Here is a 57671-nt window from a genome sequence, read left to right as displayed (position 1 = left end):
TCACGAACGTCATGCGCGTCGAGCACGAGCAGCACGACGGCGGCGCCATCTACACCCAGGGCGCCCAGCCCGGCACCGTCATCTCCGGCAACTACATCAACCGCAGCGCCTTCGGCAACACCGAGCGCGACGGCAACGGCATCTACCTCGACGAACAGTCCAGCCACATCCGTGTCGAGGGCAACGTCCTCACCCGCCTCGGCTACAAGTGGGTGTCCAACTGGGCCGACTACGGCATCGACAACCACGCCACCGGCAACTGGACCGACACCGACGCCCCCGCCCTGGCCGGCACCGGCTCGGTGATGGTCGACAACCACACCAAGCTCGACCGGCTCCCCGCCGACGCGCTGAAGGTCGCCGCCTCCGCGGGCGCCCAGGGGCACGACCGCGTCGAACAGCTGCGCCCCGACCTCGCCCGCACCGGCACCGCCTCGCAGTCCTCCACGGACGGCACCGCCACCGCGGCCGCCGCGACCGACGGCGACACGTCCACCGACACCCGCACCCTGTCCGAGCCGGGCGCCTGGTGGCAGGTCGACCTGGGGTCCGTACAGCACGTCGGCCAGGTCGAGGTCTGGAACAACACCTCGATGACCACCACCGGCTTCGACGTCCAGCTGGCCGGCACCGCGGACTTCGCCGACGCCACCACCCTCCACGTCCCGGGCAAGGCCCTGCGGCCCACCGTCCTGGACACCGGCAAGGGCACCGAGGCCCGTTACGTACGGATCAAGCTCACGGGAACGGGCCGCGTGGCACTCGCCCACGTCCTGGTCCATCCGTAGCTGCGGTGGAGGCCTGAAGGAAACCTGCGGCGGCGCTTAAGAAATCCTCGATGGACCGAGAGCGCCGCCGTACGGCAGATTTGCTCCCGTCGGCAGCAGGGCGCGCCGCAGCCGCACCAAGGCGCCCGCCCGTGCTGTCATTTCACTCTTCCCCTCGCACGGCGGCCGGTCCCGGCATGCCGTGACGCGGGGTGCGACGACGGGAGCCGTACGGTGAAGGCGCTGGTCAAGGAGAAGTCCGAGCCGGGACTGTGGCTGACGGACGTGCCCGAGCCGGGCATCGGCCACGGAGATGTGCTGATCAAGGTCCTCAGGACCGGGATCTGCGGCACCGACCTCCACATCCGCAACTGGGACGGCTGGGCGCAGCAGGCGATCAGCGCGCCGCTGATCGTCGGCCACGAGTTCGTCGGCGAGGTCGTCGAGACCGGCCGTGACGTCTCCGACATCGCCATCGGCGACCGCGTCAGCGGCGAGGGCCACCTCGTGTGCGGCAAGTGCCGCAACTGTCTCGCCGGGCGGCGCCACCTGTGCCGCTCGACCGTCGGGCTCGGCGTGGGACGCGACGGCGCGTTCGCCGAGTACGTCGCCCTGCCCGCTTCCAACGTGTGGGTGCATCGCGTGCCCGTCGACCTCGACGTGGCCGCGATCTTCGACCCGTTCGGCAACGCCGTGCACACCGCTCTGTCGTTCCCGCTGGTCGGCGAGGACGTCCTGATCACCGGCGCCGGGCCCATCGGCCTGATGGCCGCCGCCGTCGCCCGGCACGCCGGCGCCCGCAACGTCGTCGTCACCGACGTCAGCGAGGAGCGGCTCGACCTGGCCCGCAAGATCGGCGTCAGCCTCGCCCTGAACGTCGCCGAGTCGACGATCGCCGAGGGCCAGCGCGACCTCGGCCTGCGCGAGGGATTCGACGTCGGTCTGGAGATGTCGGGCAACCCCGTCGCCATGCGCGACATGCTCGCCAACATGACCCACGGCGGCAAGATCGCCATGCTCGGCCTGCCCGCCGCGGAGTTCGCCGTCGACTGGTCCCGGATCGTCACCTCGATGATCACGATCAAGGGCATCTACGGCCGCGAGATGTTCGAGACCTGGTACGCGATGTCGGTCCTCCTGGAGGGCGGCCTCGACCTCGCCCCCGTGATCACGGGCCGCTACAGCCACCGCGACTTCGAGGCGGCCTTCGACGACGCGGCGAGCGGCCGCGGCGGCAAGGTCATCCTCGACTGGACCGCCTGAGCCCGCTGCCGGGCCCCGACCTCCTGACCGACCACTTCTTTAAAGGAAGTCACCATGTTCGACTCCGTACGCGATGATCTGCAGACCACGCTCGACGAGATCGCCGCCGCGGGCCTGCACAAGCCCGAGCGCGTCATCGGCACCCCGCAGTCCGCGACGGTCGCCGTCACCGCGGGCGGCCGCCCCGGCGAGGTCCTCAACTTCTGCGCGAACAACTACCTCGGCCTCGCCGACCACCCCGAGGTCATCGCCGCCGGCCACGAGGCGCTCGACCGCTGGGGCTACGGCATGGCCTCCGTCCGCTTCATCTGCGGCACCCAGGAGGTCCACAAGGAGCTCGAGGCGCGCCTGTCCGCGTTCCTCGGCCAAGAGGACACGATCCTCTACTCCTCCTGCTTCGACGCCAACGGCGGTGTCTTCGAGACGCTCCTCGGCGAGGAGGACGCCGTCATCTCCGACGCGCTGAACCACGCCTCGATCATCGACGGCATCCGCCTGTCCAAGGCCCGCCGCTTCCGCTATGCCAACCGCGATCTCGCGGACCTCGAGCAGCAGTTGAAGGAGGCGCAGTCCGCGCGCCGCCGCCTGATCGTCACCGACGGCGTCTTCTCCATGGACGGCTACGTGGCACCGCTGAGCGAGATCTGCGACCTCGCCGACCGCTACGACGCCATGGTCATGGTCGACGACTCGCACGCCGTCGGCTTCGTCGGCCCCGGCGGCCGCGGCACCCCCGAGCTGCACGGCGTCATGGACCGCGTCGACATCATCACCGGCACCCTCGGCAAGGCGCTCGGCGGTGCCTCCGGCGGCTATGTCGCGGCCCGCGCCGAAATCGTCGCGCTGCTGCGCCAGCGCTCGCGCCCGTACCTCTTCTCCAACAGCCTCGCCCCGGTGATCGCGGCCGCGTCCCTCAAGGTCCTCGACCTCCTGGAGTCGGCGGGCGAGCTGCGCGAGCGGCTCGCCGCGAACACGGCGCTCTTCCGCACGCGCATGGCGCAGGAGGGCTTCGACATCCTGCCCGGCGACCACGCCATCGCGCCCGTCATGATCGGCGACGCGTCCGTCGCGGGCCGCATGGCCGAGCTGCTCCTGGAGCGCGGCGTGTACGTGATCGGCTTCTCGTACCCGGTCGTCCCGCAGGGCAAGGCCCGCATCCGCGTCCAGCTCTCCGCGGCGCACTCCACCGAGGACGTGAACCGGGCCGTGGACGCCTTCGTCGCGGCGCGCGCGGAGCTCGACGCCGAGTCCGCCGGGGCGGCCGGCTGACCTGGGGCCTGCCCCCGGTTCGGACATCGGCGGCACATTTGGGAGAATCGGTCCCATGATCGAAGCGCGGCGGCTGCACATCCTCCGTGCGGTGGCCGACCACCGCACCGTGACGGCGGCTGCCGCCGCGCTCTATCTGACCCCGTCGGCGGTCTCCCAGCAGCTGACCGCCCTGGAGCAGGAGACCGGCCACCGGCTCGTCGAGCGCGGCGCGAAAGGCGTCCGGCTCACCCCGGCGGGCGAGATCCTGCTCACGCACACGAACGCGGTCCTCGCCCAGCTGGAGCGGGCGGAGTCCGAGCTCGCCGCGTACAGCTCGGGGGAGGCCGGCACCGTCACCGTCGCCGCGTTCGCCACCGGGATCGGCCTGGTCGTCGGACCGGCCCTGACCCGCCTCGCGCGGACGGCGCCCGGCATCCGGATCCGCGTCCAGGACGCCGAGGGCGACGCGAGCCTGCCCATGGTCCTCGACCGGCAGGTCGACGTAGCCGTCGCCGTCGAGTACCGGGGGGCGCCGGGCGCGGACGACGCCCGCCTGACGCGCGTACCGCTGTACGCCGAGCCGTTCGACGCGGTGCTTCCCGCGGCGCACCGGCTCGCGGCGGCCGACCGGGTGCCGCTCGCCGAGCTGGCCAAGGACACCTGGATCGGCCCCTTCCCCGGCAACCCGTGCCACGACGTGGTGGTCCTGGCCTGCGAGCACGCCGGTTTCCAGCCGCGGGTGGAACACTCCTCGGACGACTTCCGCGCCGTCGTCGCCCTCGCCTCGGCGGGCGCGGGCGTCGCCCTGGTACCACGCTCGGCGCTGCGCGGCATGGACCTGTCCGACGCGGTCGTCCGCCCGGTCGAGGGGGTGGCCCCGACGCGCAGGGTGTTCGCGGCGGTCCGCTGCGGAGCGGAGGAGCACCCTCTGATCAGGCCGGTCCTGGAAGCGCTGGGAGAAGCGGCGGAGTAGTCGGGAGCGACGGGGTCACCCCGGCGTCCCCGTGCTCGCCCGTATCCGTACCTCGCCCACGATCCGCTCCACCCGTGAGCGCGGCCCCCTCGGTTCGCGCAGCGCGAGGTCGAGGGCGGCACGGCCCATGCCGGTCAGGGGGAGGGCCACCGTGGTGAGGGGCGGGGTCAGTTCGCGCACCAGCGGGATGTCGTCGAAGCCGGCCAGCGAGATGTCCTGAGGGACGCGCAGCCCGTGGTCGCGGAACGCGGCGAGCGCCCCGACTGCCATCACGTCGGTGACGGCGAAGACGCACGTGGGCCGGGGAGTGCGGCGCAGCAGTTCGCTCGCCGCCGCGTATCCGCCGTCGCGCGTGAAGGCCCCCTCGACGACCCGTTCGTCCGCGAGGGGCACCCCTGCCTCGGCGAGCGCCTGGCGGAATCCGGTCAGCCGGTCGGCGACGGTCGTCAGCCGTGCGGGCCCGGCGAGCACCCCGAACTCCCGGTGCCCGAGGCCGAGCAGGGCGCGGGCGAGTGCCGCTGCCCCCGCCCGGTTCTCCGGCAGTACGGTGTCGACGCGCAGACTGCGGTGCCGGCTCACGACCGCGACCCGGCCCCCGCCGCGCAGATAGGGGGCGATCTCGGACTCCAGCGAACGCTCCCACGCGGGGTCCTGGAAGCCGGAGCCGATGAGCAGGATCGCGCGGGCCCGCTGCGCCCGCAGCATGGAGATGTACGCGATCTCGCGCTCGGGCGCGCGGAACGTGCTGGACAGCATCACCAGCAGCCCGGCCTCGGCGGCCCGCGCCATGATTCCGCTGGCGATCGCGGCGAAGTACGGGTCGCCCACGTCGTGGCAGATGACGCCGACGGTGTTGTTGGAGGCGCTGGCGAGGGCCTGTGCGTGCGCGTTCGGGATGTAGCCGAGTTCGTCGGCCGCTGCGCGGACCCGGCGCAGCAGGTCGTCGCGGACGCGGGTGGTTCCGTTCAGGGCGCGGGACGCCGTCGCGGGGGAGACCCCCGCCGTGCGGGCCACCGCGTCGAGGGTCACGTGCGGTGGTTGCGGGTGCCGGTGCGGTTCGCTCACCGGATTCCTCCGAGGATGCGCCGGCCTTTGGGCCGCGGAGGTATCGGACTCCTGGGGAGCAGGGCAGAGAAGGCCGGATTGCCGTCAGGGCGATCCGGCGTCCAACGCGCGTGATGATGAGGAACCCCGGCGAGATCAGTTGTTCTCAACTGTCAGTCCTCCCAGATAGGTTGTGCTTCATGACGACCGGAGCGTTGACGGCAGGTGGCGGGCACGCTCGCTACACTTTCCGGCTGCGCCTGTCGTCCACGGCGGTCCGCGCGCTGGAAGCGGAGTGGGCGCGCTGTCGCTGGGTGTGGAACGAGTCGGTGGCCAAGTCGAAGGCCGTGCATCTGCACAACAAGGCCACCGGCGAGAAGACAACGTGTGGCCCGGCGCAGCTCGACAAGATGCTGACCGCGGCCCGCACCGCGAACGCGTGGCTGCGTGAGGGCTCCAGCGTTGTGCAGCAGCAGTTGATACGGGACTTCGCGAAGTCCCGCGCGAAGGCACTGAAAGACATCAAGGCCCGGCTGCCGATACGGCAGCGGGCCGGTATGCCGAAGTACAAGAAGAAGCATCAGGTCGACCCGAGCCTGAACTACACCCAGCGCGGTTTCCGGGTGAAAGACGGCCGTCTGCATCTCGCCGGCGGCATCGCGGCGACGGTCGTGTGGTCGCGTGAGCTGCCCAAGCCGCCGTCCAGCGTGCGCGTCTACCGCGACAGCCTCGGCCACTGGTACGCCTCGTTCGTTGTCGCCACCAGCACCCAGGCGCTTGTCGAAACCGGCTGCGTGATCGGCATCGACTGGGGTGTGAAGGAGACCGCGACCACCACATCCGACGACTACGACCTTCCCCATCCCGAGCATGGCCACAAGGCCGCGCAGCGCCTGGCCCGGTACCAGCGGATGATGGCCCGCAGGAAGCCGAAGAAGGGCCAGCCCGGTTCGAACGGCTACAGGGGCGCCAAGAAGCAGGCGGCGAAGCTGCACAAGAAGGTGGCCCGGCAGCGTCAGGACACCGCCCGCAAGTGGGCCAAGCGTGTGGTCCGCGACCATGACGCCTTGGCGGTAGAGGACTTCCGCCCGAAGTTCCTGGCGAAGTCGACGATGGCCCGCAAGGCCGCTGACGCTGCGATCGGCGCGACCAAGAGCGCCCTGGTCGAGATGGCCCGTAAACACGGCCGCACCGTGCACCTCGTCAACCCCGCGCACACCACCATGGATTGTGCGCACTGCGATGCGAGAGCCAAGCATCGCCTGCCTCTCTCCGAGAGAACGTATACGTGCACCGCGTGCGGAACCGTGTCCCCCAGGGACAAGAACTCCGCCCGCGTGATGCTCGTCCGGGCTGGTCTCAACCCGGCTAGTGCTGATCTTGTAAGCCCTGCCACCTGCTAGGTGCCAGGCAAAGTGAGCTAGGAATCCCCCTGCTTCAGCGGGGGAGGACGTCAATCTGCCCCCTCGGATTCCGGTCGCGGCACCGGTCGCAGGAAACTTCGGAACGGCCTATTGACCCTGTGCTCCACGAGTCATTAGCGTGGCTGACATCTTACCAGAAAGCGCTTTCTGAAAGCGATTTCTCCCCTTCGTTGCCGTTCCACCTGTTGTTCCGTTACCTCGCGAACTCTGATACCTCAGCTCTCCTCAACTGCCTCCCGATTCGTAGGAGTTCATCGTGAGTCAGAGCACACTGCCCGCAACCCCCGCCAAGACGGCGGGAGTTGCCGACCGTCAGGCGCCCGGCCTGCGCCGGCGCGCCGCGGACGTGGCCGAGCGGAGCTGGCGCCCCGTCGCGCTGCTCGTCGTCTGTTTCGTCGCCTGGTGGGTGATCGCCGCGGCGGAGCTGGTCGAGCCGTACCTGGTGCCGTCGCCGGGCCGGACCCTCGACGTCATCCTCGACAAGCCGGACTACCTCTGGCAGCACACCTGGGTGACCACGTACGAGACGCTGCTCGGCTTCGTGATCGCCGTCGGCGTGGGCATCTTCTCCGCCGTGATCATGGTCTACTCGTCGACCGTCGAGAAGACCCTCTATCCGATCCTGCTCTTCGCCCAGGTCGTCCCGAAGATCGCGATCGCGCCGCTGTTCGTGGTCTGGCTCGGCTTCGGCATCGCACCCAAGATCCTCATCGCCGTCCTCATCGCGTTCTTCCCCGTCGTCATCTCGATGGTGACCGGACTCAAGGCCGTCGACCCGGAGATGCTCCAGCTCTCCGCGACGATGGGCGCGAGTCCCTGGCAGACCTTCCGCAAGATCCGCTTCCCGGCCTCCCTGCCGCACCTGTTCTCCGGCCTCAAGGTCGCCGTCACGCTCGCCGTCACCGGCGCCGTCGTCGGTGAGTTCGTGGGCGCGAACGAGGGGCTGGGCTACGTCATCCTCCAGGCCAACGGCAACCTCGACACCCCGATGCTCTTCGCGGGACTGCTCGTCATGTCCTTGATCGGTGTCGTGCTCTTCGTCCTCGTCGAGATCGCCGAGAAGCTGCTCCTGCCGTGGCACGCGAGCCGCCGCGACGTCGCGGCGACCACGGCGTACTGAACGCCGGCATTCCCGGGAACCGCCCCGGACCACCCACCGACCGCCGTGAGAAGGGCCGCCCCATGCATGCGCGCAGACTCCTGACCGGTCTCGTCCCCCTGACGCTCGTCGCCCTCACGGTGACGGCCTGCGGCGACGACTCCGGCTCCACGTCGACCAGTGACTCCGGCAAGAAGCTCGACAAGGTCACCCTCACGCTCAACTGGTACCCGTACGGCGAACACGCGCCGTTCTACTACGGCAAGAAGCAGAAGATCTTCGAGAAGCACGGCATCGACCTGGACATCCGCGCGGGACAGGGCTCGCAGAAGACCGTGCAGGCCACGGGCGCGGGCCAGACCGACTTCGGCTGGGCCGACACCCCCGCCGTGCTCGCGGGCGTGGACCAGGGTGTCAACGTGAAGAGCCTGGGAGTCTTCCTCCAGACGACGCCCGCCTCGGTGCAGTCGTTCGCGAGCCAGAACATCAAGTCCCCGGCGGATCTCAAGGGCAAGACCATCGCGGGGACGGCGGGCGACGCGCTGTCCAAGACGTTCCCCATCTTCCTCAAGAAGAACGGCCTCGCCGAGTCGGACGTCAAGGTCCAGAACACCGACCCCGCCGGCAAGATCGCCGCCGTCATCTCGGGCAAGACCGACGCCCTCCTCGGCTACGCGAGCGACCAGGGCCCCACCATGCAGGACAAGGCGAAGAAGGACGTCTCGTACCTCCGCTTCTCCGAACACGGCCTGAACTTCTACTCCAACGGCCTCATCGCCGGCCCCAAGACCCTCCAGGGCAAGGGCGATCTGGCCAAGCGCATGGTCGAGGCCGTCAGCGAGTCCTGGGCCGCCGCCGAGAAGAGCCCCGAGCCCGCCGTCGCCTCCATGAAGGGCGCCTCCGAGCAACTCCCGCCGGAGACCGTGCTGTCCGAGCAGTTCAAGACGACCCTGACCCTCCTGCACACGGACGCGACCCAGGGCAAGGCGCCCGGCGCCAACACCGAGGCCGACTGGCAGCAGACCATCGACGTCTTCGCCCAGGCAGGCATGGTCAAGAGCCCGAAGCCGGTGGCGGACTACTGGGATTCGGCCAACGGGATCAAGGGCTGAGCACCCGTCCCGTACAGCCCACAAGGAGAGCTGCACCATGCCGAAGGACGCCACACTGAAGAAGGCCGACGGAACGAGCGCACACGTCGGGGCCGCCGTGCGCGCGGCGGACGTCGACGTCCGCTTCCGCACGAAGAAGAAGGACGTCACCGCGCTCACCGACGTCTCGCTCGACGTCGCAGCCGGCGAGTTCGTCGCCATCGTCGGACCGTCCGGCTGCGGAAAGTCCACGCTCCTCAAGCTCGTCGCGGGGCTCCTCACACCCTCGTCCGGCGAGGTCAGCCTCTACGGCGAGCGAGTGCGCGGCCCGCGCCACGACATCGGGTACGTCTTCCAGCGCGCGGCCCTCCTGGAGTGGCGCTCGGCGCGCCGCAACATCCTGCTCCAGGCGGAGATGCGCGGCATGCCCACCGAAGTGGCACGCGCGCGTGCCGACGAACTGATCCGGATGACCGGGCTCACCGGCTTCGAGGACGCCTATCCGCACGAGCTGTCGGGCGGTATGCAGCAGCGGGTCGCCCTGTGCCGGGCCCTGCTGCACGAACCGCCCGTCCTGCTCATGGACGAGCCGTTCGGCGCCCTCGACGCGCTCACACGCGAGCAGCTCAACGTGGAGATGAACCGCATCTGGCGGCAGACCCGGACCACCGTCCTCCTGGTGACCCACTCCATCGCGGAGGCCGTCTACCTCGCGGACCGCGTCGTCGTCATGAGCCCGCGCCCCGGCACCGTCACCGAGATCATCGACGTCGGCCTGCCCGCCGAGCGGGACTACGCGGCGACGCTCGCGACCCCCGAGTTCCGCACGGCGACGGGCCGCATCCGCGAGCTCCTGGGGGCGGTCTCGGCGCACGACTGAGGACTCGGCGACTGCTCGTCCCCTGTCGGCTCACCTCACCTTCGTCCTGTTTCATATCTGAGATATCGTGCCGGATATGAAACAGGACGACGAGGGTGACCCGATCGACGCCCGCCTGGCAGCCCGACTCTCCGCGCTGCGCGCCGAGCGCGGCTGGTCCCTGGGCGAGCTCGCGGACCGCAGCGGGGTCAGCCGCTCCACCCTGTCGCGGGCCGAACGCGGCGAGATCAGCCCCACCGCCTCGCTCCTGAACCGGCTCTGCGCGGTCCACGGCAGGACCATGTCGCAGCTCCTCAGCGAGGTGGAGGCCGCGCCGGCCCAGGTGGTGCGCGCCGACGAGCAGACGGTGTGGACCGACGCGGCATCCGGATTCGTACGCCGCTCGGTGTCGCCCCCGCAGGCAGGACTGCGCGCCGAGGTCGTCGAGGGCCGCCTCGAAGCGGACGCCGACCTCGCCTACGACAGACCACCCGTGCCCGGCATCGAACAGCACATCTGGGTCCTCGAAGGAACCCTGAACATCACCGTCCGGGACAGCGAACACACGCTGCGCGCCGGCGACTGCGTGCGCTTTCGCCTGTGGGGCCCCACCCGCTTCCACTGCCCGGGCCCGGAACCCGTACGGTACGCGCTGGTGGTGGTCGAGCCATGATTCCGCAGCGTCTGACCGCAGCCGAACTCCTGGACTCCGCCGGCCTGTTGGCCGAGCTGCTCACGGACGTCGTGGCAGGCGGAGCGTCCCTCGGCTTCCTGGTACCCCTGGCCCACGGCGAGGCCGCGGCATGGTGGAGAGGCCTGGCACCGGCCGTCACCGAAGGCCGCCTCGCCGTCTGGGCCGTGCTCGACGGCGACCGCTGCCTCGGCACCGTGAGTCTCGCCTTCACCGACAAGCCCAACGGCCGCCACCGTGCCGAGGTGGCCAAACTGATGGTCCACCCGGCGGCGCGCGGCCGTGGCCTCGCCCGCACTCTCCTGACCCACCTGGAGGACGCGGCGCTCGACGCGGGCGTGAGCCTCCTCGTCCTCGACACGGAGACGGACTCGCCCGCCGAAACCCTCTACCGCACCGCCGGTTGGACGCGCGCCGGGGTGATCCCGGACTACGCGACCGATCCGACAGGGACCCCGCACCCCACGACGCTCTTCTACAGGCGCCTCGAGGCACGGGATCCCGTGCGCACTCCTCAGTACCGCAGCGCCGCCAGATACTCGTAACTGTTGCGGGCCGTCGCGAACGGATCCTTCGGGGTGTCGTGCTCCACCAGCCACTGCCTCACGCCGCCGGCCTGCGCGTCGTCGAACATGGCGGCGAAGTCGAGCGTCCCCGACCCCACGTCGGCGAACCCGCCGTCGGGCGCCATGTCCTTCACATGCAGGGCCGGGAAGCGGCGCCGGTGCCGGACGAAGTACGCGGCGGGATCAGCCCCGCCCTTCGACGCCCAGTACACGTCCAGCTCGAAGGCGACCAGATGCGGATCGGTCTCGCGGACGAGGATGTCGTACAGGTTCTCCCCGTCCAGCACGTCATGGTCGCCGTCGTGGTTGTGGAACAGGACGGGGCCCAGACCCGCCTCGCGTGACGCGGCGCCGATCCGGTTGAACTCCCGTGCCGCCTCCCGGTATCCGGCCGGACTGTGCATCGAGCCCGGCAGACTGGGCACCACCGGCCACCTGGCGCCCAGGGTGTGCAGATCCTCCAGGGCCTGCGGCAGCCCGCTGCCCGTCAGCGTCGTGTACGCGACATGCTCCAGGACCGCGCGCAGGCCGACCGTGTCGAGCATCCGCCGGATGTCCGCCGCCCCGTACCCGTGCCGCCCGCTCACACCGACCGTCGCGTACCCGATCTCCGCGAGCTGCGCCACGGTGCCGGCGAAGTCCTTCGCGAGGACGTCACGCATCGTGTAGAGGTGCATGCCGATGCCGCCGCGCGGGATGCGCCGCCGCTGCCCGGCCGACGCCGGCAGCGCCGCACCGACCGCTGCCGCGAGCCCCAACGACGTACCGAGAAAGGCCCTTCTGCTGCTCTTCATTGCCCACACCCTTCACTTCACCGTGATCCGGACCGAGCCGGTGGTCGTGTCGCCCTTGTCGTCGGTGACGGTCAGATGCGCCGTGTACGCACCCGCGCGCGCGTACGCGTGCTGGGCGTCGGCGCCCTCCGTACCGCTCGGCTTGCCGTTGTCCCCGAAGTCCCAGTGGTACGAGGCCGCGGTACGGCCCTCAGGGAGCTTCACCGTGCTCTTGAGCGCGACGGTGAGCGGCGGTGCACCGGCCTCCGGTGTCGCGGTCACCTTCACCTTGGCGCCCGTGCGCTTCTCCACTCCGGGCCCGTTGAAGTGCAGCCAGTCGACCGCGAAGAGGTCGGGCTTGTCGGCGCTCCACTGCGGGTTGGTGAAGACGGCGTACAGCGGGAACGTGCCGTTGTATTCGGCCAGTTGGGTGGTGGGTGACACCACGTTGCCCCAGTCTCCCGTGTTTGGGACGGACACCTTGCCGAGCAGCTTGCCGGTCGGGGAGCCCACGCGGAACTCGACGTCGCCGCCGATCCCGCCGGACGCGGCGCCCACGGTCACCGAGTCGACGCCCTTCAGATGCATCGGGTCGAAGGACACCCAGTCCCCGTCCTCGATCTCGGTGAGCCGCTTGCCGCCCGAGGCGTCCGCGCGGCTCGCGACCACGACACCGTCGTGCGCGCCACCGGTCTTCGTGAAGTGCTCGGCCTCACGGAACGAGGTGCGCAGCGAGAGCGACGCCGACCCGGTCAGCGCGGGCACGCCGCCCGCCCCGCCCTTGTCCTCGTACTGGGCGCTGATGCCGTAGTACAGGTTCTGGCCGGGCCCGTGGCTGTCCCCGGCGTCCGTCACGATCTCCCCTGCGCACCCCGTGTAGTTGTCGAGCGGATGCAGATGGGAGTCGTGGCCGAGCTGGGACTGGACGACGACGCGCGAGCAGTCGATCGGACGCCCGTCCTCCCGGTCCGTCACCTTGATCGTGAACGGGATCGTGTCACCGAAGCTGAACGTCCCGCCGTTCGGCGGCTGTTGGATCGTCACCTTCGGCCGCGTGTTCCCCACGGTGATGTCCTGCACGGCCCGTCCGGTCAGACCCGTCGGCCCGGTCACCGTCAGCCGCGCGGTGAACACGCCGTTCTTCGTGTACGTGTACGTCGGGTTGGCGTCGGTCGAATCGGTGGTGCCGTCCCCGTCGAAGTCCCAGGCGTACGTCACGGGTTTGCCGTCCGGCAGGCCCGAGCCGGCGCTGGAGAACGTGACGGCGAGCGGCGCCGAGCCGCTGTCCGGCGCAGCGGCTGCCCGCGCGTCCGGCAGGCGGCTGTCGGCGACGTAGTCGATCCGGTAGATGCCGGCGCCCTCGTTGCTCCCGCCGCGGCCCGTGCCGCTGCCGAGCCCGAAGTCGATGACGTACAGCGCCCCGTCGGGACCGAAGTCCGCGTCGAAAGGCTGGTTCCACTTCATGTCGCCGAACACGGAGTTGATGGACTGCACATCGCCGGCCTTGGCGGGCGCGAACCGCGGATCCGTGAACGTCTGGTCCTTCTCCTGGATCGAGAAGGTCTTGAACCACTGCCTGGTCAGCTCGTAGTTGAACCACTTCCCGTCGAAGTACTCAGGGAACTTGGTCTTGTTCGGGTTCGCGGGATCGTAGGTGTACACGGGACCGCTCATCGGACCGCCGCCGCCGGTACCGAGCTCCGGGAACTGCTCCGAGGCCGAGTACGCGTACCAGACCGTCGCCGGGTGCGCGGGCGGCAGGTCGCGCAGACCGGTGTTGTTCGGCGAGTCGTTCACGAGGTGAGCGCAGTCGAACTTCGCCCCGGACGTCTTCGACTCGAAGTCGTAGTCGCTGAAGGGGGTGTTGTCGCCGATGCAGTACGGCCAGCCGTAGTTCCCCGCCTTGGTGATGCGGTTGAACTCGACGGTGCCCTCGGGCCCGCGGTCGGCCACCGCGTTGCGCGCGTCGGGACCGTAGTCACCCACGAGGAGCGCCCCGCTGACCGGATCCGTCGTGATCCGGAACGGGTTGCGCATGCCCATCGCGTAGATCTCGGGGCGGGTCTTGTCGGTACCGGGCGCGAACAGGTTCCCCTCGGGGACGCCGTACGTGCCGTCGGCCTTCGGGGTGATCCGCAGCACCTTGCCGCGCAGGTCGTTCGTGTTGCCCGCGGTGCCCTGCGCGTCCCAGGCGCGCCGGCCCTCGCGCTCGTCGATCGGGTTGAACCCGTCCGACGCGAAGGGGTCCGTGTTGTCGCCCGTCGCGATGTAGAGGTCACCCTTGTTGTCGAACGCGATCGAGCCCGCCATGTGCGAGTTGGCGCGACCCTCGCCCCGCCAGGTCGGCAGGGTCAGCAGGCGCTTCTCCGACGCCACGTCGACCTTGCCGCCCGACTCGGTGAACCGCGAGAGGTTGATCCGTTTCTCGGTCTTGTCGGAGTTCAGGAGATAGATCCAGTGGTTGTCCCGGAACTTCGGATCGAGCGCGAGCCCCAGCAGGCCGTCCGACTGACTCGTCATCTCGGGCGTGTAGTCGAGGTCGAGCGCCGTGGTGACCTTCAGCGTCTCCTGGTCGATGATCTTCAGCTTGCCGGTCCGCTGGATGAAGAACACGCGCCGGTCCGGCGCCACGGCCAGCTCGAACGGGTCGGCGAGGTCGGCCGTCGCGAGCGGGGTGCGCTGGAAGCTGCCGGTCTTGGTCGCCGAGCAGTCACCCGGCTTGTCACCGGCCGCCCACTGGATGCCGCCGAGGATGTGCTGGAGGAAACCGGCCTCCTCGAACGCCGACTTGGCGTGCCCGCCCGCGGTGAACCAGGAGCGGCCGCCGTCGTAGTTCTGGCACCACGACCACGGATGATCGACGCCCTCGTCGAGGCCGGTGACTCCGTCACGCACCTTGACCTGCGCGAGCGTGTGCACCTTCCCGGTCGGGTTGGTGCGCCAGTTGTACCACTCCTCCGTACGCTCCCAGAGCTCCGGAAGCCCCTTCGTGGACGGGTGCGCATGGTCGAGGACCTTGATCCGGCCCGTCTGAACGGCGGGATGCTGATCGAAGATGGCTCCGACGAGCCCCTCGTACCAGCCCCAGTCCCGCTCGCTGGCGGACGCGGCATGCAGCCCGACCCAGCCGCCGCCCCCGCGGACGTACTTCTGGAGGGCCGCGCGCTGGCCGGAGTCGAGCAGATCGCCTGTCTCCGGCGTCGAGTTGGTGTTGTTGAAGACGATCGCCTTGAAGCGGGCGAGGTTCTCGTCGGTGAACGCGGCCGCGTCGTCCGTCGCCTCGACCTCGAAGCCGTTCTCACTTCCGAGCTTCTTGATCGCGTCGATGCCCGCCGGGATCGAGTCGTGGGCGAAGTTCGTGACCTTGGAGAAGACGAGTACGCGGTACGAGGCCGCGGCGTGGGCGCGCGGCGGGGCCGCAAGGCCGAGCCCGACGACGAGGGCGACGAGCGCGAGGAGGACGGTCCAGGGCGAGCCCCTGTGCGGGCTTCGCCGGCTGTGCTGGCTTCGCGCCGCGGACGTGGTGCGCGCGGGAGGACCATGTCTCCCGGACGGTACGGGTGTGGCGGAACTCGTAGAACTCATGGCGCTCCCTTGGCTGTTGGCCGGTGGCCGACTCGGGCGTGCGGTGAGTGCTGCGGGAATGCCGGAACGCCTGGAAGCCGAAGCTTAGAAAGCGCTTTCCCGATGGCGTCGCTCAGCGTAGGTTCCGAGCGGAGGGGGGTCAATGGGGCGGGGCGGGGTGAGGGGCGCGGAGGGGGCGCCGCGAATCGCGGGGGAACCGGCGGCAGTCGCCCCGCGGGGGGCCGGGGGCGGTTGCCTCACGGGGGAGCGGGTGACTGCCGCCGTTGAACCGGTGAAGAGGGCTGTCGATCGCGGGGGCCGGTGGAGCGGTTGATCGTCGTTCGCGGGGCGCCAGCCCGGTGCTGGTCGCGCCCGAATTGGTGGCCGGATGTGCGTTGTCCGCGGGGACCGGGTGCCCGGTGCCGGGGGTACTTGAACGGGTGGGGCGGCCGGTCGTCGTTCGCCGAGGCCCGGTGCCGGTGGCGCCCGAACCGGGATGCCGGCAGCCGTTCGCGGGGATCCGGCGCCCGTCACGCCCGAACTGGTGAGTCGGTAGAGGTCGGCTGTCTCGTGTATGCGCTCCGACCGGCGGTTGTCAGTGGCCTTGGCTACGGTTTCTTCCATGCAAGACGCCGACGACGTACGTTCCATCGCACTCGCCCTGCCGGAGGTGACGGAGAAGATCGCCTGGAGCATGCCGACGTTCCGGGTCGCGGGGAAGATGTTCGCCACGATGCCCGAGGAGGAGACCTCCATCGCCGTGCGCTGTCCGAAGGTGGAGCGCGACGAACTGGTCCTGGCGGAGCCGAAAAAGTTCTGGATCGCGGACCACGAGGCGGGCTTCGCGTGGGTGCGGGTGAGGCTTGCTGCGCTCGACGACGGTGATGAGCTGCGTGACATCCTCACCGACTCCTGGCGCCAGGCCGCTCCAGGCCGACTCCTCGACGCCCACCCGGAGTTGGGCCCACCGGATCCGGCGGCCTGAAATTCCCGGGGCGATGTCAGTGCCGCGTGGCATGATCCGGCAGGGGTGGGGGACGCGGAGCCGCTGGGGCCGCCGCGCCGCCGGGGAGGGTACGGGCAGGCATGGGCGGAATGTCGAAGGAAGGGCCACGGGGGTCGGGGGAGGAGCGGGAACGGGCCGGGGATTCGACTGGGGGGTCGAGTCCTGGTGCTGGTCCTGGTGAGCGCGGGCGCCCGCGGGATTCGGCTGGCGGGGCCGGCGGGTCTGGCGGGTCGACTCCTGGTCCCGGTGAATCGAGGCGGCCGCGCGGCGGTATCTGGTCGCGGGACTTCGGGCTGTTCTTCTCGGCGCGTGCCGTGGCCAAGCTGGGGGACACCATGCTGCCGGTGGCGCTCGCCGCGGGCTTGCTCCAGCACGGGTACGGCGCGGGCGCGGTCGGCCTCGCGATGGCCGCATCCGTGGCCTGTTTCGCCGGACTCGTCATCTTCGGCGGCGTCTTCGCGGACCGGTTCAACACCCGACTGCTGATGATCGGCGCCGACGTCACGCGCCTGGTCACGCAGTCCCTCGCCGCGGTCATGTTCTTCTCCGGGCACGTGGTGCTCTGGGAGATCTGCGTGATCGGCGCGGTGAACGGCGCGGCGGCCGCCCTGTTCCAGCCCGGCGTGGCCAGCACCGTCCCGCGCCTCGCCGCCGACGTGCAGGCGGCGAACGGCGCGATACGCGTGGCCGAGTCCGTGGCGCAGCTCGCGGGCCCTGCCGTCGCCGGCCTGCTCGTCGCGTTCGCCTCACCGGGCATCGTCTTCGCGGCCCACGCGGGCACGTACGGGTTGAGCGCCTTGTGCCTGCTGCTGCTCCGACTGCCGCCGGCTCAGCCCGGTACCGAGGCGATCCGCGGAAGTGGGTTCCGGGCCGATCTCGTCGAGGGCTGGCGGGAGTTCAGATCGCGCACGTGGCTCTGGGGAGTCATTGCCATCTGGTGCGTACTGATGATCGCCGCCTGGGGCCCGGCCGTCCCGCTCATTGCCACCCAGGTCGTCCAGGAGCACGGCCCGCGCGCTTACGGCCTGATCAACTCGGCGCTCGGCCTCGGCACGGTCATCGGCGGCGTCTTCGCGCTGCGACTGCGCCCCCGCCGGATGCTGCGCGCCGGCGCCGTCGCCCTGTTCGGCTTCAGCTTGTTCCCGGCGGCGGTGGGCGCAGGGTTCGGCGTGGAGTGGATGGCGGCGGGCGCGGTCGTCGCGGGCACGGGCATGTCGTTCTGGGGCGTCATGTGGGCGACCAGCATCCAGACCCAGGTCCCGCGCGACGTCCTCAACCGCATACACGCCTACGACGTCGCGGGCTCCCTCGCGATGACACCGGTCGGCCAGGCGCTCGCGGGCCCCGCCGCCGGAGTCTTCGGCACGCGCCACGTCCTGCTCGCCGGTGGCGTCACGACCGTCCTCGTGGCGGCGGCCCTGCTCTCCGTCCCCGCGATCAGGGGCCTGATACGGGTGGACAGCACCGTGCCGGTGCCGGGCCGGAACCCGGGCAAGTCCGCCTCTACCCCCGAGCCCGCCCAGCGAGGAAGCCACTGATCCGCTCCCGTAGGGACGCGGGGTCGAGGCCGTGCGCGGCCACGTGCTCCTCGATCTGTCCGTACCGGCGCAGCTCACGGCGGCCCACACCCAGCCCCAGCACCCGGTGCGGCAGATCGGCGAGCGCGTCGTTGGCGGCCGCCGTCGATGTACCCGCCAGATACGGCTCGACGATCACCACGTCGGCGGCGTCGGCCGCACCCGCGGCACGGCGCAGTGCCTCGGAGTCGAAGGGCCGCACCGTGGTGGCGTAGAGCACGGTCACGTCGAGGCCCTCGGTAGCGGTGAGGACCGCGTCGAGCATCGGCCCGACCGCGACCACGACGCCGCTGTGGCCTTCGCGGACGGTCAGGAAACGCTCCCCGTCGACGGCGAGTGCCTCCTTGTTCGACTGCACCGAAAGGCGGACGTAGACGCGGTCGTCACCGGCGCCGACCGCATGCCGCAGCAGCGTCTCGGCCTCGTCCGGGTGCCCCGGCACATGCACGGTCCAGCCGTCGAGGGTGTCGAGCAGCGCCACGTCTCCCGGTGCCATGTGCGTGAAGCCGCCGGAGGGCCAGTCGAAGGAGGCGGCGGCGCTCACCAGGACCCCGCCCACGTCCTGATGCCCGAGGTCGAGCTTCACCTGCTCGAAGGGTCGCTCCACCAGGAAGCTGGCGAAGGTGTGCATGACGGGCCGTAGCCCGGTCAGCGCGAGCCCCGCCCCTGTCCCGATGAGCAGCTGCTCCCTGATGCCCACGTTGATCACCCGGTCCGGGTGCCGGCGTTCCGCCTCCACGAAGCGGTCCCTGCCGATCTCCGCGAGGACGACGGCGACCCGGGGGTCCTCGTCGAGCAGCCGGGAGACGACAGAGGCGAATCGATCACGCATGGTGTCCATGACGTGGGGGTCCTTCCTGGGAAGTGAGAGCAGAAAGCGAGAGCAGGAGCGAGGGACGGTGCGAGTCAGGCGTTCTTGGGCTCCACGCGGGCGACGATCACGCGAGGCTTTCCGGGGTGCGGCGTGGTGAAGGCCTCGTACAGGGCCTCGTGATCGCGTCCGTCGACGGTCGCGGCGGACCAGCCGGCCGCCTCGAAGCGGGCGGCGATGCCGCCGGGCCGGGCGTGGCTGGCCGAGGAATTGTCGACGACGACGGTGTGCAGCCGGTCGAGGGCGGCGGGCCCCGCGAAGGCGATGGCCTCGTGGTTGCTGCCCTCGTCCAGCTCGGCATCCCCGATCAGCGTCCAGACCGCCGGCCCCGCGAGGCCTTGCGCGCGTAGTCCGAGTGTGGTCCCGACGGCGATCGGCAGCCCGTGTCCCAGGCTCCCGCTCGCGATCTCCACGCCGGGGACGAGGATGCGGTCCGGGTGGTGTCCGAGCGGGGAGTCGTACGACCCGAAGCCGGGCAGCCACTCCACCGGCACGAACCCCTTCGCGGCGAGCACCGCGTAGTACGCCATGGGGCCGTGGCCCTTGGACAGCAGGAACCGGTCACGTTCCGGATCCCGGACACCGTCGGGCGTCACCCGCAGCACGAGGTCGTAGAGCACCCACAGGACATCGAGGGTGGAGGTCGCCGCGGGGCCGTGCTTCTCGTCGCCGGTCATGCGGGCCATGAGGGCCGGAAGATCTTCGTAAGAGTAGGAGGCCGTCGCTGTACGTGCCGCTGTCGTTGTCATGACAGGAGCGTGCAACCTCAAGTCAACTTGAGGTCAAGAGTGACCTGCCGCGCGCCGACCGCGGAAGAAAGGGGTGCGCGACCACGGCCCCGAGTGCGGTATGGTTTCTCTGCGCGTTCGGCCAGGGGAAAGCCCAGGTCAGACGAGCACCGGGACGTGGCGCAGCTTGGTAGCGCACTTGACTGGGGGTCAAGGGGTCGCAGGTTCAAATCCTGTCGTCCCGACAGTTCGAACGTATCGAACGTCGCAGGTGAAGGGCCGTTTTCGAACGGCCCTTTTTCTGTTCCCGGGGCCCGCTCCCTGGGAGCGATGGGAGGGAGCACGCTCCCTCCCAGTCCCCATTACGGATTGCTCCCACTCGGGCCACTGGCCCCATATTCGATTTCTTGGCCACGCGTTCGCATCCGTGCCCGTTTTGTGACCGCAGGCTCCCCGTCGTTCGGGGGGTCTTACGGGTATGGGCTTGCGCTCTTCGCGCAGGTCACACTCGCTCCCAGTGGGAGCGGGGCTGGGAGCGGCGTCCCCGTAACCGGAACCGACGTTATGGGGCCATGCGAAATCTTGGCCCCATGTCCGATTTCAGGGACCCCATATGCCAGATTTCTGTCCCGGCCGTTGTGCGCGGCATCGAGACGTTGAACGCGGTTGGGAGATGCTGCGACGGTGGGAGCGGGTGCGCGGATTGGGCTCGGACGTGTGGGGAAACGTTTCCGGCCGGGTGCGCTTGTCGCGTCGGTTGGGGTGTCGAGCGGGTAGACGTCGTCCTCGGAGTGCCGGAAGCCGATGGTCTGCCACAGTGCGGCTGCCGAATACCGCATCCGCCCAGGTCAGGCGGCATTCCGGTACTCGTGGATCACTCCGCCGAGCCGGTCTCGGCGGCGTATGTCGAGACCGGCATTTGTCCGGATCGGTGATTGGTTCGGTGGCGCGCGCAGTGGCGCCGCCTGGTTCATCGCTTGGTGGGGCCGGTGAGCATTGTGATGGAGTTCGAACTGGCGAAGGGCGTGCCGCAGGTGGTGCTCGTTCCAGATCAGGGTGTGGTCCAGGAGTTCGTGGCGGCGGGTCTGGACTCAGCGCTCGGTGATGGCGTTCATGCGTGGTATCCGGACGCCGGTGAGCACGGTCTGGATGTTGGCGTCGCACGGGATCTGGTCGAAGAGAACAGGGGATTTCGCGTCCCGGACCGGATGAGGTGCATGGTGCTGGTTCCCGTGTCCTCGAGGTCCATGGCCAGGTTCCGGGTGGCCTGGGTCATGCATGGTGCGGTGGGTTGGGCGGTGGTGCCCGAGATCCGGATGCGGCGGGTGGTGTGCTCGATGACCGCGAGGATGTACTGGCGCTTGCCGGTCAGGGTGATGGTTTCGATGAAGTCGCAGGCCAGGAGGGCCTCGGCTTGGGAGTGCAGGAAGTCGGCCCAGGTGGTGGCGCTGCGGTCGGGTGCGGGGTTGATGCCTTCGACTCTGAGGATCTCTCAGACGGTGGAGGCGGCGACCTTGATGCCGAGTGTGGCGATTTGCCGTGCACCCTGCGGTAGCCCCACGAGGGGTTCTCCCGGACCAGGCGCAGGATCAGCGTGCGGATCGGGCGAACGGTGGGTGGGCGGCCTGGCCTCTTCGGCCGGCAGGTGTGGGGGTGGCGCTGCTTGATCAGGTTGCGGTGCCAGCGCAGCACGGTGTCGGGTTGGACCAGCAGCCGGAGCCGGCGCAGAGCCTGGCGCGGGAGCGGCATCAGCAGAGCGGCGAGGAAGCCTCGGTCTTCCGAAGTGAACTCCACTCAGTCCGTGCCGAGTTGCCGTTTGGGGACCGTGATCTGGTGGCGCAGGGCAAGGATCTCCGCGTCCTTGTCGCGGTCGCTCATCGGTAGCAGTCGCAGCATGGCGAACGCGTTGGTGAGGGTCAGGTAGGCGAGACGAAGCAACACAAGTGCTCATCATGTCGCAGCACCGCACAGACCCCTGAGCTGCACGGACGGCATTCTCGGCAGGCGCACTGTCCCGCTCGCTGACTCGGAGCAGATAGCCTACCTCGACATACGGAAACGCCAACGCCTCGGCGGCATTCTCCACGAATACGAACATGCCGCGTGACCGGCGCGGACGAAGTTCTCGGCAAGCGCAGGGCCGGTGTCCAGGCTCGCGGGTGGCAGCCGTAACTACGTCATGGCGGTGGCCTCGGCCTCTATGCGCTCCTGCAGGTTCCGCTGGGCCAGAACCCGGATCAGCTCGATTCCGTCCGCCGTACGCAGTGACTCCATCAGCCGGAGTAAGTCATGTTGGGGCAAGCCCATCGTGTCACCTCTCTCAACAAGCCTCTTCTACTCGGAAAGTTGCGCGATGGCCGCCTCATGACCAGGGGCTACATAGAGATCGCTGTTACCCTGTGCCGTTCGGAAACTCATCGCTACTGCTCGGAGGCGGTCTGGCGCGGCATCACTGTCTGCTGGAAACCTGTCCGGGTGATCGTTTCACTGGTGTACCAGGTGGCGCGGAAGCTGCTGGCAGCCGCGGCGGTGCTGCTGCGCCGGGACGTGGCCAAGGACGCGGAATTGCTGGTGCTGCGGCACGAGAACGCGGTGCTGCGCAGGCAGCTCACGAAGCCGGTTCGCTACGAGCTGGCGGATCGGCTGTGGTTCGCAGGGCTGTCCTCGCTGATTCCGCGGCGCCGGTGGGCGCAGGTGTTCCCGGTGGCGCCCACGACGCTGCTGGCGTGGCACCGCAGGCTGATCGCCCTGAGGTGGGACTACAGCAAGTGCCGGAGCAGGCCCGGTCGACCGTCGACCGCGAGTGCGGTGAAGGCTCTGGTGCTGCAGCTCGCCAAGGAGAATCCGGCCTGGGGCTGCCGACGGATCCAGGGGGAACTCGTCCGGCTCGGACACCCGGTCGGATCGACGACGGTCTGGGAGATCCTCACCGCAGCGGGCATTGATCCAGCCCCACGCCGCAGCGGCCCGACGTGGCGCGAGTTCCTGACCGCGCAAGCCGAGGGGATCATCGCCTGCGACTTCGTCCATATCGACCTGGTCGATCTGCGCCGGGTGTACGCGCTCGTGTTCCTCGAGCACGGCACACGCCGGCTACACATCGCGGGAGTGACTGCCCATCCCAACGGGCCCTGGACGGTGCAACAGGCGAGAAACCTTGCCGTCAAATTGGGTACGCGGGCAGAATCGCTGCGTTTCTTGCTCCGAGACCGGGACGCGAAGTACACCGAGTCCTTCGACGCGGTCTTCTCGGCCGACGACATCCAGGTTGTGAGGAGCGCGCCGCGGGCCCCTCGGATGAACGCCCACTGCGAACGGGTCATCGGCACGCTGCGGCGCGAGGTCCTCGACCACCTCTTGATCTGGAACGAGTTCCACGCCCAGCACGTCCTCGATGAGTACGTCCGGCATTACAACGGTCATCGCCCCCACCAAGCTCGCCGACAGCTCCCTCCCCTCGCCCTGGAGCACCCGACGCCCATGGCCGCTCCGTCCGTTCACCGGGTTCTACGCACCCGAATACTCGGCGGCGTGATCAACGAGTACAGACACGCAGCCTGACCAGGGGCGATGAGTTTCCGAACGGTACAGGTATTCGGCACCCGCAAGTTGTGTGGGACGCCGCCGAGCCAGCCAGGGCGTGATGTTGGCATGGGCGTGGCAAAAGTGCGCTCGGGGACAGCTTGCGAACCGGCGAAGGAAGTGCTGGCCCCGGCGCGGGCTGGACAATCCCCGTACACGTCGTGCGCAGGCTTGCCTGGTAGTGACGCTCCGTCCACCGGCCCGAGCTGCCCCGCACCAGCGCGCCACGGCGCGTCACACGTTTGTCTGGCCCCGCCGCATCGGCAAGACCCGCTCCTGCGTTCCGTTCCCGTCCTGCCACCGCAGGTGGACGTTGAAGCGCCGGGCGCCGCGATGGGTGTCCGACACCGGAATCCACGGCACTGGATAGCGGGCGCCCTTGTCTAGCCGCTGGAGCGGAAACTCGTCCGGCGGGCAGTCCGCCAGCTCTACCGCGGCACCCTCGATGTCCGCGACCGCCAGGTGAACCCGCTCGGCCGGCGCGGGGCCGTGATTCCAGATGACCAGGTGGTACCCGGCCTGCCGGACTGTGCCATCGAACAGCTTTATCCTCGCGAAGTCCGAAGTACGGTGGAAGTAGGCGGTCACGTCGGCGCCGAGCGTCTCGCGTTTGCGGGCGCGATGCTGGATGTACGCGGTGGCGGCCGAGAGGGCGAGCGCGCAGAGCGCGATCAACGTGCCCATCCAAGCATTCAAAGGTCACTTCCCTTTTCGGCGTCGTCGAATGTGACAGCGAACTGCCCGTGCGCCATTGACGTCACGCGGAAGCCCAGGCCTTCGACGTACGGCCGCAACTTCGTTCCCGACAGCGCACGGGTGTAGTTCGCATCCCCGAAGGTCTTCTGGAGAAGAACCCCCAGGTTCAGGGAGGTGACGGCCGTCGTGCCCGAAGCGGACGACACGAGATGGCCGATTACCAGCCGGTAGGCGTCGCGCTCGTTCGTGTCGGCGAGAGCGAGAGCCTGTTCCCTGATTTCGGGTGCCACGGCGATGGCCTTTGGGACGGGAGCGATGCCGCCACCCGTTCGGGGAAGGGTAGGCCTGACCTGTGAGGGCAAGGGGATGGGTGCAACCTCGACCGTTCGGATCTCCACGTCGGGGCGCCGCAGGAGTCGGGCTTCCTTGGCGACCTCCACCCGCCAGGCCCTCAGCCCGTCCTGTGCGAAACCCAGGTCGAATTCGACCACCTTGTTGATGTCCCGATGCCTGAGGAACTCCTCCCTCGGGACGAAGAACGCCTCGATGGAGCCGTCCTCCACAGCGAGCCACCCTGCCTGTTGACCTTCGATCTTTCTGACAACGCCCCGGACCCGCCGGCATACGTTCGCGGAGTTCTCCCAGTCGTGGGTCGCAGGCCTGCGCTCCCCGAGCTCCGAGAAGTGCGCGAGCCGAGGAGCGATGTCCGCACCCTTGCCGGACTCGTCCTTCGCGACCCACTCGTAGCTGAATGCCTTGCGGCGGCCCTGCATAAGCGCCTTTGCCTCGGCCATGTGGTTCTCGACCTCGTCCTGACTCAGCTCGTCCCCGTTCAACCAGCGCATGAAGCGCAGCACGTAGAGGTAATAGCGGCAGACCGGGCTGGGCCGGGAGGAGGCGATGAACGAGAACCGTTCGAGGGCGGCGAGTTCGTCGTACTCCGGAAGCCTTCGATAGCACCGGAACCACAACTGCACGTCGTGCTCGGAGAGATCGCCCCGTTCGTCGAAGGCCGCGTCATAGAACTCGACGGCGGTCCGGAACACCTCGGGAGAGGTCTCCTGCCAGTCGTCGCCGTGTTCGCGGAGCAGGGCCCTCGCCAGGACGAGCGCCACACGCGAGTGGCTACGGGACTGGACGACAAGGTCGCGCCAGGCGCTGACCAAGCTTTTCACTCCGCCATGAAGGGTGTCGAGACTCACCTTACAGGAGCTGAGATAGGAGCTGTCCTGGTGGTCGGGCCGGGCCAGTTCGCATTCGTCCAGGAGCAGTTCGGCGATGCTCAGCTGCTCGCTCGCCCAGTCCGCCGCCATGCCTCCGGCGCGGATCAGGTCGATGAGGTTGTTGTGGTGTGAGATGCGGCGGAGTTGGTTCAGGACGGTGACGATCATCTGAACGGGGGTGACGTAGTTGTGCTCGTCGATCCCGTTGAGCTGCCTGGCCCTTCCGAAAACGCGGAGCGCTTCGTTGTAGCGGTCCCGGATCCGGGTGATCGCCTCGTCCTCGCGGCCGGTATTGCTGCCGAGCTGGATGAGTTCACCGCGCACCGACTCGCGGTGCAGCATCGCCAGTGAGTGGAAGGGAACCGGGTCCAGCTCGTCGGACAGATCGATCGCCTTCTTGATGAGCGTCTCCGCCTTGCCGTCCAGGTGCCCACGGACAGAAGCGTGGAAGCGCCCCAGGTGCAGCCAGAAGTGCGGTTCGCTCGGGCAACGGCGGGTGAGCTCCTCGAGAACCCGGTACGCCTGGTCCTTGTTCTCGAATTCGTGGATGAACTCGGCGAATCTCTGGGAATTCGACGTCGATCCCGACCACTTGTCGCGCCGGATGAAGAGGTTCTGAAGGATCTCCTTCGTCCATGCGTTGTCGGGACCGAGATGACCGGACACCTGCGAAATGAACTCTATGGCCGTGTTTGCCAGCAGGAACTCCCAGTCCCTGTCCCCGCGGACCGACTCCAGGACGGATTCCAGGACCTTCTCGGCCACCGAGGGGTGCAGGATCCGCACTTCCTCGTCATTCTCGACGCTGAGATGCCGCAGGTCCTCCCCAAGAGTTGACCTGAGGTCCTCCTGATACGCCGCCGCCGACGCGGCCTGCCCGCCCCATGCTCCGGTGAGCCAGCGCCGGACGAGGAAGTAGGGGAGCCCGTTCTGAGTGAACCGGGTTACGAGTGACAGGTAGCCGGCAACGCTGCGCTGCAGGTCGTTGAAGTGGGCGACGTGGCTGTCCACATAACGGCGCGTGCCCTCGAAGTCCTCTTCGAAGGCTGACAGGCCGAAGTAGAACGGCGACAGATGCTGCTCAGGAGCGGAGCCGGGAATGAGGCGTTCCACAGCTGCCCTTGCCCGGGGAGAGCGGGCACGGGCCCCGAAGATCGCCCGGAATTCCCGGGCCTCCTCCAGGGAAAGGGGCTCTTTCAGATAGAACTTGTTGTCGTCCTTGCGTCCCTTGCCCGAGGCCGGGGCACCGGGATCCGCCGTCGGCCGGATGCCGCGCGTCACCCACAGCACGACGGCCGGTGTGTTGCGATCGTGCAGTTTGTAGTAGAGGTCCTCACGCTCGCTCTGGCCGAGAGTCGCGCTCTCCACCACCACCAGGACCGACTTCTTGGTGGCTCGATAGATGTCGTCGATGCGCTCCACGGTCTGCTGCCCGTAGTGGTGCAGAAAGACCACGGGATGGTCGCGGTGCAGGTCCCAGGCGATGCGCCTGGCCAGAGTCGTGCCTCCGGCCCCCGGGGTGTGGAAGATCTCGAAGGTGGCTGAGCTGTGCTTCCTCAGCACTCGGCCGATGGCTCCCTGGACCATCGGCTGTGTGTCACGGGGCACGTCCAGACCGGCGTCCAGGTCTACCCAGCTCGCCGGGCGGCCACGCCAGAACTCGTCGACCGGCTCCTCACGCAATTCGTCGACGAGGATGCGCGAATGCAGGACGACCAGATCGGCTGCCAGGCGGACGAGTTGCTCCTGCTCGAAGGGGACGGGTCCGTCCTGGCCCGGCAGAGTGGCGAGCCGGTCGGGCCGGGCCATCGCCTGCGCATTGCCGAAGGCGTCGAGCAGGGCACGGAACTCGTCGCCGTCTCCGGCAACACGGACAATGTCCGTCTGTTCGTAGAGAACCTCGACTTCCTCCATGATCCGCTCGGAGCGCTGATCAGGATCGCTCCCCGCGGAGATGCAGAGGACGGCCGCTGCCCGGTTTACGCTCGCCCCGCTGGAGCGGTCGAGAACGCCCCGCACGACCGGCAAATGGGACCGACGCCACTCCACGAACGTCGCCGGAGCTGGCTCGCCCCGGGTCTCCCAACCGCCGGCCATGATCCAGGAGACGGAATTGCGTCCCGAGGACGGCGCCTCGTGCAGGCCGAACATCACAGTCTGCTTCTCGGCAGTCTCAGGATCGAAGTGGCGGGCCAGACCACTCCGTTCACTCTCCGGGCTGAGGTCGACGATCACTGTCCACTGCGGCGCGAGCAGGTGAGCCAGGTCGGGAGGACTGACCCCGGCCTCGACGATGAGGATGCGGTCGTAACCGCTGTGCGCCGTAGCCAGGAAGGGGGCGAGCCGCTCCGCCAGTGCCTCGACATCCGCGGCTCGCGTCGGGGCCACCACCGCTTCCCGCGGAGCGCGCGGGGACTGTGCCTGCTCGAGTACCCGCTGTCGCAGTTCCGGGTGGTACTCCTTGAGGAGGTTGTGGGTGATCCAGCCGGCAAGTTGGTACGCGGTGATGCGGTCCCTTTCGGGCATGTTCTTGGCCGCGTAGTTCAGCGCGGCGCCCAGGCGGGCCAGTAGGTACTGGTGGGTGAGTGAGTCCACACGGCCGGGCTGGAGCCGGTTGATGCTCTCGTGCGTGCCGTCGCGGACGGCACGCACGGCGCTCACGAGCCCCTGCCATTCGAGTCCGGCGGCGCTGATGAGGCCGTCGCATTCCTGGAGCACCGCCAGCGGCACCGGAACACGGAGCCGGGACTGCATGCTGATCAGAGCGGCCGTCTCCAGATATGCCTGGTCATACAACAGGGGAGATTTCTTCCCCCAGTTGACGTCAATCAGCCAGTACGAGCCCCGGTAACTCCGGGTCGCGTCCAGAAGAATGTTGCGAAGATGGAGATCGCCGTGGTTGAAGCCCATCAGGACCAGGTCCGAACGCCGGGTCAGCTCGTTCTCCTGCTCCAGCACCGAGACGGGGTCGGGTAATACCTCGCCATGGAAGACGAACGTGCTACCACTGATGCCGGCCATGCGACGGGTCTCCCGCAGCGCGTCCCCGCGCTGGGCCCAGAGGAAGCCCTCGCCCAGCCAAGCGTCCAGCGTTTGCCCGGCCTGCATGCGTACGCCTGTGTATCCGCTCAGCTGGGCTTCCAGCAGCTCGGCGCTCACGGTACGGCATGCCGCGAGGAGCCTCGGGCTGTGGGCCATCTCGGCGGCGCCCACGTTCCGTAGACTGCCACCGGCGATCTCGTACACGTCGACGCGCAGACCGTCGCCGCCGGCGGAAAGTCGCAGTCCTGGCACGTGCTCCTCGGCGAACCCGCCCAGCGCCGTACTGAACCTTTCGTGGGCCTCGTGCTGGCGGCCCTCGCCGTCGGCGGACACCTTCACGATGAACTGCCCATCAAGGCCGCCCAGTTGTGCACCCATGAAGTCACAGCGGGCGACGAGTGCGTCGGTGTAGCCGTCGTTGAGTTCCTGCAAGTAGGTGATGGACACCTCCGTGCCCAACTCACTCTGAATGATCGCGTCGGCTCTGCTGTGCAAGGACGGCTGCTGTTCCTGGGGGGCAGGGCCCTCAAGGTCGGAGGCGGTGCTCATGCGCACTGATCGTAAGGCCAGCAGCTGGTGGTGTGGGGCGAATTGGGGGACTGGGGGCCAGCAGGCTATACCGCTACCGGACGTATCCACCGGCGGCCCCGCCGACGTGAGGCGTCCGCGGCCCGATTTGCGAGCCCAAGAACGCGATGATGGCGGGGCGCCCGTCAGATCGGGCTCCACTCAACGGGGGCAGCCCAGGTGGCCAGCTGACCCTCGGCGCGGATGCCGGCGAGGTGGGATAGTTCACCGAGCCGAGCGCACCGGATCTCGGCCGTCAGGGCCTCGGTCAGAGGGGGATCATCCAGTTCCGGGACAAGAGTGCGCAGCGCCCGAATCCTGGGCACCGGATACACCTCCGGGTTGAGTGTGGCCGCGGCGGCCTGGGCGGTTGGGCCGGGTGCAGCACTTTTATTACGGTGCTCAGCCTTAGAGGCCCTAACAAAGGCGTTGAACGTGGCGGTGGGTGATGAGGCAGGTGGCGATGCCGAGGAAGGCTTCATGGATGTCGTCGCGTCTTTCCCAGCGGATGCGCAGGCGGCGGAAGCCGTGGAGCCAGGAGATCGTCCGCTCGACGACCCAACGGAAGACTCCCAGACCGGTGCCGTGCGGCTGACCGCGCTCGGCGATCACAGGGCGGATGCCACGCGCCCGCACGAGACGCCGGTATTTGTCGTGGTCGTAGCCGCGGTCAGCGAAGAGCAGGTCGGGCCGATGCCGTGGCCGGCCGACGACGCCGCCGATGGCAGGGATCTTGTCGAGCAGGGGCAGCAACTGCGTGACGTCGTTGCGGTTTCCACCGGTCAGCGACACCGCGAGCGGGATGCCCTGCCCGTCTGTGATGACATGGTGCTTGCTGCCCGGTTGTGCGCGGTCGACCGGACTGGGACCGCTTTTGGGCCCCGCCGGGCCGCCCGGACGTGGGAAGAGTCGATCACCGCCCGAGACCAGTCCAGCTGGTTCTTCGACCGCAGTTCCTTCAGCAGCACCGCGTGGAGCTGGTCCCACACGCCGGCCTCGTTCCAGGCAGCCAGGCGCCGCCAGCAGGTCATGCCTGATCCGAAGCCCAACTCCTGCGGCAGGTACTCCCATTGGATGCCAGTGTGCAGGACGAACAGGATCCCGCAGAACGCTTGCCGATCCGGTACCCGCGGTCGGCCCTCGACTAGCTTCGGGCCTGGCTTGGGTAGTAACGGTGCGATGAGCGACCACAGTTCGTCCGACACGATCCACGGCCGCGGCTGACGTTTCCCCATGAACAGACCAACGACCCGACAAGCCAACAGTCACATGATCAACAGCTTTTGTTAGAGCCAGTTATCGGGAAGCAGAGACAACGGGCCGTCCGACGGCATAGGAGAGAGGGGAGCTGTTCGACCCGTTCGATTCTTTGTCGGGAGCGATCCTAAGTGGTGGTGCGATCGCGGCGGCGTCGCGTGAACACATGAGGAAGCGTCATGACGCAACGCTCAGAGGAGGGCTGTGGCGAAGCGGTGCGGCCCATCGCGAGGACCGTCCGGGTGCCACAGCCGCACGGGTGCGCGGGGGTCGGTCGCCGACTTCCTCGCGACGCTGACGTGCTCGGAAGCCAGTTGACCGATGCCGGTACGCTCCTTCACCACAGCAAGATCGGTACGGAGAAGGGAAGTGGGATGGGGCGTAAGGCGTGGTTATCCATAGCAGCAGCCTTCCTGCTGGGCGTGGGAACCGCGGTGACGGTGTCCGAGCTGGTCGAACCGTCGGGCGTGACGGTCAGCAGCAGACCGCCGGCCGATGAGATCCCTCGCACGCGGCAGGCTCTGGTCGCGAAGTGGGAGAAGTCGCTGGCTGTCGCTGGCCTGAAGCTTCCCGAGGGCTGGGAGAAGATGTCGACGGACCAGATCCGGACCGAGTACATGAGCCAGGAACTGGCCAACGCGGGCCCGCCGCCTACGGGCGCCGCGCTCGACCCCGACTTCGGCGGCCCGGACGACTGACTGACGTCAAAGAGGCGGGCACCAGCCCGAGTTCGGCTGGTGCCCGCTTTCTGCTGTCGTGCGCGTGCTGCTAGCTGAGCGTGCCGATCCGGTTGATCACGTCGATCGCGTTGTCGGCGTGCGCCGAGCTGTACAGGACCGGTTCGACGATGTTGCCCGCTCCGTCGTCGATACCGTGCGAGTTGGCGCCGACGATCTGACCCTCCGGGGTGGACATCGGGCCGCCCGAGGCGCCGTGGCCCATGTCGCAGTCGAACTTCAGCCGGTCGTCCACGGGGAAGAACGGGGTGGCGTCCTCCGCGTTGCCCGTGCAGTAGAACTGCGTGTAGCCGTCCATGTCGGTGCGCTGGTAGCCGTCACCGGGGAAGCCGGAGTCGATGATGTCCGGCCAGTCCGGGCCCGAGCCGAACTTGTAGCCGAAGGCGCCGACGGAGTCGGTCAGGTTCGTGTAGCCGGACGGGGGAGTGACCGTGAAGGCCGCCATGTCGCCCCAGAAATAGTCCTCGTCCGCGGTCCATGCGGTGGGCGCGACCTTCGCGTTGGCGGCCCACTCGCCCCACGGAGCGTCATAGCCCTTGGGGGCCATGTCGTTCTTCTTGTAGCCGGGGATGAAGAGGATGTTCTTGTAGAAGCCCTCCGCGCCCGTGCCGTCACCGGGGTGGATGCAGTGGCCCGCGGTCCACACGGTGTTCTTGTTGGCGGTGACGATGGACGATCCGCTGCAGCCGTGCGTGGTGCCGTCCTTAGCGGTGAACAGGATCTTCCCGACCAGGACGGCGGGCTGCGACTGCGGGAACGGTACCGGCTGGGCGTGCGGCATCTCCGGCACGACCGAGGCGGTGGCGAGAGGCGCGAGCGTCTTGCCGGTGACCGCGGGCACGGACTGCGCCGGCAAGGTCTGCTTGACAGCCTTGCGCTCGCCGCCCTGGGTCGCGGACGTTGCCTTCTTGTCGAAGTCGGCCTGGTCCTTCTTCTCGTTGGCGACGGCACTGCTGACGCGCTCGGCGGTCCAGTAGTCCCGCACCTTCTGCGGGTCGGTGGTCTGCTTGCCGATGGTCAGCTTCGGCTTGGGTAACGGCGTCTCGGCCTGGGCAACGGTGGCGGTGGCGAGGGTGGCGGGGAGGAGCGCAAGGGAAAGCAGCGCGGCTGCGGTTGCTCGTCGGGTCGCACGTATGTTCACTATCTACCCATCTGGTCGGGATGTTGATCTTGAGCTGAGAGTGAAGCACGCAGATGAGGAGGGCCAGTGAAGGGCGCGTGAGGGAATCTCCCTGGTTCAAGCGCGGAGTGAGGACGATCGTGCGGCACTCTTCCCAGCCATCAACTGCCACTGGAACCACGGAAGTTATGGTCGGACGTCATCCGTTCGTGAGGAGAGCGAATCGCGCGTGAGCGGTTGGCGTCAGACTTCTGGGCTTCCGTCCGGGCGTATGCGCGGTCCCCTCGCCCAGCGGCGCGAGCATGCTGCAGGCAGTGGAGATGAAGCGCGAGGGGGCGGTCGTCCATCCTTGACGCTGATCATCCGGGCCTTGGCTGCGAGCCCGTACCGCCGAGGCGGTATGGGGTTCGGGGGCGGCGACATCGGTGGCCACGGGTTCGGGGTCCTCCGCATCCACCGGTGCCCCGGGAACCTCCGGCGCTGCTGGGATCTCCTAGGCCAGTGCGGAGGCCCGGGGGGACGGGATCAGTCGTGAAGATCCCTCCGCGCTGTCCGCAAGCGAATGCGTACGCGGAGCGGTTCGTGCACACCGTCCGCTCGGAGGTCACCGACCGGATGCTCATCTTCGGTCAGCGCCACCTGCGCACCGTGCTGGACGAGTACGCCCAGCATTACAACGGGCGACGACCGCACCGCGGACAACAACTGCACCCGCCGCAGCCCGACCACCCCACCGCCGACCTCACCCACGAGAGGATGAAGCGCCGTCCAGTCCTCGGCGGACTCATCAACGAGCGCGAAAGGGCAGCCTAGATCTGCAGGTCAGCACGACGCCCCTGCTCTGGAACCCCACAGGATCTGAATCGGTCAATTAGGGCGTGGGGGGCGTCACAGACGCCAGGTAGCTCGTGGGCTCGCTTGTATCGTTGGTGTAGCGGTGCGGCAGCGCGGCATCAAAGGTCAGGGCCTCCCCGGCGTGCACCTCGTGACGCTGGTCGGCGAGGTGGACGGTAAGCGTGCCGCTGATGACGTAGGCGCACTCGACCGCGGTGTGGCCCCATGGCTCGTCGCCGGAGGCCTGGCCCGGTTCGAGGGTGCCGAGGAGCACTTCGAGCTGGCCGTTGCTCGGAGTCAGGCGTTCGTACTGCACCAGGCCTTTGGGCATGAGTAGGCGGGATCGCTCGTGAGGGCGGCTGTGATGGGCCGTGAGTGGGGCGTTCCCGTGGAAGAGCGAGGCGGTCGACGGGCCGAACGCCGTGCTCAGGGCGCGGAGGGTTTTCAGGCTTGGTTCCCGGACTCCCCGCTCGACCTGGCTGAGCAGGGTCGCGGACAGGCCGGTCTGGGCCGCGAGGTCGCGCAGGCTGAGTCCTGCTTCCGTCCGCAGGGTGCGTAGCTGGTCTCCCATCACGGGGTTCAGCTTAGCCCAGGCGTGCGCACTCTTGTGTACGAGTGTCATGGCGCACATGTGCTGCGTCCATGCGTTTTTGCTGGTGTCTCGACAGTTGACACGCGAGCGATCGTGCACTTTTGTGTATCAGCGTAAATAAGTACACGCCTGGGTCTCCCCAGCGTCGCGGAGAGAGGGCACCTGTCATGACCACCGACAAGGATTTGGACTTCCGAGGAGGAAGGGCGCTGGCGTTCGTGCCAGTCGTCGTGTTCCTCGGGTTCTGCGTAGTCTTCTTCGTCGTCTTCAAGGCGTTCGACATGACGGCGCTCGCCACAGGCGGTGTCGTCGCCCTGCTCGTCGGCGCGCTGGTCGCCAAGTCGTACGGCTCCTACTGGTCCGCCGTGACACGAGGGATCGGGTCACCCACCGCGGTGACCATCGTGATGATCCTCTTCTGCGTGGGGATGATGTCCGCGCTGATCAAGGCAACCAACGTCTCGGGCGGCTTCGTGTGGCTCGCCGACCTCCTCGGCGTCCGCGGGGGCACCTTCACCCTCTTCACGTTCGTCGCGGTGTGCATCATCTCGATGTCGACAGCCTCGTCCATCGGCACCATGTTCACGGCGTTCCCGATCTTCTACCCGGCCGGCGTGCTCCTCGGGGCCCAGCCCGCCCTCCTCGCCGCCGCGATCATCTCTGGTGCGATCTTCGGCGACAACGTGGCCCCGATCTCCGACACCACCGTCATCTCGTCGTCGACGCAGACGTTCCGCCGCAAGGCCGGCACCGCCGACATCGCCGGGGTCGTGCGCAACCGTGCCCGCTTCGCCTTCACCACGGCGGGGCTCGCGGCCATAGGGTTCTTCCTGCTCGGATCCTCGGGCCACGCCACCGGCTCCGCGCACTCCCAGCAGCTGCTGGAGCACGCCTCCAACCCCCGCGCCCTGGTGATGCTCATCCCCGTCGCCCTCATGCTCACCGTGGCGCTGCTCACCCGTGACATCTTCAAGGCGGTCACGGTCGGACTGGGCACGGGCATCATCACCGGCCTCGCCTCGGGCCTGCTCACCCTCTCCGGCATCATCGGCGTCACCGACGGGGCCCCCACCGGATTCCTCGTGCAGGGCGTCTCCAACATGCTCAGCGTGATCGCCCTCGTGGTGGCCGTCTTCGGCATCATGGGCGTACTCACCGCCGCCGGCGTCCTCGACTGGCTGGTGAGCGCGCTGACCAACGGTCGCCTGTCCCGTACCCCCCGCGGCGCGGAGTTCGCGATCGGCATCGGGATCTCGGCCACCACCCTGCTGTTCGGCGGTGTGAACTCGGCCGCGATGCTCACCTTCGGCCCCGTCGCCGACGAGATCGGCGCCCGCGTCGACCTGCACCCCTACCGTAGGGCGGTCGTTATGGACTGCTTCGCGATGGGCATCGCCGCCATCGTCCCTGTCCTCAGCGCCTACCTGTTCATCGGCGCGCAGCTCACGACCGGCATCAAGGGCGCCCCGGCCCTGACCACCACCGAGATCTTCGTCGCCATGCTCTACCCGCTCATCCTCACCGTCGTCATGGTCGTGGCAGCGGCGACCGGATGGGGTCGCCGCTTCGAGGGCGCGGACGGCGTCGAACTGAAGCGGCCCGAGCCCAGGACCGAGCCCGCACCGGCCCTGGTCTGAGCGGCACCCCCCAGCACACACCCTGCACAGGCAGTAGCAAGCAGTAGTCGGAGCAGCCTTCATGGATCGCAACACTGTCAACTGGCGTGGCTACATCCCCGCCATCACCACACCGTTCACCCGTGAGGGCGTGCTCGACACCGACGCGCTGCACGTACAGGTGGACTGGCTCGTCAAGGAAGGTATCCAGGGCGCGATCCTGGCCGGTACCAGCGGCGAGTGGTTCTCCATGTCGACAGAGGAGCGCGCACAGCTGTTCGCGGCAGGCGCCGAGCACCGTAGCGACACCTTCCCGGTCATCGGCGCCTGCAACGCATTCACCCCGCACGAGGCGATCACCCACGCCCGCGCGGCCGAGGCAGCGGGCCTCGACGGCATTCTCCTCACCCCGCCGCCCTACATCGTGCCCAACCGGAAGGAGATCATCGCGTTCTACCGGGCGGTGAGCGATGCCACCGACATCCCGATGACCGTGTACAACTGGCCACGTGGCTGCGTCGTGGACATGGACGTGGACCTGTTGACCGAGCTCGCACAGATCGAGAACGTCGTCGCGATCAAGAACTCGACAGGAGACTTCGCGAGCTTCCTCGCCGGGATGTACGCGCTGGAAGGCCAGGTCCGCTACTTCGGTCTGCCCACCAACGCACTCGGCGCCGACCTCGCGATCCTCGGCCACGGCGACGGCCTGATGGGAACGGGCGGCATCCTCGGACGCGACCAGGCCGACTTCTGGAACGCCGTCGACACCGGGGACCGTGAACGCGCTATTCGCCTGGGGGCGAAGGACCGCGTCTACATGAACGCCTGGTTCCGTCCCGACTACGGCGTGCAGTTCGGCAACCAGCAGGCGATCATCAAGACCGCGCTGCGGCTGCGCGGCATCCCCGCGGGATTCGTACGGGCGCCGCTGCTCGACCTCACCACCGAGGAGGTCGCCCGGGTCGAGGCGACCCTGCACCAGCTCGGCATCGAGACGGTCTCCCCCGCCCATGTCTGACCACTACGACGTCGCTGTTGTCGGGGGCGGCCTGCTCGGCTGCCTCACAGCATGGATGGCTGCCCGCGACGGCGCGCGGGTGCTGCTGGTCGACAAGGACCAGGTGAACCAGCACGCCTCGGGCCAGAACGCCGGAAGTCTGCACTTCCAGCTCGAATACCGCATGGTCGAGTCAGGTGAGGAAGCCGCGCGCGTCGCAGCGGAGGCGATGCCGCTCCACCTCGACGCCGCCGCGATGTGGGCACGCATGGAGGACGAGATCGGCGAACCGTTCGGCGTGCGCCAGACCGGCGGGCTCATGGTCGCCGAGAACGCCGACCAGGTCGGGATGCTCGAGTTCAAGGCGGAGCTGGAACGCTCCTGGGGCCTCGACGTGCGCACACTCGACCGCTCGGAGCTCGATGTCGTCGCGCCCTACCTCTCACCGGCCATCGTCGCGGCCAATTTCAGCCCGCTGGAGGGCAAGGCCGACGCCCGCATCGCCGCTCCGGCCGTCGCCCGCGCGGCCGTCGCCGCCGGAGCCACCGTGCGCACACGCTCCCGACTGGTCGGTGCGCACCGCGTACCGGCCGGATGGGACCTTTCCCTCCGGGAGACGTCTGCTACGGGGGACGAGAGGGCCCACACCGTCCGGGCCGCCGCGATCGTGCTCGCCGCCGGAGTGTGGACGACCGAACTCGGCCGGGTCTTCGACGCCGACCTGCCCACCGTCCCGCTGGCCCTCACCATGACGGTCACCTCGAAGGTCCCCCGGTTCATCCCTCATCTCGTCCAGCACGCCGGCGCGCGCCTGTCGCTCAAGCAGTCACTCGACAGCACGGTTCTCATCGGCGGCGGGTGGCCCGCGCGGCTGATGCGGGACGCGGACGGCTCCCCGGCGTTCGACCGCAAGCACCAGCTCATTCCGCAGTCGATCGCGGGCAACGCGCGCGCGGCCGTGAAGACCGTCCCCGGGCTGGACCGGATACCCGCCGTGCGCAGTTGGGTCGGCACCACCACGGTGGCCCCCGACCAGCTCCCGCTCGTCGGAGCGGTCAAGGGCGCCCCGGGAGTATTCGTCGCCACCGGCGGATCCGCGTTCACGCTCGGACCGAGCTTCGCTCGGGTGCTGACCGCCCTCATTTCCGGGCGCTCGTCTGATGTCGACCTCGCGCCGTACGACCCGGCCCGCTTCGCAGAAAGGAGCGCCTGATGTCCCGGAGCGATGCCTGGCGCCGCACCGCGCAAGAACGCGGAGCTGACGTGACCTTGACCGTGGACGGCGAGCCCGTTCATGCCTGCGCGGGCGAGACCGTGGCCACAGCCATGCTGGCCACAGGAACCACCTTCGAACGCGACCGCACTGGAGCTCCTCGAGCGCCACTGTGCAACATGGGAACGTGCTTCGAGTGCGTCGCCACGGTCGACGGCCGCCCTCTGACGCGCACCTGTCTCACCCCGGCCCGCGAAGGCCTGACCATCGAGACCTCCGGGAGGCTGTGATGTTCGATCTCGCGATCGTCGGCGCGGGCCCAGCGGGCATGTCCGCGGCACTCACCGCAGCCGATCACGGCCTGACCGTCGTCGTCGTCGACGAGCAGCAGCGAGCAGGCGGCCAGATTTTCCGTCAGACACCCGAGGACTTCTCCGGAAGCGTCCTGCACCCCACCGCTGGCTACGGCTGGGCTACCGACCTCATCCGCCGCTTCGAGACGGACACCCGGCTGACGACGGAGTTCGGCTGGTCGGCGATCGGCGTGCTGAGCGACGACAGCGAGCCCGACTGTCTGCGTGTAGCGATCAACCACCCGGAGCACGGGACTCGCGTGCTGGGCACGCGACGGCTGTTGATCGCCACCGGCGCCTACGACCTTCCCGTGGCCTTCCCTGGCTGGACGCTGCCCGGCGTCGTGACCGCCGGCGGAGTCCAGACCCTCGTGAAGGCACAGAAGATCGCACCCGTCGGCGATGTCGTACTGGCCGGGGCACACCCCCTGCTCCTGCTCGTGGCCGACCTCCTCGTCCGCGACGGCGTACCCGTCCGCGAGGTCGCCTTCGCCCAGAGCATCCCGACACCAGCGGAGATGCTGCACGCCCTCGGAGCCGTGCCCGGCCACCTGCGGATGCTCGCGGAAACAGGCGCGATCCTGGCACGACTGACCCGCAAGGGCATCCGGGTCTCACCCCGGACCATCGTGACGGCCGCCCACGGCACCGATCGCGTCTCCCGAGTCGAACTCGCCCGGGTGAACCGGCAGTGGAAGGTCACCGGCACCCCCCGCCAGGTCCCCGCCTCCCACCTGGTTCTCGGGTACGGCTTCTCCGCATCGACGGAACTCGCCCGCCAGATCGGATGCGACCTCGTGTACGACTCGCCGCGAGGCGGCTGGGTGGTCGCACACGACGAACGACTTCAGACATCCGTCCCCCACGTGTTCGTCTCCGGTGAGCCCACAGGAGTCGCCGGCGCCGATCAGTCCCGCGCCGAAGGCGCACTCGCGGCTCTCGGCGTTGCCGTCAGCCTGGGATGCGCCGTGCCTCGGGCGGCATTCACCGAAGCGGAACGGCACATCCGCAAGGCGACCCAGTTCTCCACCGTGGTGCAGCGAATGTTCGAGCCGGCCCGGGAAGCACTCGGCGACCTCGCCACACGGGAGACCACCATCTGCCGATGTGAACTGGTCACCCGCGACACCCTCGACGGCTTCCTCGAATCGTCCCCGTTCGTCAGCAGTGTCAACGCGGTCAAGCTCTCCTGCCGTACCGGCATGGGCCCCTGCCAGGGGCGCTACTGCGAGAACAGCGTCGGCGCGATCCTCGCGACCGCACGCAAGCAACCGATCGGACTCGGCGGACGCTTCTCCGCTCACCTGCCGATCAAGCCCGTGCCAGTCGGGGACCTCCAAACCCTCGACGCACCCCCCGAGCAGTCCGAACCGAACGATCCAGGCACTCCGCCTCACCGAGCCTTTTCAGCGGGGCCACGGATCGGGTGACGGTGGCGGGGTATGCAGACGGGCCGCGTTGCACGAGGTTCCCGTGCCGTTGAGGGAGGTGTTCGAAGTCTCAACCCACCGGCACAGGAGCCTCGGTGGTTCCTTATCCTGCCGCACTCGGTCTTCCGCACTCCCTGGTCGAGTGGGTCACGATGCTCAGCGTCACCGTGAGGGCAACCGACGGTGCAAACTCCCGCCGCACCAGCGCGCGCTCATTGCTCTCGTGTATCTGCGCTGCCACGACAGCCTCGCGAGAGCGCATCCGGGTTCGGAGCATCCTGTGCCGCTCGAAAATACGATTCGGTGCTGTGAGCTGCGGTGAGTCCGTTCGGTCAGGCGTTGATCAGGCCTCCGAGGAGGCGTTGACGCCGGATCCGGTGGGCCTGGAGGTTGGTGACGGTGGCCGGGGTGGCTGGTTCGGCGATGTCCGGGGGCAGCTGCTGCCGGGACTGGTGGGGACGGTGCCCGTTGTAGTGCCTGATGTGTTCGACCAGGACTGCGCGAGCGTGGGCCTCGTTGTAGATCAGCATGCGGTCGAGGAGCTCGCGGCGGAGGGTGCCCACGACTCTCTCGCAGATCGCGTTCGCTTTGGGCGCCTGCGGCGGGCTGAGCAGGATCTCCACGTCGTCGGCCTCGAAGACGGCGTCGAAGGTGCGGGTGTACTTGCTGTCCCCCTCCCGGAGGAGAAAGCGCAGCGACTCCAACCGGCGTCCCAGTCTCATGGCAAGGCTCCTGGCCTGCTGAACGGTCCACGCGGCGGTGGAGTGGGTGGTGACTCCGGCGAGGTGGACGCGGCGGGTGCCGTGTTCGATGTAGATCAGGGCGTACAGGCGCTTGAGCGAGATGGTGTCCAGGTGCAGGAAGTCGGCGGCGATGTTGCCGTGGGCCTGGGTGTGAGGAACTGGCGCCAGGTGGGTCCGGGGCGCTGCGGCGTGGGGTCGATGCCGGCTGTATGGAGGATCTCCCAGACTGTGGACGGGGCGATCGGGTAGGCGAGGCTGGCGAGTTCGCCCTGTATCCGGCGGTGGCCCCAGCTGCTGTTCTCCTGGGCCAGGCGCAGGATGAGCTGCTTGACGGCGGGCGCGGTGGAGGGTCTGCCGGGGCGGCGGTGCCGCGTGAACGGCCGTTTCCTGGCGATGAGTTGGCAGTGCCAGGCCAGCAGTGTGGTGGGGTGACCGTGAAGGTCTGGCGCCAGCGCTCGCGCGGGACGAACCGCGAGAGCGCTGGCGAGCGGACTCGGTCTGCGGGCTCGTAGCGGACGCGGGCGATCTCACGGCGCAGCACCGCGTTCTCATGCCGTAACGCGAGGACCTCTGGCCTGATGTCCCTGCGGGCGACGCACCGTTCGATCGACTGACCGATCGCCTGGTGGAGTGGTGCCGGGTGCATCTGGAGCCGCGCTCATCGGTAAGCCCGCCTGTCTCGGCAGTCGTGTGTGGAGCCACACCCGGCTGCCGCCGGAAACGCTACTCGTTGTCGTCGACCAACCGGTCGATCACTGCTTGCACGACATCCGCGCGATGCCGGTCGTCGTGCTGGTCGCGCACGGCACGCTGGAGTGCGAGCAGGTCGCGCCATGCATCCGCGTCCTGCTCCATGACAGAGTCGACGACGGGCGCGGAGACAAGACGCAGGCACTCGGCGAGATGGCGGCGAGTAGCCGGGGAGGGCGGGGAATCGGTGTCCGGCGTGCTGAAGCCGCTGGTGAGACAGCGGGCGGGGTCGATGAGGCGCCAGCCGGTCAATGCGCCGTCGTGGACCAGCAGTTCCACGTCGGGGGCGATGCCGATCCTGGCGTCCGGCTGCCTGGCGAGCAGGTCGGGGGCGCGTAGGCACACCAACTCAGCGCCGTCCGGGGCGCAGCGGAACACGGTCGCCTGCGGTAGTTCGAACTCCGACGGCTCGTTTGCCCGCAGCCCGGCCAGCTCGCTCGGCGGCAGTGCTGCCGCACCGTGTCCTGCCTCGTAAGGAGCGGACCGGAGCGGGAGGAAGAACGTAGCGCTACATAGCACCCGACTGTCCCTGTCGAACCGAAGGAAGTCGTTCTCCGACCACAGCCACTGCATGCTGCCGAAGGTGTCGGCCAACTGCTTCTCACGCTCACGCGCGTCCGTGTATCCAGCGACGATCAGTTGTTGGCCGGGAAGGTCGAAACGCGGGGTAAACCGCAACGGACGCCCCGTCGTCTCGACACTGACCGTGCCGCCGACCGAGAAACTCACCATGGTTGTCGCCTATCGGATCTGCTGGGCGGGCGGCATGGTGCCGCCCCTGGAACTCGGGACGTTCCCGTTCACAATGTCGTCGTGGGTCACCGGACTTCCGGGGTCGTCGGCCGAGCACCCCAATGCCTTGGCGCCGGATTCTCCCTTGACAGGGAGCCCGCTCCCTCCCAGTCCTCTTAACGGATTGTTCCTCGGGAGCGCTACGGGCCTCGGGTGGCTGCGGCCGGTGAAGATGACTGGGGCGTCGGTGTCGTCGTCCAGGCCCCCCCACCGGCTGAAAGCGCCAGCCCAGCCAACGGCTCGACGCCTGGCCGCCGACAGGGCCGGTGGCTGGCCGCACCGCCCTGCGACCAGGAACTGCCCGCGAACTCCCCGAACAGGAACCCGTGGGCTTCGGAGCCCTGCCGAACTCCGAGCGGCACCCCGACTCTGTCGCTAAACGAACGAATGACGACAGGAGGTCAGCACGTCCAATGAACCCGCCTAATTCGGGGGTTCGCGGCGGTGCGAATCCAATCAGATCCGATGGTGATTACTGAGCCTTTTCCAACCTCACGTTGATGCGAGGTGAAGGACCAGGACGGCCTTCACGACATCGGTGATGCGGTTGGTGCTGCAGCGGAGCTTCCGCAGGAGGCGCCACCCCTTGAGGGCCATGGCCTGCTCGCCGAGACAGCGGATCTTGGCGTGGGTGGTGTTGTGGCGGCGCTTCCACCGCTTGAGGCGCCGGCGCCGAAACGGTACGCGGACGGGTCCGCGGCGCCTTGATACGCCTTGTCCGCCCAACATTTGAGTCCGACTTCGGTGAGGGCTTCGATGATTCTGTGCTGTCTCGCGGCAGTCAGGTCGTGAGTCGAGCCGGGCAGAGCCTGCGAGGCCCAGAGAAGCCGTCCGGACGGATCGGTGAGGACCTGCACGTTCATGCCGTGGCGCTTGCGCTTCCCGGAGTAGTAGGGGGTGTCGGCGGCGATGCGGTCGATCGGCAGCAGGGTGCCGTCTAGGATGACAAACGCCTTTCCGGATCGTCCGCATTGCCTCGGCTAGAGGCGGGGCGATGGTGGCCAGGGCCTCGACGGCTTCACGTATGTAGCGGTAGACAGTCGCGATCCGATGCCGAACCCGGCGGCCAGCGCAGGTGGGCCAGGGCGAGCAAGGCCTGTCGCGAGGCGGGGAGGCGCCGCAAACGCGTCCCGATCTGCTGCCGCCTGGCCTTCCGTCGCCCGGTCAGGAACCGCAAGGTGCGGTTGGACAGATCAATCGAGGACGGGTGGACAAGCACGTGAAGCTCCTGGCAGACACGGGTGATCTTGGTCGAGAACCCGTCTACCAGGAGCTTCGCCGTTGCGCAGACATGTCCAACTCGCGGGCAGCACGGTCAGCTTGAAAAAGGCTCACTGACGGCTTCGACGCGGTCTTCACCGCCGCCGGCGCCCGCGTGGTGCCCATTCTGCCCGGGGTGCCCCGGATGAATGCGATCGCCGAGCGCTGGGTTGGCTCCTGCAGGCGCGAAGCCACCGACCGCCTCCTGGTCACCGGAGAGCGGCACCTGCGCATCGTCGTCGACGAGTACGCCCACCACCACAACGCCCATCGGCCTCACCGATCACTCGGACAGCGATGTCCCGATGGTGTCGGCGCGCCCGAGCCGCCCGCCGTCGACGACCCATCACGTGTCATCCGGCGCGACTGCCTCGGCGGCCTCATCCATGAATACACACAGGTGGCATAGGGAGACGGGATTGTCGGCACGCACAGGCTTCGTGAGCTGCCTGCGCAGCACCGCGTTCCCGTGCCGCGGCACCAGCAATTCCCCGTCCTTCGCCACGTCCCGGCGCAGAAGCACCGCCGGAACCGCGGGCCGTTTCCGCGCCACCTGGTACTCCAGCGAAGCGATCACTCGGACAGGGTTCCAGCAGACAGTGGTGCCGCGCCAGACCGCCTCCGAGCAGTAGCGATGAGTTTCCGAACGGCACACGATAGCCACCCGAGCGGTTCGCCGGTTCACGCCGACGACCAGGTGCGGGGCGCCACGGCGCCCCGCACGCTCAGGACTCCGTGAGGGCCGCCCGTGCCAGCCGCAGCGTGACCAGCTGGAAGGGGCGCAGCGCGAACGACAGATCCGCGACGTCCGGCTCCGCCGGGGCCACCGGACGCTCCAGCAGATCGCACCGGACCGCACCGGCCGCGTCGAACCCGGGAGTGAGACGCACGGTTGCCCGACCGCCCTGCGCCTCGTAGAAGCGGACGACGACATCGCCCGAGCCGTCGTCGGCCAGCTTGACTGCACTGAGTACGACGGACTCGTGGTCGACGTGTACCAGCGGCGCGACCTCGGCGCGGGCCGTGCCCGTCACCTCCCGCTCCGGCAGCGACAGCGCTGCGCCCTCGCGGACCGCGTCCCCGACGGCCGCGCCCGGTACCAGGGCGTGCCGGAAGCGATGGGTTCCCTGGTCCGTCTCCGGGTCGGGGAAGCGCGGCGCCCGCAGCAGCGAGGCGCGCACGGTCGTCGTCGTCCCTCGGTCCTCACGCACCGTACGGGTCACGTCGTGGCCGTACGTCGAAGCGGTCACCAGTGCGACACCCCAGCCGGGCTCCGCGAGGTGCACGAACCGGTGGTTGCAGGCCTCGAAGCGCGCCGCCTCCCAGCTCGTGTTGGTGTGCGTGGGCCGGTACACATGCCCGAACTGGGTCTCCGACGCGTACCGTTCCGCGTGCACGTCGAGCGGGAACGCCAGCTTCAGGAACTTCTCGGTCTCGTGCCACTGCACCTCCGTCGCGACGTCGAGGCGCCCGGAGCCGGGGGAGAGGGTGAAGGTCTGCGCGGCGACGGACTTGCCGAAGGAGCGGGTGACCCGCACCCCGTCGGCGGTCGCGGTCAGCGCGTCCACGTCCGTCAGGTCGGTGCCGGTGTTGCGGTAGAACTTGTCGACGTCCCACGCGTCCCACTTGTTCGGCAGATCCGGGTGGAGCTGGAGCAGGCCCGCCGCACGGCCCGGGGCCAGCGTCTCGCGGCCGCTCGCCAGGTGCACCAGCGAGACGACCAGGCCGCGGCCGTCGATCTCGGCCCGCAGAATCGTGTTGTCGAGGACGAAGCCGCCGCCGTCGCGCTCACGGACCGTCGTCGCCGCGAGGTCTGCAGGCTGGGGGCCCGCAGCGCCGAGTGCGGGTACCGAACTACGCCCGTGCGGCGATGAGTTGAAGCGCAGGACACCCGTGCCGCGGCCGGCCAGGGCGCGCTGCGCGGCGTCGACGATCGCCTCGAGTTCGGCCGTGACCCGTGCGTACGTCGCGCGGGCCTCGCGGTGCACCCAGGCGATCGACGAGCCCGGCAGGATGTCGTGGAACTGGTGCAGCAGCACCGTCTTCCAAAGTCGGTCCAACTCCTCGTGCGGGTAGGGGAATTCGCACTGGACGGCTGCCGTCGCCGCCCACAGCTCCGCCTCCTGGAGGAGGTGCTCGCAGCGCCGGTTGCCCTGCTTGGTCTGCGCCTGGCTCGTCAGCGTCGCCCGGTGCAGCTCCAGATACAACTCGCCGACCCACACCGCGGGATCGGTGTACTCGGCCTCGGCCTTCTCGAAGAACGCCGCCGGGGCCTCCCACTCCACGGTGGGAGAGCCGTCGAGCGACCGCAGCCGCCTGGCCCGCGCCACCATCTCGCGCGTCGTTCCGCCCCCGCCGTCACCGAAACCGGTCGGTGCGAGCGAACGGTTCGCCCGCCCCTTGTCCTTGAAGTTCCGTTCCGCGTGCGCGAGTTCACGTCCCTCCATGGCGCAGTTGTACGTGTCCACGGGCGGGAAGTGGGTGAGGACCCGGGAGCCGTCGATGCCCTCCCAGTTGAACGTGTGATGCGGGAAGGTGTTCGTCTGCGACCAGGAGATCTTCTGCGTCAGCAGCCACTTGGAGCCGGCCTCGCGGATGATCTGCGGCAGCCCGGCCGCGAAACCGAAGGTGTCCGGCAGCCACACCTCCTCGTTCTCGATGCCGAACTCGTCGAGGAAGAACCGCTTGCCGTGCACGAACTGACGGGCCATCGCCTCCGAGCCCGGCATGTTCGTGTCCGACTCCACCCACATGCCGCCCGTCGGCACGAACCGCCCCTCGGCCACGGCCTTCTTGACCTTCGCGTACACCTCGGGCCGGTGCTCCTTGATCCAGGCCAGTTGCTGCGCCTGCGACATGGTGAAGACGAAGTCCGGTTCGGAGTCGAGGAGTTGCGTCATGTTCGACGCGGTCCGCGCCACCTTGCGCACCGTCTCGCGCAGCGGCCACAGCCACGCCGAGTCGATGTGCGCGTGCCCGACCGCGCTGATCCGGTGCGCCGACGGTCCGGCGGGGGTGTCGAGGACCGGTGCCAGCACGTCGCGGGCCGCCTGCGCGGTGCCGTTCACCTCGCCTAGGTCCACCACGTCCAGGGCCGCCCCCACCGCGTGCAGCATCTCCCAGCGGCGGGCGCGGTCCAGCGGCAGCTCGGCCATCAGCTGGCCCAGCACCTCCAGGTCGTGCAGCAGCTCCCACACCGTCTCGTCGAAGACGGCCAGCTCGACACGGCCCAGCGTGTAGAGCGGATCGTGACCCGCGGTGTCCGTGTCACCGAGCCATGTGGGCTTGAACGCACGGGAGTTGAAGAACCCGGGGTTCGACGCCGCCTCCACGCGCAGCTTCACCTGCTCCCCGCCCGCTGCCGGAGCCCCGACGCGCACCCAGTGATTGCGTGGGTGCAGGCCCTTCACCGGTGTCCCGTCCGGCTCGTAGACCAGGCCCTCGCACTGGAAGCCGGGACCGCCGTGCCCGTCGAAGCCGAGGTCGATCAGCGCCTCGACGGTCCGCCCCGCCCACTGCTGGGGAACCGTGCCGGTCACCGTGAACCAGCTGGTGCCCCACGGCCGCCCCCACCGGGCGCCCTCCCTGATGGACAGCGCGGGCGCCGCGAGCCCCTCCGCGACCGGCACGGGCTCGTCCGGCGCGTGCCACACCCGCACGTCCAGCGGCACGGTCTCCGGGTACACGGCGGGCCTGATGCGCTCCTCGAGCACACGTCGCAGCCGGTCTTCGATGAGCGAACGGTCGTCATGCATGGGCGTTGAGTCTCCTGGAGTACGGAAGGCGGGGCGGGCGGCCCGGTTCAGCGGTCGATCGTCGAGCGCACGGGATTGATGTCCGCGTACCGGGAGTCCAGCGGGTGGACGTCGGTCGCGTGCAGATAGATCGTGCGCGTGTGGAACAGCGGCACGACCGGCATGTCCCGGGCGATCAGGTCCTCGATGCCCTGGTAGGCGCGCGTGGCCTTCGCGGGGTCGGCGATCTTGTTCGCCTGCTCCAGACGGCTGTCGACCTCGGGGTTGTGGTAGCCGTTGGAGTTGAAATCGCCGTACGAGGCGAAGATCGGCGTGAGGTAGTCCTCGAGCGACGGATAGTCGTGCCCCCAGCCCGAGGACCGCACGCCGTCCAGCGCGCCCTTGGACGCCATCGCGCTCAGGTCGCTGCCGGGCTTGCCCACGTATTGGATCTTCAGACCGAGGTTCTGCCGCCACATGTTGCCGAGCGCCTCGGCGAAGACCTGGTCTCCTGGGTTGTCACTCGCGTAGTACATCTTGAGGCGCCCGGAGAAACCGCCGGCCTCGCGCAGCAGCTTCTTCGCCCCGGCCACGTCCAGCGTGCAGGCGGTGCAGGTGTTCTCGCGGTGCCCGTCGAGGGTCGAGGCGGTGAAGGACGTGGCGGGGAACGCGCCCGGCTTCAGCTTGACGAGGGGCTTGCGGTCCAGGGCGAGCGAGAGCGCGCGCCGCACCTTCGGATCCTTGAACCCCGGTGTGTTGACAGGGAGTTCGAGGTAGCTGAGGTTCGGTGCGGACTTGCCCTGGCTCCACTTGCCGGGAGCGTCCGTCTTGTACGCGTCGATCTTCGAGGACGGCAGCGTCGCGTAGTCGAGGTTGCCGGCCAGGAACTCGTTGTAGGCGGTCTCCGGGTTGGAGAAGAAGCGGTAGACGAGGCGGTCGGCCTGCGGGGCGTCCTTGCCGGCATAGCCCTTGTTGCGCGTGAGGCGCACGGGCTGTCCGGCCTTCCACGCGCCGTCCAGCTTGTAGGGGCCGTAGCCGATCGGCTTGTGGCTGTACGCGTCCGGGTCCTTCAGCGTCTCCGCGGACAGGGCGGCGAGTCCGTAGTAGCTGAGCGTCGTCGGGTACGGCGAGAAGGGCGCCTTGAGGGTCACGGTGAAGGTGAGATCGTCGACCACCTTCAGCCCGGACAGCGTGGTCGCCTTCGGCTTGCCCTTGGCCGGGTTGAGGTCCTCGTAGCCCTGAACCCGCTGGAAGAAGCCGTTGCTGAGGTACCCGTGCGGTCCGTACGCGGTGTAGTTCCACGTGTCCACGAACGACTTGGCGGTGAGCTTCTCACCGTTGGTGAACTTCCAGCCGGGCTTGATCTTGATCGTCCACGTCTTCGCCTCCTTCGACGTGACCGAGTCGGCGACGACGTTCACCAGCTTGCCGCTCTTCGGGTCCACCCGGGTCAGCGGCGCCCACATGGCGAAGGCCAGCTGGATGTTGGCGGAGCTGTTGTCCTTCTCCGGGTTGATCGCCGCGATCTCCGCGCCGGTCGCCACCGTCACCGTACGGCCGGCGGCACCGGAGCCCTTGCCGTCCGAGCCGCCGCCGCTGCATCCGGTCGCCGCGAGGGCGAGCGCGGCAATCGCCGCCACCGCGGCGGCTCTTCGTGTTCGCACCATGTGGACTCCCGTGCGTCCGGCCGGAATCGGGGACCCGGCGCGCCTGACTGTCGGGCGGTGACGCTAGGAACGCTGCGTTCCTGCGTGCAAGTTTCCGCTGCTGAACGTCCATTCAGCGCCCATTCAGCGGGTGCGAGAGATGCGGAATGGACGTCGGATGGACGCCAAAGGGCATCCGCCTTGACGCCCACCTGGGCCGTTCCTACTGTCGCGGCCGAACCGACCGGCGCGTCCGGGCTGGTCACGGCGGTGCCCGCCGCGACCGGTCCGGCCTGGACTGCGGGAGAACTCATGGCCCGGACACGAAGAATCGTCACGGCGGCGACCGGCACCGCGCTGGCGGTCCTGCTCGCCGGATGCAGTGGCGCCGGGAGCGGGGACGGCGCGGGAAAGGACGACGGCCACTCCCTGGCGATCGCCACCGCGGCCGAGGTGCCCTATCTGAACCCGTCGAACGACAACGGCACCACGGGCATCCAGATCGAGTCCGCGCTGTGGGCGCCGCTGACCCGGGTGGACGCGAAGAGCGGCAAGCTGGTGAACGTCGTCGCCGATTCGGTCACGTCGAAGGACGCGAAGACGTGGACGATCAAGATCAAGCCCGGCTGGAAGTTCACCAACGGTGAGAAGCTCACCGCCAAGTCGTTCGTGGACACGTGGAACTACACCGCGTACGCCCCGCACGCCTTCGCGAACAACGGCGCCTTTCAGCGGGTTCAGGGCTACGAGGACCTGAACCCGGCCAAGGGCAAGCCGAAGGCGACCACGCTGTCCGGGCTGAAGGTGGTCGACGATCTCACCTTCACCGTCACCCTGAAGGGGGCGTTCTCGCCGTATCCGACGACGCTCAGCTACCTCGGCGTCGCCGCGCTGTCCGCCGAGACGCTGAAGGACCCGGACCAGTTCAAGCACAAGCCGATCGGCTACGGCGCCTACCAACTTGACGGCGGATGGAAGGCGGGGCAGCCGGTGCGCCTCATGCGCAACAAGGGCTACGCCGGCAAGGACGCCCCGCAGGCCGACCACATCACGTTCCGGTTCTTCTCCAACCCGGAGACCGCGTACAACGAGTTCCTCGCCGGCAACGTCGACTACGTCGCCGTACCGTCGTCGAAGATCGACTCGTACAAGACGGACGCACCCGGCAAGTGGAGCCAGGCCAAGGCCGCCGCCGGCATCAACTACCTCAACCTTCCGGTGACGCTGAAGCCGTACACCGACACCCGCGTCCGCCGGGCGCTCTCGCTCGCCCTGGACCGCGGCTCCCTGGCCAAGCTCAAGCCCGGCAACTTCCCCGCCACGTCGTTCACCGCGCCCAGCGTCGACGGCCACCGCGAGAACACCTGCAGTGACTGCAGGCTTGACGTGGCCCGGGCCAAGAAGCTGCTGCGGGAAGCCGGCGGGTTCCCGGGCAAGCTGCGGCTCTTCTTCGCCAGCGACAACCCCGGCGAGCAGGTGTACGCCGAGGCGCTGGGCAACATGTGGCGGCAGAAACTGGGGCTGAAGATCCAGTATGTCGGCAAGCCAGGCGCCGAGATCGGTCCGCTCGCCAACGCGGGCAAGCTCGATGGCATCCGCATCATGGGCTGGGGGCACGACTACCCGGCGCTCGAGGACTACCTCACCCCGATGTTCGCGTCCTACGGCGACGTCAATACTGGCCGCTACCGCGACGCGAAGGTCGACCGGATGCTCGGCGAGGCCAACGCCCAGGTCGACCAGGCCCAGGCGACGCGCGACTACCAGGCGATCGAGGACCGCATCGCCGAGCAGATGCCGGTGCTCCCGCTGTCGCACTCACGGGACGTCTATCTGCATGCCGAGGGCGTCGAACCCCTCAACGCCCCTTTCGCGAACGTGGATCCCGTCCGGTCGACCTTCGCCGACTGACCCCGCCCGCCCCCCAATCCCGTAACTCCTCTCCGTAACTCCCAAAGGAGGAAACGGTGTTGCGTTTCGCGCTCCGCCGCCTCCTGATCATGATCCCGATCGCGGTCATCGTGACGTTCCTCGTCTACGCGATGGTCTTTGCCCTCCCCGGCGACCCGATCAGGGCCCTGTCAGGACAGAAACCCCTGGCCGAATCCGTCATCGCGGCCAAACGCGCCTACTACCACCTGAACGATCCCCTGTTCGTCCAGTACCTGCACTTCATGGGCAACCTGCTCAAGGGTGACCTCGGGCAGACCTTCGACGGGCAGGACATCGGCGAACAACTCGCGCTGCGCTGGCCGGTGACCCTCCAGCTCGGACTCACCGCCCTCGCCATCCAGCTCGTCCTCGGGCTCGTCAGCGGTGTGTACGCGGGATGGCGGCGCGACGGCCTGGTGGACCGGGTGCTGCTCGGCGCCACGCTCGGGGTGCTCGCCGTGCCCGGTCTGGTCGCCATGTTCTTCGCGCAGTCCTTCTTCGCCGTCGAACTCGGCTGGTTCCCGGTCTCCGGCGCCACCGACGGCTGGCCCGGCAGCTATCTGCTGCCCGCCACCGTCCTCGGCGTCCTCGGCTTCGCCGGACTCGCCCGCGTCACCCGCACCAGCATCGCTGAGGTCGCGAGCGCCGACTTCGTCCGCACCGCACGCGCCAAGGGGCTCGCCCCGAACCGCATCCTGTGGGGGCACGTGCTGCGCAACGCCATGCTGCCCGTGATCACGTACATCGGGCTCGACCTGGCCGGCATTCTCGGCGGCGCGATCATCACCGAGGGCATCTACAACCTGAACGGCATCGGCCAGTTCATGTTCCGCTCCATCGCCATGAAGGAAGGCGGAGTGGTCGTCACCCTGTCCACGGTGCTGCTGCTCGGCTACATGCTCGTCAACCTGGTCGTCGACCTGCTCTACGGCCTCCTGGACCCGAGGGTACGCCATGTCTGACACCGCCCTGGCGACCGCCGCGACCGCCGCCGAACTCGAGCCCGTCGGCGAGGACAGCCCGCGCGGCGCCGCCGTCCTGCGCGAACTGCTGCGCAAGCCACGCTTCGTCCTCAGCGCCCTCGCCATCCTGGTCATCACGCTGATGGCCGCCTTTCCCCGGCTGTTCACCGCCACCGATCCCACCGTGTGCGACCTGAAGCTCTCCAAGGGCGCCCCGTCGGCCGCGCACTGGTTCGGCTACGACATCCAGGGCTGCGACTACTACGCCAACGTGATCTACGGGGCCCGGCCCTCGGTCCTGGTCAGCGTCTCCGTGTGTGTGGTCGGCTTCGCTGTCGCCTGCGTCCTCGGCATGCTCGCCGGATACTTCCCCGGCTTCGTCGACAGCCTTGTGTCGCGCACCGCCGACGTGCTGTTCGCCCTGCCCGGCCTCGTCGCGATGATCGTCATCCTGCAGGCCTTCTCGTCCCGCTCCGTGTGGACCATCGCCTTCGTGATCGTGCTGCTCGGCTGGCCCGCGGGCATGCGGCTGATGCGCTCCACCGTCCTGAGCGTGCGCACGCGCGAGTACGTCCTCGCCTCCCGCGCGCTCGGCGCCGGGGCCCCGCACATCCTGCGGGTGCACATCCTGCCCAACTCGGTGGCGCCGCTGCTCGCCCTGACCACGCTCACCGTCGGCGCGGCGGTCGGCACCGAGGCCGCGCTCACCTTCCTCGGCATCGGGCTCCAACCCCCCACCATTTCCTGGGGACTTCAGATCGCCATCGCCGCCTCCTACCGCGACGACGTCCACCTCTTCCTCTTCCCCGCCCTGCTCCTGACCATCACCGTCATGGCCTTCATGATCATGGGCGACACGGTCCGCGACGCTCTCGACCCGAAACTGAAGAGGTGAGCGGTGAACCGCCCCATGGCAGCTGAACCTCTGCTCGACGTACGTGACCTGAGCGTCGAGTTCGACACCCGCGCCGGCCGCCTGCGCGCCGTGGACTCCGTTTCCTGGACCCTGCACCGCGGCCGCACCCTCGTCATCCTCGGCGAGTCCGGCTCCGGCAAGAGCGTCTCCACCCAGGCCATCACGGGCATCCTCGACAGCCCGCCCGGTCATGTCACCGGCGGCCAGGCCCTGTTCGACGGCATGGACCTGCTGACGCTGACCGAGCGCGCACGCCGCGGCGTCGTCGGCAGCCGGATCTCGTTGGTCTTCCAGGACGCGCTGTCCGCACTCAACCCCGTGCACACGGTCGGTCGGCAGATCGCCGAGCTGTACCGGGTACACCGGGGCACGAGCCGCTCCGACGCCATGAAGCGGGCGGCCGAGATGCTGGACCGCGTGGGCATCCCCGGCGCGCGGGCCCGTGTCCACGACTACCCGCACCAGTTCTCCGGCGGCATGCGCCAGCGCGTGATGATCGCCATGGCGCTCGCCCTCGGCCCCGAGGTGCTCATCGCCGACGAGCCGACCACCGCGCTCGACGTCACCGTGCAGGCCCAGATCCTCGAACTCCTCGCGGAGATCCAGGCCGACACCGACATGGGGGTCGTGCTCATCACCCATGACCTGGCCGTCGCCGCGGAGATCGCCGACGACCTGGTCGTCATGTACGCGGGCCGGGTCGTGGAGTCGGGGGCCACGGCCGATGTGCTGGATGATCCACAACACCCGTACACCCAGGGGCTGTTGCGGTCGGTGCCGTCCGCCGAGAGGCGCGGCCAGGACCTGCCCGCCATCCCCGGCACGCCGCCCGACCTGATGCGGCTGCCGTCCGGCTGCCCGTTCCGGCCGCGCTGCCCGCACGCCCACGACCGGTGCGCCACCGAACGCCCCGCCCTGCAGCCCGCCCCCGGCGAGCTCCGCTTCGGCGCCTGCCATCTCCTCGACCAGCCGCTCAGCCCGGAAGGCGCCGCACGATGACCGACGACGTGATCCTCAGGGCCGAACGGCTGGTCAAGCACTACGGCGGCGGGCCCGCGCTGCCGTGGCGGCGCGGCCGGGGCGCGGCCGTGGTCCGGGCCGTCGACGGCGTCGACCTGGAGCTGCGGCGCGGCCAGGCGCTCGGCATCGTCGGCGAGTCCGGCTGCGGCAAGTCGACCCTGCTGCGGCTGCTGTGCGCGCTGGAGCGGCCGACCTACGGGCGGCTCCTCTTCGAGGGCGAGGACGTCGCGCGGCTGCGCGGCGCCGCCCTCAAGCGGTGGCGCCGCCGCGTCCAGGTCGTCTTCCAGGACCCGTACGCCTCGCTCAACCCACGGCTGAGGGTCGGCGAGATCATCGGGGAGGCCTTCGACGTCCATCCCGATGTCGTCCCGCGCGCCGGGAGGCGGGCCCGGATCGCCGAACTCCTCGAACTGGTCGGCCTCGACGCCCGTCACGCGGACCGCTATCCGCACCAATTCTCCGGCGGACAGCGCCAGCGCATCGGCATCGCCCGCGGCCTCGCCCTCGGCCCCGACGTGCTGCTGTGCGACGAGCCCGTCTCGGCGCTCGACCTGTCGGTGCAGGCCCAGGTCGTCAACCTGCTCCTGAAGCTCCGGCGCGAACTGGGCCTCGCGCTCGTCTTCGTCTCCCACGACCTCGGCGTCGTACGCCACGTGTGCGACGACGTCACCGTGATGTACCTGGGCAAGGTCGCCGAACAGGCCCCGGTGGACGCCCTCTACGCGGCCCCGGGCCACCCCTACACCGAGGCGCTCCTGTCGGCCGAACCCTCCCTCGACCGCATCCGCGACCCGCACGCCCCGCGCCGCACCCGCATCGTCCTCGCGGGCGATCCGCCGTCGCCGTCCGCACCGCCGCCGGGCTGCCGGTTCCACACCCGGTGCCCGCGCGCACAGGACCTGTGCCGTGACACCGAGCCCCTGCTGACGGTGCGGGGGCAGCGGGCCGGCGCCTGTCACTTCACGGACGCGATGCTCGCCGGGAGTGTGGACTGACGGGAGGTCAACCTGCCGATGCGATACGGGTCCTGGCGGTGCGCGGGCCGTCCGGGAACCCCGGGTGCGAAGCGGGCGGCCCGCCGATGTCGTCCACCCGGGCCGCTTCGTCGGCGGCCCGCGCGGCGGCGAGCCGCAGCGCCAGCGGATGCCCGGCGCAGCCGTCCGCGAGGCTGTGCAGAGCGGACGTAGCCGTCGCGGTGGCCGCCGAACGGTACGGCAGCGCCGCGACCGAGGCCAGCGGCGCCCCCGAAGCGAACCGGCGCAACAGCCGCAGGGACTGGGCCGCGTCCAGCGGGCCGAGCCGGAGCGGCACCCGGCCGGGCAGGTCCCGCAGCGGGGCCCGGCTGGTCACCAGCACCGCGCAGCCGGGCGCCGCGGGCAGCAACTCCCGCAACTGGTCCGTGGACTGGGCGTCGTCGAGCAGGACGAGGAGCCGACGTTCGGCGGTGAGCGTACGGAACCGGACGGCGCGCCGCTCCAGACCGTCGGGCACCTCGTGCGGCGCCACCCCGAGGTCCTCCAGGAACCGGCCGAGCACGTCGGCAGGGGCGCGCCCGCCGAGCACCGCGTAGAGCTGGCCGTCCGGGAACCGGTCCCGCACCTGGTGGGCGACGTGCACGGCAAGCGTGCTCTTGCCGAGGCCCGCCGCACCGGAGATCACCACGGTGGGGCAGACGGCGGCGGGGGACTCGGGGCGCCGCAGCAGTTCGCGCAGCTGCCGCACCTCCTCCTCCCGACCGGTGAAGTCGGCGCTGTCGCGCGGCAGTTGAGCGGGCACGGGCAGGCGGTGGGCCGGTGCCGGACACGCGGGCGTGAGTGACCGCGGCGGCTGCCTGGGTGCGGCCAGCGAGGGGTCGGCGTGCAGGATGCGCTCGTGCAGCCGGCTCAGTCCCGGGCGCGGTTCGACACCCAGGTCGTGCACGAGGGCGCGCCGCACTCCGCGGAACAGGGCGAGGGCCTCGGGCGTGCGCCCGCTGCGGTACAGCGCCAGCATCAGCAGCGCCTGCAACCGCTCGTCGTACGGTCTGCCCGGCACCAGCGGGGCGATCCGCTCGGCGGCCTCGGCATGTTCACCGAGGTCGAGCAGTGCCTCGGCGTGTTCGAGGCGGGCGTCGAGGCGCAGCCCGGCGAGCCGGTGCCGGGCATCCGCCGCACAGCGTTCCGGCACCCCGCTCAGCGCCTGCTCGCCCCGCCACTGGGCGAGGGCCTGCTCGTAATAGGTGCGGGCGGCGCCGACCCGGCCCGCGCGGCGCTCCCGGCGCGCCTCGGACAGCGCGTCCTCGAACCGCCACAGGTCCAGTGCGTCCCGCCGCAGATGCAGCCCGTAGGTGGTGCCCCGCGTGATCAGGAGCCGGGGTGCGGCGCGGCGGGCTCGGTCCGGCTCCAGCGCCTTGCGCAGGCGCGCTGTGTACGTGGCGAGCAGGCCCGCCGCGCTGTCCGGCGCGTGCTCGCCCCAGACGGCCCGCACCAGTTCGGTGCGCTCGACCTGTTCACCGCCGCGCAGCAGCAGCGCCGCGAGAAGCGCCTGCTGTTTCGGGGTGCCCGGCGGTAGCGGCTCTCCGGCACGCTCCGCGCGTACCTGGCCTAGGAGGCGGTACCGCACCAGAGCGCTGTCGTACGCGGGCGGGAGTGGGGGGAGGTCCGTCGATATGCTCGGGGCCACGGGTCGTTACCTTCCTCGTCGGGACCGTGTTCGGAGAGCCGTGCGGGCTGCTGGGCCGGGGGCGCGCGCGGGCTTAGGCGGCGCGGCTCCACGCCACCAGCCGAGGCACGCACCGCTCGGCGAACTCCTCATAATCGGCGGGGGTGTTGTAGACGTGCGCGGAGAGCCTGATATAGCCGACCCCGTCGAAGGACGTGAACGCGGTCTCCGCGCCGAGTTCCTGTGCGGCCCGGTCACGCAGCACATCACTCGCGAACCGGTCGGGGCCGAGCTCGTCGGGCAGTCTTACCAGGCGTAGCGCCGGCGCGGGTGTGCCAACTGCCGGCACGGCGTCCTGTCCGATGTGCCGGGCGAACGCGTCCGCGACGGTGTGCTGCCCGTAGTCGGCGAGCGCGCTCAGATAACCGCGGACCGTCTCCCACCCCCACGTCCGCTCGACGAAGGACAGCGCGGCCGGGGCCGCGAGCCAGGCAGAGGTGTCCTGGGTCCCGGTGTGATCGAAGCGTGCGGGGAAGGGCAGTTGGGTGCCCCAGGAGTCGATCAGCGGGTACAGGGCCGCGCGCAGTGGACCGCGCGCGACGAGGGCGGAGGTGCCGCGCGGGGTGCAGGCGAACTTGTGCAGATTGCCGGTCCAGAAGTCGCAGGCGAGACCGTCCAGCGGCGCAGCCAGCATGCCGGGGGCGTGTGCGCCGTCCACCAGGAACGGGATGCCGCGCCGTCGGGCGAGCCGTGCGATCCGCTCGACCGGCAGCAGTCGGCCGGTCGACGACGTGATCTGGTCGAGCAGGATCAGCGCGGTGCGATCGCCGACCTGTTCGGCCACGGCCGTAAACGCCTCGTCCGCGTCGGCCGCGAGAGGGATGTGCGCGGTCCGCACCCGCCCGCCGCAGCGCAGGGCCGTACGCTGCGCGGCCATGGTGACCGCGCCGTATCCGTGATCGGTGACCAGGATCTCGGCCTCGGGCGGCAGGGTGAGCGAGGCCAGGACGGTGCTGACTCCGGCGCTCGCGTTCGGTACGAGGGCCAGATCGTCGGCGTCCACACGCAAGAACGCGGCGAGTTCGGCGCGGGCCGTGGCGATCCGCCGTGGCTGAGCCGGGAACCATACCACCGGCGCCCGCTCGGCCCGCTCCCGCAGCCGGTCCTGCTCACGCTGTGCCGCCACCGGCACCGCACCGAACGAACCGTGGTTGAGATGCAGCAACTCCGGGTCGAGCGACCAGGCATCCGCGGCGGGTCGGCCGTTGGGCAGGGACAAGGGTTTCGGCGGGGCGACGGCCAGGCCCGTGCTCATGCGACTCCTAGGAGGAACTACCCAAGACGTATGATGACATGCGTCATCCTGGCATGTGCATCGCTGCGATTAAAGTGCTCCTTCCCCGAGTTTTCAGGGAAGGTGGCTGATGACAGGAGCACGAGTCGATCTCACTCTCCTGAAGACATCAGATGACTTGCTAGGGTCTCATCAGTCGAAGCACGCATGACGGAGCACGGGCCGCGGGTCGTGGGGCACGGCACGGGACGGATCGGGGGAGCGGGATATGTCCGCAGTGGAGAAGGCCTTTCACGGCCTGCGGCACATGATCGCCGACGGGCGGCTGACAGCCGGTGCGCGCATGCCGCCCGAGGCGGACCTGTGCGCCGAACTCGGAGTCTCCCGCGGGCCGTTGCGGGAGGCCGTGCGGATGCTCGCCGCGCTGCGCGTGGTCGAACCGCGCCACGGCTCGGGCACCTACGTCTCGGCACTGCGGCCCGAGGACATCATCGGCAGCCTCTCCCTCACTGTGGACCTGCTGCCGCTGCCCGGCCTGCTCGAGGTCTACGAGCTGCGCCGGGTCCTGGAGGCGCACGCCGCCTCGCAGGCCGCCGCGCGAGTGGGCGCCGAAGCGTTGGAGCGCATGCATGCCCACCTCGCGGCAATGGAGGCCACCGATGATCCGGCGGAAGTCTCCGACCTGGACCACCGGTTCCACTCGGAGGTCGCGCGCGTCGCGGACAACCCCGCGCTGGATTCACTGCTCACCGTGTTCCGTACCCGATCGCGCCGCCACCAGATCTTCACGTTGCCCGAGGGCCCGGACATCAAGCGGGTCAGCGACGCGGGCCACCGCGAGATCGTCGGAGCGATCAGTCGCCACGACCCGGTGGCGGCCGCGTCGGCCGCCGCGGCGCACATCGCGCATTCGGAGAAGTGGCTGCGCCATCTTCTGGACCAGGAGCGACAGGCCTGACCGGAGGCTCGTTCCCGGCAGGTTTGACAACCTGGGTACGGCTACTCGCCTGCGAGCCGCGTGATCCGGGGAAAGGAGCCGAGGTGTGTCGCTCGAAAATACGACTTCGGTCTGTGGGCTGCGGTGATGCCGTTTGGTCAGACATTGCGGGTGCCGATTAATCATCCGGCCTGGTCAAGCAGCATGTCGGTACTCGTGGAGGGTTCCGCCGAGCC

Annotated in this window: 47 protein-coding genes, 1 tRNA gene and 4 pseudogenes (2 of these 52 cut by a window edge); 30 read left to right on the top strand and 22 right to left on the bottom strand. The window is 69.1% G+C overall.

From position 1 onward, the window contains the following. The 4 genes from OHO83_RS10980 to OHO83_RS10965 all read left to right on the top strand — a co-directional run. Window positions 1-788: the 3' portion of a right-handed parallel beta-helix repeat-containing protein gene (locus OHO83_RS10980; protein WP_330279360.1), read on the top strand. Its footprint begins 1438 nt before the window's first position; 788 of the gene's 2226 nt are visible here — the last part of the coding sequence; its start codon lies off the left edge, out of view; its stop codon occupies window positions 786-788. A gap of 213 nt (window positions 789-1001) precedes the next feature. Beyond that, window positions 1002-2030: an L-threonine 3-dehydrogenase gene (tdh, locus tag OHO83_RS10975; protein WP_330279359.1), complete on the top strand. Its 1029-nt coding sequence runs from the start codon at window positions 1002-1004 to the stop codon at window positions 2028-2030. A 54-nt stretch (window positions 2031-2084) separates the two neighbouring features. Beyond that, complete coding sequence (locus OHO83_RS10970; RefSeq protein ID WP_330279358.1) at window positions 2085-3299, top strand: glycine C-acetyltransferase; 1215 nt, start codon at window positions 2085-2087, stop codon at window positions 3297-3299. Window positions 3300-3354: 55 nt separating this feature from the next. Continuing rightward, a complete protein-coding gene (locus tag OHO83_RS10965) occupies window positions 3355-4254 on the top strand; it encodes a LysR family transcriptional regulator (protein ID WP_330279357.1) in 900 nt (299 codons plus the stop codon). Between the two features lie 15 nt (window positions 4255-4269). Here OHO83_RS10965 and OHO83_RS10960 read toward each other — a convergent pair whose 3' ends face one another. Continuing rightward, window positions 4270-5283 carry a LacI family DNA-binding transcriptional regulator gene (locus tag OHO83_RS10960; RefSeq protein WP_329433308.1) on the bottom strand — a complete coding sequence of 338 codons (1014 nt, stop codon included), beginning with the start codon at window positions 5281-5283 and terminating at the stop codon, window positions 4270-4272. Window positions 5284-5498: 215 nt separating this feature from the next. Here OHO83_RS10960 and OHO83_RS10955 point away from each other — a divergent pair, with 215 nt between their 5' ends. From OHO83_RS10955 to OHO83_RS10930, 6 genes are all read left to right on the top strand, one after another. After that, the gene (locus tag OHO83_RS10955) at window positions 5499-6701 is read left to right on the top strand and encodes an RNA-guided endonuclease InsQ/TnpB family protein (RefSeq protein WP_330279356.1); all 1203 of its coding nucleotides are present in this window, start codon (window positions 5499-5501) and stop codon (window positions 6699-6701) included. Window positions 6702-6978: 277 nt separating this feature from the next. Next, window positions 6979-7842, top strand: coding sequence for an ABC transporter permease (locus tag OHO83_RS10950; RefSeq protein ID WP_327578998.1), 864 nt, complete (start codon window positions 6979-6981; stop codon window positions 7840-7842). Window positions 7843-7904: 62 nt separating this feature from the next. Further along, window positions 7905-8933, top strand: coding sequence for an ABC transporter substrate-binding protein (locus tag OHO83_RS10945; protein WP_266675544.1), 1029 nt, complete (start codon window positions 7905-7907; stop codon window positions 8931-8933). Window positions 8934-8970: 37 nt separating this feature from the next. Then, window positions 8971-9792 (top strand): ABC transporter ATP-binding protein, encoded by an 822-nt coding sequence (locus OHO83_RS10940; protein WP_329433305.1) that lies wholly within the window; start codon window positions 8971-8973, stop codon window positions 9790-9792. Window positions 9793-9868: 76 nt separating this feature from the next. Next, window positions 9869-10444: a helix-turn-helix domain-containing protein gene (locus OHO83_RS10935; protein WP_330279355.1), complete on the top strand. Its 576-nt coding sequence runs from the start codon at window positions 9869-9871 to the stop codon at window positions 10442-10444. Then, window positions 10441-11007: a GNAT family N-acetyltransferase gene (locus OHO83_RS10930; RefSeq protein WP_330279354.1), complete on the top strand. Its 567-nt coding sequence runs from the start codon at window positions 10441-10443 to the stop codon at window positions 11005-11007. Before OHO83_RS10935 ends, OHO83_RS10930 begins: the two co-directional genes overlap by 4 nt. Here the strand turns inward: OHO83_RS10930 and OHO83_RS10925 are convergent. Then, on the bottom strand, window positions 10977-11822 hold the full coding sequence (locus OHO83_RS10925; RefSeq protein WP_330279353.1) for a sugar phosphate isomerase/epimerase family protein: 846 nt from the start codon (window positions 11820-11822) through the stop codon (window positions 10977-10979). The genes OHO83_RS10930 and OHO83_RS10925 overlap by 31 nt on opposite strands. Window positions 11823-11834: 12 nt before the next feature. Next, window positions 11835-15386, bottom strand: a complete 3552-nt coding sequence (locus OHO83_RS10920; RefSeq protein WP_330279352.1) for a ThuA domain-containing protein — start codon at window positions 15384-15386, stop codon at window positions 11835-11837. Window positions 15387-15987: 601 nt separating this feature from the next. Here OHO83_RS10920 and OHO83_RS10915 point away from each other — a divergent pair. Next, window positions 15988-16350 carry an MmcQ/YjbR family DNA-binding protein gene (locus tag OHO83_RS10915; protein ID WP_266675559.1) on the top strand — a complete coding sequence of 121 codons (363 nt, stop codon included), beginning with the start codon at window positions 15988-15990 and terminating at the stop codon, window positions 16348-16350. Between the two features lie 335 nt (window positions 16351-16685). Next, window positions 16686-17909, top strand: a complete 1224-nt coding sequence (locus OHO83_RS10910) for an MFS transporter (RefSeq protein WP_443066040.1) — start codon at window positions 16686-16688, stop codon at window positions 17907-17909. On the opposite strand, the gene OHO83_RS10905 is transcribed toward OHO83_RS10910, so the two are convergent. Both OHO83_RS10905 and OHO83_RS10900 read right to left on the bottom strand, forming a co-directional pair. Continuing rightward, window positions 17875-18789 (bottom strand): transketolase family protein, encoded by a 915-nt coding sequence (locus OHO83_RS10905; RefSeq protein ID WP_330279351.1) that lies wholly within the window; start codon window positions 18787-18789, stop codon window positions 17875-17877. The genes OHO83_RS10910 and OHO83_RS10905 overlap by 35 nt on opposite strands. 65 nt (window positions 18790-18854) lie before the next feature. Beyond that, window positions 18855-19568: a transketolase gene (locus OHO83_RS10900; RefSeq protein WP_330279350.1), complete on the bottom strand. Its 714-nt coding sequence runs from the start codon at window positions 19566-19568 to the stop codon at window positions 18855-18857. A 150-nt stretch (window positions 19569-19718) separates the two neighbouring features. Here OHO83_RS10900 and OHO83_RS10895 point away from each other — a divergent pair. Together OHO83_RS10895 and OHO83_RS47010 are read left to right on the top strand one after the other, a co-directional pair. After that, a tRNA-Pro gene (locus OHO83_RS10895) sits at window positions 19719-19792 on the top strand. A 744-nt stretch (window positions 19793-20536) separates the two neighbouring features. Next, window positions 20537-21214 (top strand): hypothetical protein, encoded by a 678-nt coding sequence (locus tag OHO83_RS47010; protein ID WP_443066039.1) that lies wholly within the window; start codon window positions 20537-20539, stop codon window positions 21212-21214. Between the two features lie 127 nt (window positions 21215-21341). Here OHO83_RS47010 and OHO83_RS10885 read toward each other — a convergent pair whose 3' ends face one another. Beyond that, entirely contained in the window at window positions 21342-21488 is a 147-nt protein-coding gene (locus OHO83_RS10885) for a hypothetical protein (protein ID WP_330279349.1), read from the bottom strand. 240 nt (window positions 21489-21728) lie between these two features. After that, window positions 21729-21854, bottom strand: a pseudogene (locus OHO83_RS47005) (IS256 family transposase); the annotation flags it as partial. A gap of 168 nt (window positions 21855-22022) precedes the next feature. Here OHO83_RS47005 and OHO83_RS10880 point away from each other — a divergent pair. After that, window positions 22023-23108, top strand: a complete 1086-nt coding sequence (locus OHO83_RS10880) for an integrase core domain-containing protein (RefSeq protein ID WP_330280752.1) — start codon at window positions 22023-22025, stop codon at window positions 23106-23108. 255 nt (window positions 23109-23363) lie between these two features. Here the strand turns inward: OHO83_RS10880 and OHO83_RS10875 are convergent, their stop codons facing one another. The 4 genes from OHO83_RS10875 to OHO83_RS10860 all read right to left on the bottom strand — a co-directional run bounded on the left by OHO83_RS10875 (window position 23364) and on the right by OHO83_RS10860 (window position 30255). Next, window positions 23364-23813 carry a hypothetical protein gene (locus OHO83_RS10875; RefSeq protein ID WP_330279348.1) on the bottom strand — a complete coding sequence of 150 codons (450 nt, stop codon included), beginning with the start codon at window positions 23811-23813 and terminating at the stop codon, window positions 23364-23366. 8 nt (window positions 23814-23821) lie between these two features. Next, on the bottom strand, window positions 23822-28639 hold the full coding sequence (locus tag OHO83_RS10870) for a hypothetical protein (RefSeq protein ID WP_330279347.1): 4818 nt from the start codon (window positions 28637-28639) through the stop codon (window positions 23822-23824). Between the two features lie 435 nt (window positions 28640-29074). After that, a protein-coding gene (locus OHO83_RS10865) for an IS5 family transposase (protein WP_330279346.1) occupies window positions 29075-29892 on the bottom strand; the annotation gives its coding sequence in 2 pieces (ribosomal slippage) (window positions 29075-29541 and window positions 29541-29892; 819 coding nt in all). Window positions 29893-30105: 213 nt separating this feature from the next. Then, the gene (locus tag OHO83_RS10860; protein WP_330279345.1) at window positions 30106-30255 is read right to left on the bottom strand and encodes a hypothetical protein; all 150 of its coding nucleotides are present in this window, start codon (window positions 30253-30255) and stop codon (window positions 30106-30108) included. A gap of 33 nt (window positions 30256-30288) precedes the next feature. Between OHO83_RS10860 and OHO83_RS10855 the strand changes: the two genes are divergently transcribed. Next, complete coding sequence (locus OHO83_RS10855) at window positions 30289-30612, top strand: hypothetical protein (RefSeq protein WP_330279344.1); 324 nt, start codon at window positions 30289-30291, stop codon at window positions 30610-30612. 70 nt (window positions 30613-30682) lie between these two features. Here OHO83_RS10855 and OHO83_RS10850 read toward each other — a convergent pair whose 3' ends face one another. Then, entirely contained in the window at window positions 30683-31792 is a 1110-nt protein-coding gene (locus tag OHO83_RS10850; protein ID WP_330279343.1) for a trypsin-like serine peptidase, read from the bottom strand. Between the two features lie 510 nt (window positions 31793-32302). Between OHO83_RS10850 and OHO83_RS10845 the strand changes: the two genes are divergently transcribed. After that, a complete protein-coding gene (locus OHO83_RS10845; RefSeq protein WP_330279342.1) occupies window positions 32303-32584 on the top strand; it encodes an integrase core domain-containing protein in 282 nt (93 codons plus the stop codon). A 58-nt stretch (window positions 32585-32642) separates the two neighbouring features. Here the strand turns inward: OHO83_RS10845 and OHO83_RS10840 are convergent, their stop codons facing one another. Further along, window positions 32643-33176, bottom strand: a complete 534-nt coding sequence (locus OHO83_RS10840; protein WP_330280751.1) for a helix-turn-helix domain-containing protein — start codon at window positions 33174-33176, stop codon at window positions 32643-32645. A gap of 188 nt (window positions 33177-33364) precedes the next feature. On the opposite strand from OHO83_RS10840, the gene OHO83_RS10835 reads away from it, so the two are divergent. The 6 genes and pseudogenes from OHO83_RS10835 to OHO83_RS10810 form a co-directional block, all read left to right on the top strand. After that, a complete protein-coding gene (locus OHO83_RS10835) occupies window positions 33365-34834 on the top strand; it encodes a Na+/H+ antiporter NhaC family protein (protein WP_329433023.1) in 1470 nt (489 codons plus the stop codon). A 61-nt stretch (window positions 34835-34895) separates the two neighbouring features. Then, entirely contained in the window at window positions 34896-35834 is a 939-nt protein-coding gene (locus tag OHO83_RS10830; RefSeq protein ID WP_330279341.1) for a dihydrodipicolinate synthase family protein, read from the top strand. Next, complete coding sequence (locus OHO83_RS10825; protein WP_330279340.1) at window positions 35827-37026, top strand: NAD(P)/FAD-dependent oxidoreductase; 1200 nt, start codon at window positions 35827-35829, stop codon at window positions 37024-37026. The genes OHO83_RS10830 and OHO83_RS10825 overlap by 8 nt, the downstream gene beginning before the upstream one ends. Continuing rightward, window positions 37026-37316 (top strand): (2Fe-2S)-binding protein, encoded by a 291-nt coding sequence (locus tag OHO83_RS10820; protein ID WP_330279339.1) that lies wholly within the window; start codon window positions 37026-37028, stop codon window positions 37314-37316. The genes OHO83_RS10825 and OHO83_RS10820 overlap by 1 nt, the downstream gene beginning before the upstream one ends. After that, window positions 37316-38809 (top strand): NAD(P)/FAD-dependent oxidoreductase, encoded by a 1494-nt coding sequence (locus OHO83_RS10815; RefSeq protein ID WP_330279338.1) that lies wholly within the window; start codon window positions 37316-37318, stop codon window positions 38807-38809. The genes OHO83_RS10820 and OHO83_RS10815 overlap by 1 nt, the downstream gene beginning before the upstream one ends. Window positions 38810-38904: 95 nt before the next feature. Next, window positions 38905-39088: pseudogene (locus OHO83_RS10810) on the top strand (transposase family protein); the annotation flags it as partial. 53 nt (window positions 39089-39141) lie between these two features. Here OHO83_RS10810 and OHO83_RS10805 read toward each other — a convergent pair. From OHO83_RS10805 to OHO83_RS10795, 3 genes and pseudogenes are all read right to left on the bottom strand, one after another. After that, window positions 39142-39531, bottom strand: a complete 390-nt coding sequence (locus OHO83_RS10805; RefSeq protein WP_330279337.1) for an integrase core domain-containing protein — start codon at window positions 39529-39531, stop codon at window positions 39142-39144. A 744-nt stretch (window positions 39532-40275) separates the two neighbouring features. Then, window positions 40276-41034 (bottom strand): hypothetical protein, encoded by a 759-nt coding sequence (locus OHO83_RS10800; protein WP_330279336.1) that lies wholly within the window; start codon window positions 41032-41034, stop codon window positions 40276-40278. Window positions 41035-41586: 552 nt separating this feature from the next. Next, a pseudogene (locus OHO83_RS10795) lies at window positions 41587-42313 on the bottom strand (transposase family protein). A gap of 186 nt (window positions 42314-42499) precedes the next feature. Here OHO83_RS10795 and OHO83_RS10790 point away from each other — a divergent pair. Beyond that, window positions 42500-42763, top strand: coding sequence for an integrase core domain-containing protein (locus tag OHO83_RS10790; RefSeq protein ID WP_329433015.1), 264 nt, complete (start codon window positions 42500-42502; stop codon window positions 42761-42763). On the opposite strand, the gene OHO83_RS10785 is transcribed toward OHO83_RS10790, so the two are convergent. From OHO83_RS10785 to OHO83_RS10775, 3 genes are all read right to left on the bottom strand, one after another. Continuing rightward, window positions 42701-42931: a hypothetical protein gene (locus tag OHO83_RS10785; protein ID WP_330280843.1), complete on the bottom strand. Its 231-nt coding sequence runs from the start codon at window positions 42929-42931 to the stop codon at window positions 42701-42703. The two genes, OHO83_RS10790 and OHO83_RS10785, sit on opposite strands and share 63 nt — an antisense overlap. A gap of 148 nt (window positions 42932-43079) precedes the next feature. Further along, window positions 43080-46109 (bottom strand): alpha-mannosidase, encoded by a 3030-nt coding sequence (locus OHO83_RS10780; RefSeq protein ID WP_330279335.1) that lies wholly within the window; start codon window positions 46107-46109, stop codon window positions 43080-43082. Window positions 46110-46156: 47 nt separating this feature from the next. Then, on the bottom strand, window positions 46157-47755 hold the full coding sequence (locus OHO83_RS10775) for an ABC transporter substrate-binding protein (RefSeq protein WP_330279334.1): 1599 nt from the start codon (window positions 47753-47755) through the stop codon (window positions 46157-46159). Window positions 47756-48046: 291 nt separating this feature from the next. Between OHO83_RS10775 and OHO83_RS10770 the strand changes: the two genes are divergently transcribed. From OHO83_RS10770 to OHO83_RS10750, 5 genes are read left to right on the top strand one after another with little or no spacing between them, the layout of a single operon-like run. Beyond that, window positions 48047-49645, top strand: a complete 1599-nt coding sequence (locus OHO83_RS10770; protein WP_329433012.1) for a peptide ABC transporter substrate-binding protein — start codon at window positions 48047-48049, stop codon at window positions 49643-49645. Window positions 49646-49701: 56 nt separating this feature from the next. Further along, the gene (locus OHO83_RS10765) at window positions 49702-50628 is read left to right on the top strand and encodes an ABC transporter permease (RefSeq protein ID WP_329433010.1); all 927 of its coding nucleotides are present in this window, start codon (window positions 49702-49704) and stop codon (window positions 50626-50628) included. Then, window positions 50621-51523, top strand: a complete 903-nt coding sequence (locus OHO83_RS10760; protein WP_326773151.1) for an ABC transporter permease — start codon at window positions 50621-50623, stop codon at window positions 51521-51523. Before OHO83_RS10765 ends, OHO83_RS10760 begins: the two co-directional genes overlap by 8 nt. A 15-nt stretch (window positions 51524-51538) precedes the next feature. After that, complete coding sequence (locus OHO83_RS10755; protein WP_330279333.1) at window positions 51539-52543, top strand: ABC transporter ATP-binding protein; 1005 nt, start codon at window positions 51539-51541, stop codon at window positions 52541-52543. Next, window positions 52540-53559, top strand: a complete 1020-nt coding sequence (locus tag OHO83_RS10750) for an ABC transporter ATP-binding protein (protein WP_329433006.1) — start codon at window positions 52540-52542, stop codon at window positions 53557-53559. Before OHO83_RS10755 ends, OHO83_RS10750 begins: the two co-directional genes overlap by 4 nt. A 7-nt stretch (window positions 53560-53566) precedes the next feature. Here OHO83_RS10750 and OHO83_RS10745 read toward each other — a convergent pair whose 3' ends face one another. Then, on the bottom strand, window positions 53567-55225 hold the full coding sequence (locus tag OHO83_RS10745; RefSeq protein WP_330279332.1) for an AfsR/SARP family transcriptional regulator: 1659 nt from the start codon (window positions 55223-55225) through the stop codon (window positions 53567-53569). A 73-nt stretch (window positions 55226-55298) separates the two neighbouring features. Then, complete coding sequence (locus tag OHO83_RS10740; protein ID WP_329433003.1) at window positions 55299-56519, bottom strand: aminotransferase class V-fold PLP-dependent enzyme; 1221 nt, start codon at window positions 56517-56519, stop codon at window positions 55299-55301. A 247-nt stretch (window positions 56520-56766) separates the two neighbouring features. Between OHO83_RS10740 and OHO83_RS10735 the strand changes: the two genes are divergently transcribed. Beyond that, window positions 56767-57456, top strand: coding sequence for a FadR/GntR family transcriptional regulator (locus OHO83_RS10735; protein WP_329433001.1), 690 nt, complete (start codon window positions 56767-56769; stop codon window positions 57454-57456). A gap of 174 nt (window positions 57457-57630) precedes the next feature. On the opposite strand, the pseudogene OHO83_RS10730 reads toward OHO83_RS10735, so the two are convergent. Further along, window positions 57631-57671, bottom strand: a pseudogene (locus OHO83_RS10730) (integrase core domain-containing protein); it runs 1050 nt beyond the window's last position.

It is taken from the genome of Streptomyces sp. NBC_00569, assembly GCF_036345255.1.
Taxonomy (GTDB): domain Bacteria; phylum Actinomycetota; class Actinomycetes; order Streptomycetales; family Streptomycetaceae; genus Streptomyces.
Note: the sequence above shows the minus strand (reverse complement) of the source record. Positions and strands in the feature narration are given on the sequence as shown.

What these genes read in the sequence shown, in the direction of transcription:
- OHO83_RS10970 (WP_330279358.1), top strand. Translation starts at nt 2,085, where the DNA reads ATGTTCGACTCCGTACGCGATGATCTGCAGACCACGCTCGACGAGATC.
- OHO83_RS10965 (WP_330279357.1), top strand. Translation starts at nt 3,355, where the DNA reads ATGATCGAAGCGCGGCGGCTGCACATCCTCCGTGCGGTGGCCGACCAC.
- OHO83_RS10955 (WP_330279356.1), top strand. Translation starts at nt 5,499, where the DNA reads ATGACGACCGGAGCGTTGACGGCAGGTGGCGGGCACGCTCGCTACACT.
- OHO83_RS10945 (WP_266675544.1), top strand. Translation starts at nt 7,905, where the DNA reads ATGCATGCGCGCAGACTCCTGACCGGTCTCGTCCCCCTGACGCTCGTC.
- OHO83_RS10940 (WP_329433305.1), top strand. Translation starts at nt 8,971, where the DNA reads ATGCCGAAGGACGCCACACTGAAGAAGGCCGACGGAACGAGCGCACAC.
- OHO83_RS10935 (WP_330279355.1), top strand. Translation starts at nt 9,869, where the DNA reads ATGAAACAGGACGACGAGGGTGACCCGATCGACGCCCGCCTGGCAGCC.
- OHO83_RS10930 (WP_330279354.1), top strand. Translation starts at nt 10,441, where the DNA reads ATGATTCCGCAGCGTCTGACCGCAGCCGAACTCCTGGACTCCGCCGGC.
- OHO83_RS10925 (WP_330279353.1), bottom strand. Translation starts at nt 11,822, where the DNA reads ATGAAGAGCAGCAGAAGGGCCTTTCTCGGTACGTCGTTGGGGCTCGCG.
- OHO83_RS10920 (WP_330279352.1), bottom strand. Translation starts at nt 15,386, where the DNA reads ATGAGTTCTACGAGTTCCGCCACACCCGTACCGTCCGGGAGACATGGT.
- OHO83_RS10915 (WP_266675559.1), top strand. Translation starts at nt 15,988, where the DNA reads ATGCAAGACGCCGACGACGTACGTTCCATCGCACTCGCCCTGCCGGAG.
- OHO83_RS10905 (WP_330279351.1), bottom strand. Translation starts at nt 18,789, where the DNA reads ATGGACACCATGCGTGATCGATTCGCCTCTGTCGTCTCCCGGCTGCTC.
- OHO83_RS10900 (WP_330279350.1), bottom strand. Translation starts at nt 19,568, where the DNA reads ATGACAACGACAGCGGCACGTACAGCGACGGCCTCCTACTCTTACGAA.
- OHO83_RS10875 (WP_330279348.1), bottom strand. Translation starts at nt 23,813, where the DNA reads ATGGGCACGTTGATCGCGCTCTGCGCGCTCGCCCTCTCGGCCGCCACC.
- OHO83_RS10870 (WP_330279347.1), bottom strand. Translation starts at nt 28,639, where the DNA reads ATGAGCACCGCCTCCGACCTTGAGGGCCCTGCCCCCCAGGAACAGCAG.
- OHO83_RS10855 (WP_330279344.1), top strand. Translation starts at nt 30,289, where the DNA reads ATGGGGCGTAAGGCGTGGTTATCCATAGCAGCAGCCTTCCTGCTGGGC.
- OHO83_RS10840 (WP_330280751.1), bottom strand. Translation starts at nt 33,176, where the DNA reads ATGGGAGACCAGCTACGCACCCTGCGGACGGAAGCAGGACTCAGCCTG.
- OHO83_RS10835 (WP_329433023.1), top strand. Translation starts at nt 33,365, where the DNA reads ATGACCACCGACAAGGATTTGGACTTCCGAGGAGGAAGGGCGCTGGCG.
- OHO83_RS10830 (WP_330279341.1), top strand. Translation starts at nt 34,896, where the DNA reads ATGGATCGCAACACTGTCAACTGGCGTGGCTACATCCCCGCCATCACC.
- OHO83_RS10825 (WP_330279340.1), top strand. Translation starts at nt 35,827, where the DNA reads ATGTCTGACCACTACGACGTCGCTGTTGTCGGGGGCGGCCTGCTCGGC.
- OHO83_RS10820 (WP_330279339.1), top strand. Translation starts at nt 37,026, where the DNA reads ATGTCCCGGAGCGATGCCTGGCGCCGCACCGCGCAAGAACGCGGAGCT.
- OHO83_RS10815 (WP_330279338.1), top strand. Translation starts at nt 37,316, where the DNA reads ATGTTCGATCTCGCGATCGTCGGCGCGGGCCCAGCGGGCATGTCCGCG.
- OHO83_RS10805 (WP_330279337.1), bottom strand. Translation starts at nt 39,531, where the DNA reads ATGAGACTGGGACGCCGGTTGGAGTCGCTGCGCTTTCTCCTCCGGGAG.
- OHO83_RS10800 (WP_330279336.1), bottom strand. Translation starts at nt 41,034, where the DNA reads ATGGTGAGTTTCTCGGTCGGCGGCACGGTCAGTGTCGAGACGACGGGG.
- OHO83_RS10790 (WP_329433015.1), top strand. Translation starts at nt 42,500, where the DNA reads ATGAATGCGATCGCCGAGCGCTGGGTTGGCTCCTGCAGGCGCGAAGCC.
- OHO83_RS10780 (WP_330279335.1), bottom strand. Translation starts at nt 46,109, where the DNA reads ATGCATGACGACCGTTCGCTCATCGAAGACCGGCTGCGACGTGTGCTC.
- OHO83_RS10775 (WP_330279334.1), bottom strand. Translation starts at nt 47,755, where the DNA reads ATGGTGCGAACACGAAGAGCCGCCGCGGTGGCGGCGATTGCCGCGCTC.
- OHO83_RS10770 (WP_329433012.1), top strand. Translation starts at nt 48,047, where the DNA reads ATGGCCCGGACACGAAGAATCGTCACGGCGGCGACCGGCACCGCGCTG.
- OHO83_RS10760 (WP_326773151.1), top strand. Translation starts at nt 50,621, where the DNA reads ATGTCTGACACCGCCCTGGCGACCGCCGCGACCGCCGCCGAACTCGAG.
- OHO83_RS10755 (WP_330279333.1), top strand. Translation starts at nt 51,539, where the DNA reads ATGGCAGCTGAACCTCTGCTCGACGTACGTGACCTGAGCGTCGAGTTC.
- OHO83_RS10750 (WP_329433006.1), top strand. Translation starts at nt 52,540, where the DNA reads ATGACCGACGACGTGATCCTCAGGGCCGAACGGCTGGTCAAGCACTAC.
- OHO83_RS10740 (WP_329433003.1), bottom strand. Translation starts at nt 56,519, where the DNA reads ATGAGCACGGGCCTGGCCGTCGCCCCGCCGAAACCCTTGTCCCTGCCC.
- OHO83_RS10735 (WP_329433001.1), top strand. Translation starts at nt 56,767, where the DNA reads ATGTCCGCAGTGGAGAAGGCCTTTCACGGCCTGCGGCACATGATCGCC.